Raw genomic sequence first — 57671 nt, 5'->3', positions numbered from 1 at the left:
CTCAAAAATAATTCTGAAACTGCTGATATTCCAATAATTTTTATTAGTGGTCTTGATAAAAGCAAAGATATTGTTAAAGGTTTTCAGGTAGGAGCAGTAGACTATATTGTCAAACCTTTTCAAAAAGAAGTAGTACTGGCAAGGGTAAATACACATTTAAAATTGAGCGAAACTCAGAAAAAAATAGAAAAAAATAATAAGGAATTAACTAAATTATTAAATGAAGTTAAATATCTTTCCTTTCACGATGAAATGACTGGATTATATAATAGACGGTATTTTGAAAATGAACTCGAAAGATTATCTAATTCTAGAGAATTACCAATTACAATTTTTGTGGCTGATATAGATAAGTTAAAAGACGTCAATGATAATTATGGCCACAAAAAGGGAGATAAATATATTAAAAAAGCAGCTGAAATTTTAAACAGATCAACTAGAGATGGAGATGTAGTCGCTAGGATTGGTGGCGATGAGTATGCTATTATTTTATCTAATAGTGGTTTGGAAACAGCTAAAAGCCTGTTTGAACGAATAAAAAACAATGTCAAAGAATATAATAAAAAAAATAAATTTGTTGAACAGCTAAATATTTCAACTGGTTTTGCAATAAAAACAAAAAAAGAAGAAAATATTGATAATATATTTAGAAAAGCTGATGAAATGATGTATAATAATAAAGGAAGAGAGTTTTTAATTAGTATGGAGTAGCGAGTATTAAGTAGAATTGGAGGAAAAAAATGGATTATATTAAAAAATCACTTAAATTGGAAAATGTTTGTTATGATATTAGGGGGCCTGTTCTTGACGAGGCAGCTAGGTTAGAAGAAGAGGGATACACTATTTACAAATTGAATATTGGTAACACTGCACCTTTTGGTTTGAATGCACCGGATGAAATTATTCATGATGTTATGTATAATTTAAAAAATTCTCAGGGATATTGTGATTCCAAAGGTATTTTTCCTGCCCGCAAGGCAGTTATGCAGTATTACCAGAAAAAAGGGATTATGGATGTTGAGATTGATGATATTTATATTGGTAATGGGGTTAGTGAATTAATTACTCTTGCAATGCAGGGGCTTTTAAATAATGGAGATGAAGTTTTGATTCCAATGCCAGATTACCCACTCTGGACAGCCTCAGTCAATTTAGCGGGCGGGAAAGCTGTTCATTATATTTGTGATGAGCAGTCTAAATGGTATCCCGATCTGGATGATATCAAAGCTAAGATTAACGAAAAAACTAAAGCAATTGTACTGATTAATCCTAACAATCCGACTGGTGCTAATTATCCAATTGAAATTTTAGAAGCCGTAATTAAGATTGCTAAAGAAAATGATCTGATTATTTATAGTGATGAAATTTATGAAAAGATAACTTATAATGGAGCTGAACATACATCGATAGCAACTTTAACAGATGATGTTTTAGTAGTGACATTTAGTGGTCTTTCAAAATCTCATCGAGTACCTGGTTTTAGAGCTGGTTGGATGATGCTCAGCGGACCTAAATATCATGCAGAAAGTTATATTGAAGGTTTGAATATACTTTCGTCAATGAGGCTCTGCAGCAATGTTCCATCTCAGTATGCAATCCAGACTTCTTTAGGTGGCTATCAGAGCATTGATGATTTAGTTTTACCCGGAGGTAGACTTAAAGAACAGCGAGATTTGGCATATAAACTTTTAACAGATATACCAGGAATTAGTTGTGTGAAGCCAGAAGCAGGCTTATATCTTTTTCCGAAGCTTGATACTGAAAAGTTTAATATTACAAATGATGAACGATTTATACTTGATTTTTTGGTACAGGAAAAGGTTCTTTTAGTTCAGGGGAGCGGTTTTAACTGGCCTAATCCTGATCATTTCCGCATGGTGTTTTTGCCATCAGAGGAGGACTTAAGAATTGCAATTGGGCGTTTAAAGAAATTTTTGAGTAATTATCAGCAATAATCTCTTGGATATCAGTTTGAAAATAATCAATTATTATAATAATTTAGGCTAAGGATTGATCGAATGTTTAAGAAATCATTAATCTTATTAACAATACTAGCAGTTTTAATTTTATCAATTACAGGCTGTAATCAGCAGCTGACAGATGAGGTATATATTGAAAGAGTTATTGATGGAGATACCGTTAAAACTGCAGCTGGTGATTCAATTCGTTTGCTTGGAGTTGATACCCCTGAGATTGATTGGAAAAATAATAACTCCGAATATTATGCTGAAGAAGCCAGGGATTATAGTATTAAAAATTTATTAGGAGAAAATGTTGTTTTAGAATATGATAATGAAAAAGAAGATCATTATGGGAGAACTTTAGCCTATATCTTTCAAGATGGAGAAAATTTTAATCAAAAATTATTAGAAAACGGTTATGCAAATTTGATGATAGTGGCTCCAAATGATCAATATGAAGCTGAATTTAAAAAAGCAGTAAAAAAAGCAAGAAAATCAAGACTGGGAATTTGGTCACAAATTTTGGAATTACAAAAAAGTTTACCAATAATTTCTTATCAAGAAGCAGCTTCTTTTATAGGGGAGAGGGTAATTATAGAAGGTGAAATTGTCAATACTGCGGCTACAACTTCTGTTAATTATCTTAATTTTTCTAATGATTATCAAAATACACTTTCTATAATTATTTTTAATCAAAATCTAAATAAATTTGATTATCCACCAGCTGAATATATTTTAGATAAAAAAATTAAAGTTTTAGGAGAAATAAAAATTTATCAGGGAAGTCCTCAGATTGTTGTAAATGATCCTCATAATATTTTAATTATTGATTAAGTTAATAAAATTATGATAAAATTAATTTAGAGGAGGAAGATCTTATGAAAAAACAGCTGCATTGGTGGGTATTACTTTTATTCTGAGTTGAATTTTGATTTTTAATTTGTTTTAATCTCACCGTATTTTGTTTATTAGTCGAGTAGAGAGGAGATTAAAATGAGAACTTTAAAGGATAAGATTGCAGAAATCATTGAGGCTGATTTTGAGGTTCATCAAATTTTTAAAGATGTGGTGAAAAAACAGTCGATTTTTACTGAAGATGAAGAAATTGAGGGACTTGTTTTTATCAAAAGAGAGCACGTGAATGAAAGAGTTGAATCTTCACCAGTTTTTTCTTCAGCCAAGCTTTTGGTTGCTACAAATCAGGGGCTTGTTTATGCAGAAGAAGGCTTTAAAGAAATTAGAGATGATTATTTTGGCTATAAGATGAAGCATATTTACTATGATAAAATAAGTGCTATGGAACTTGATATGTGTCTGCTTCAGGGTTATTTTAAGATCATGACTTCTTCTAAAGAGCCTGAGATCAGTGTTGAATTTAATACTGCTAAATATTATAGGGAATTTGAAAAATTTGTAAATAAAATCCGTAAAAAAAGAGTTTCATATAATAATCACTAAAATTGAAAATAATAATTATTAAAAAACCCCTCTAACTTTTTTCAAGTTGGAGGGGCTTTTTGTATTTTTAAGCTGCAGCATTATTTAATTTTTTGCCGCTTTTAAACTGCATAAATAAAACAACTACTAATAAAATAATACCAATAATATCTGACTGCCAGCCCGGAATTAATAAACCAAGAGAACTTGCTACCAGTATAATTCGTTCTATAAAACTGGTTTTATGATTTAAATAACCCAGTACTGCTGCTGCCAGTGCAAATACTCCTAAAATTGAACTACCAGTGATTAAAATTACTTGCGAAACCGTGGTATCAATCAATAATAGTGAAGGAGAATAAGCAAAGACAAAAGGAACCACAAAACCTGCAATTGCAAGTTTAACAGCCGTTAATCCAGTCTTAAGTGGATTAGAGCCAGCTATACCTGCTCCTGCATAGGCTGCCAGAGCAGCTGGTGGTGTTAAGTCTGCCACTACTCCAAAATATAGTACAAATAAATGTGCTGCTAAAATTGGTACTCCAAGTTGAGTTAAAGCTGGAGCTGCCATTGTTGCTAGGACAATATATGTAGCTGTGGTAGGTAATCCTGTTCCTAAAATAGTACAGGCTACCATGGTAAAGAATAGAGCAAAAAATAGATTACCATTAGCTAAGGCTACTGTTAAAGAGGTAAATTTAAGTCCGAGCCCGGTTAAAGTTGTAACACCAACTATAAAACCAACCGCGGCACAGGCTGCAGCAACTCCTAATGCAGAAATGGCACCTTCTCTTAAAGTATCGAGTAGATCCTGCAGATCCATTCGCGTATCTTCTTTAAGAAAACTTAAAGCATAAGAAACAATAATTCCTAAAAATGCTGCTCTAAGAGGGGTATAACCCTTAAATAAATAATAGAAAATAATTATTAAAGGTGCAATCATATGACCTCTATTTTTTAAAACTGTTAAAAACTTCGGAATTAGATCATCGCTCATTCCCTCTAAGCCCTGTTTTTTTGCTTCAAAGTGAACCATTAAACCAACAGTTATATAATAAAGAATTGCCGGTAGAATAGCAGCTTTAGCAATAGTAACATATGGGACACCAATAAATTCTGCCATAATAAAGGCTGCAGCACCCATAATTGGTGGCATTATCTGACCTCCAGTAGAAGCTGAGGCTTCAACTGCGGCTGCAAATTGAGAATTATAGCCTACTTTTTTCATTAATGGTATTGTAAAAGAACCTGTTGTTACCGTATTGGCAACAGAACTTCCGGAAATTGAACCCATTAAACCACTGGAAACAACAGCAGCCTTTGCAGGACCACCGGTAGTTCTACCAGTTAAAGATAATGCAAGATCAATAAATAAATCTCCCAACCCGGTCCTTTTCGCAAAAGCACCTAAAAGTAAGAATAAGAAAATATATGTTGCAGAGACTCCAAGTGGAATTCCAAAAATACCTTCAGTGGTAAAATACATGTGACTTGCAATACGAGACCAGCTATAACCTCTATGTGCTAACATTCCCGGCATTTGCTGACCATAATGTGCATAAAGTAAAAACAAAATCGAGATTACCGGTAATTCAGGACCTAAGGCCCGTCGGGTTCCTTCTAGTACAATTATAATAGCAAGGATAGCCATAAACTGATCAAATTGAGTGTACATACCAGCTCTGCGTACCAAAGATTCATAGTTGAATATAATATAAGAAGAAATAGCAATACTTCCTAAGGCTAAAATCATATCAAAAGTCAGTAATAATTTACTTTCTTTTTTATGTTTTAGTGTTGGGTATAAAAGAAAGATCAGTGTAAAAATAAATCCCAAATGAACCGCTCTCTGTTTTAAGGCAAGTAAGATACCAAATCCAGCGGTATAAAGATGAAATAAAGATAAAGTTACAGCAATTGTAGAAACTAATATTGCTGCTAGCCCCGTATAATGTCTGTAATCTGTAGTCGGGTCATATTTTTTAAGTAGTTCATCTTCTTGTAAGTGTTCTTTTTCAGCCATTTTAATACCTCCTTAAGATAAATCGTAAATAGCTAAATTTTTCAGTCTTGATCTGCAGTAAAGTTTCAGTTTTAACATTTTCGTATAATTTATAATTTTTTTCATTATAAATAAATTCGTGTTGAGCATAATCACTAACTCTGAGCATTATTTCAGGTAACTTTTGATCTATATTTTTAATTATAAACTTATCATCAGCTACTATATAATCCCCCTGCTCAGCTGAAGTGGGAAGCCCTGCTCCATAAGACTGATATTCTGTTCCTGTTAATAATATTTTTCCATCTTTGATTTCAAAGAATTCAATTACCGGTGTTTTAGCAACAGAATGTAAATATTTAATACTAAAATCATCTCCATCTTCAACAGTCTGTTCCCAGATAATTTTATCTGATTGGTAATTAATAATTTGTAGTACATTAACTTTAAAAACAAGGAGTGAAAATATTAGAATTATAAACAAGAATAAAAGCAAAAAAAATTTAAAGTTTTTATTTTTTGTCATAACAAATGAGAGCCGGGTATTTTGCAATACCCGGTCATCCTCCTTTGGTTAGATTTTAGAGGCTTGATATTAATTTTAAAAGTCTTTTAAATCAATTTTATAATGATTTATTTAAACTTTAAGCTAATCTAAAATCTAAATTTTTTAATCTTTACTTTACTTCATCATAATATTTTTGAGCACCGGGATGTAATTCAACTGTCATACCAGACATAGCACCATCTAAAGTGATGTCTCTAGCTCTGTCATGAGCAGCAATTAAAGTATCTCTGTTTTCAAAAATTGCTTTTGTAATATTATAAACTACATCTTCACTTAAGCTTGATTCAGCAACTAAAATAGCCTGTAAAGCTACTGTCTGAACATCATTATCTAAACCATTATAAGTTCCAGCTGGAACAGTAACTCCGGTTAAATAAGGATATGCTTCATTTAAAGATTCAATATCTTGATCACTGAAGTTTAATAATTTAATATCCTGAGTTGCTGCTACATCCATTACAGCAGCTGTAGGAATACCAGCTGTTAAGAAAGCTGCATCAATCTGTCTATCCTTTAAACGACTGGCTGCTTCTCCAAAAGATAAATAATCTTCTTCGATATCATCATAAGATAAACCAAAGAAGTCTAAAATCTGACTTGCATTTGCTTCAGCACCACTACCAGGGGCTCCAACAGCCACACTTTTACCTTTAAGATCTGCAATGTTATTGATACCTGCATCACTACGAACAATAATTTGAATTACTTCTGGATATAAAGAAGCAACACCACTCATATTGTTAACTTGGTTGCCTTCAAACTGTCTTTCACCATTAACCGCATAGTTAGCAATATCATTTTGTAGAATTGCGAGCTCTACCTCCTGATTATAAATTAAACGAGTATTAGTCACAGAAGCTCCTGTTGATTGAGCAGAAGCGTTCATATTATCTATATTCTCATTTAAGACTTTAGCCAGTGCACCTCCAATTGGATAGTAAGTACCTGATGTACCTCCGGTTGCAATTGATAAGAAAGTAGTTCCCTGTGCAGTAACCATTCCACTGAGTAAAAGACTAATAACAAGAACAGCACTTAGAATAAATAAAGTGTTTTTACTTTTTAACATAAATTATATCTTCTCCCTTCTTTAATTAAAAGAATTTAATGCTTTAACACTTTAACATATATATTTTTTGAATAAAGTGTTCCTATTCAATTTTACAACATTTGATGTCAAAAAGCAAGAATAGAATTTTAGGCTTGAACTCCATTATCAATCATTTAAAGAGTTTAAAGCTTTAATTAGATAGATAGCTTAATATTTCAAAAATTGAGAAAATAAATTTTTAAGTGAAAACTTGAACAAACTACTGGAATAAGTTATAATTAATTACAAGTTAATATCTGATCAGCCGGGTTAACTGTCTGAAAGGATAAAATATTTTAGTTCTTCCTGAATTTAAGGATATTTCTGCAAATCAAGGGAGGGGATATTTTTATGTCTAATTTTAAATTTTGTTTGTACCGATTTTATTTTGTACCGGGTTAAAAAGAAATGAATCACAAATATTGGAGGCAGGAAAATGAAAAAAAGAATTGGTTCAGTTGCTATTGTTGTCAAAAAAAGAGAAAAAGTGAGTAATCAAATCAATAAAATTTTAAGCAAAAATGCTGATTGTATTATTGGTCGAATGGGCATTCCATCGGCTGAACATGGATTATCAATGATATCTTTAATAGTAGAAGGAACTCCAGATGAGATTGGAGCAATTACAGGTCAACTTGGAAGTTTGCCGGGAGTAAATCTAAAATCAGCTTTAACCTCAGTCGAAGTCGAATAATCTAGAAATCTGGACAGGCTGGACTTATATTTTATTAAAACTTATTAATTTTACTACAATTAAAAAAATTGTTGTGTCAACGTTAGTTCTACTTAGAGGAGGAAATTATGAGTGAAATAAATTATTTTAAAGAGGAATTTGGGAACAATTACAGAACTGAGGTTTGTGATTATATAACTGACGAAAAAATTGAACATATTTTAGCTTCTGCTAAAGAGCCAAGTCAGCAGGAGGTTAAAAGAATTATAGATAAGGCGCTGAAGTTAGATGGAATTACTTCTATAGAAGCAGCAACTTTGCTTCAGGTAGAGGATGAAGATTTAATTGACCAATTTTTAGAAGCAGCAAGAAAAGTAAAGGAAGAAATTTATGGTAAAAGACTGGTTATCTTTGCCCCTTTATATTTTGCTAATCAGTGTGTGAATAATTGTCTTTACTGTGGATTTCGCAAGGATAATCATCAGATTGACCGTAAAAAACTTAGTCAAACCGAAATTCGCAGGGAAGTTGAAGCTTTAGAACGTGAAGGCCATAAAAGATTATTAGTCTTAACTGGTGAAGCACCAATTACTGATTTAGATTATGTGGTAGAAAGTATTAAGACTGCTTATGATGTTAAAACAGAAAATGGTGGAGAAATTAGGAGAATTAACGCAGAAATTGCACCATTAAGTACAGAGGACTTTAAAAAGCTTAAAGAATCTGAAATAGGAACCTATACTTGTTTTCAGGAAACATATAACAGAAAACAATATGCAAAACTGCACCCTTCTGGTCCTAAGAGTAATTTCGAATGGAGATTATCAGTAATGGATAGAGCTCAAGAAGCAGGGATTGATGATGTTGGTATTGGGGCTTTATTTGGCCTTTATGATTATAAATTTGATGTGATTGGGATGCTGCTTCATGCAGAATATTTAGATCAAAAATATGGAGTTGGTCCTCACACAGTTTCGGTACCAAGACTTAATCCAGCTACAGGAACTCCTCTGGATGAAGTACCTTATCCGGTTTCAGATGCTGACTTTCGTAAATTAGTTGCTGTTTTAAGATTAGCAGTTCCTTATACCGGAATGATTTTATCAACCAGGGAGAGTACAGAGATGAGAAATGAATTATTTGAGCATGGAGTTTCTCAGATATCTGCTGGTTCCAGAACAACTCCCGGTGGTTATGATAAAAAAGATAAGAATAAAAAAGAGCTGGCTCAGTTTTCACTGCATGATCTGCGTCCGATTGATGAAATAATTTCTGGAATTGCTAAAGATGGTTATATTCCAAGTTTCTGTACGGCCTGCTATCGTCTTGGCAGGACTGGCAAAGATTTTATGGATTTGGCTAAGCCGGGTAAGATTCAGGAATTTTGTCGCCCCAATGCAATGCTTACTTTTAAAGAGTATTTGAAAGATTATGGAACAGATAAAAGTCGTGAATACGGTAAAGAATGTCTGGCTAATCTAATGGAAGATCTAAAAGAAGATAATCCCAAGTTGGCAGAAAATATAGCAGATAAACTTGATGCGATAGCAGAAGGAGAACATGACTTATATCTTTAAATTAAGATTAGAGAAGGAAGTGGGAAAATGAATTCAACAGCAAAGGGAGATCGGCCTCATATTGCAGTTTTTGGCAGGCGTAATGTTGGTAAATCTTCATTAATAAATAAGCTGACAAATCAAAATCTAGCGCTAGTTTCCAGTCAACCAGGAACTACCACAGATCCTGTTTATAAGGCAATGGAACTTCTGCCTATTGGTCCAGTGATGATGATTGATACAGCTGGGATTGATGATCAAGGTGAACTGGGAGAAATGCGGATCAAAAAAACAAAAGAAATTCTCAGAAAAACTGATCTAGCGCTGCTTGTGATTTCTGCCAGCCAGGGAATAGGGCGATTTGAAGAGGAATTAATTAAAGATTTCAAAGCAAAAGATATAGCTTATATTATTGTTATTAATAAAATTGAAATGTTAAAAAATAAAAAAGAAATTAATTTATTAAAAGATAAAATTAATAAATTTACAGCAGAAAAAAATTTAATAATTATTGAAGCAAGTGCTGAAGAAAAAATTGGGATCAAAAAAATAAGAGATGCCCTTGCTAAAAAAATGCCAGAGGACTTAAGCTATGATACAATAATGGGTGATTTATTTGACCCAGGTGATGTAGTAGTCCTTGTAACTCCTATTGATTCTGCAGCTCCAAAAGGTAGGTTAATCTTACCGCAAGTTCAAACTATCAGAGATATTTTAGATAATGATGGAACAGCTTTAGTAACTAAAAAAGCAGAAGTTAGTTCTGAAATAGATAAACTTCAGAAAAAACCTAAAATTGTAGTTACAGATTCTCAGGCTTTTGAAAAAGTCTCGGAAGCTGTAGCTGAAGATATTTTAATGACCGGGTTTTCTGTACTTTTTGCCCGTTATAAAGGTGATCTTAATACTTTTGTGCAGGGAGCTAAAGCGATGGAGCAATTAAAAGCGGGTGATAAAGTTTTGGTGGCTGAAGCATGTACTCACCGCCGCCAGCAGGATGATATCGGGACAGTGAAAATCCCAAATTGGGTTCACAGTAAGATTAGTTCTGAAATAGAGTTTGATCATGTTTCAGGACGTGAGTTTCCAGAAAATCTTAAAGATTATGATGTAATATTACATTGCGGCAGTTGTATGTTGAATCGGAAAGAGGTATTATCCCGGCTGAAAGAAGCAGAAAATGCTGGTGTGCCGGTTATTAACTATGGAATTGGTATTGCCTGGCTGCATGGAATTTTAGATAGAGCCTTAAAACCATTTCCTGAGGCGTTAAAATTATGGCAGCAGGATCAAGAAAAAATTATAGGAGTGGTATAATTGAACCAGTTTAAAATCAAAAAATTAGTTGACCAAGCTTATAGAGAAGCTAAGCTAAGCAAAGAAGAGATTAAATCAATTTTGGCTGAAGATATAAACAAATTAGATTATTTATTGCAAAAAGCAGACCAGAAAAGAACTGAAATTTGTGGTGATGAGGTTCATTTGCGGGCAATTATAGAATTTTCTAGTTATTGCAAACAAAATTGTCATTATTGTGGCTTAAGAAAAGATAATCAGCAGTTAGAGCGCTACCGATTAAGGAAAGAAGAAATTATAAAAACAAGTCAAATGGCTTCTGAACTAGGTTATCAGACAGTAGTTCTGCAGTCAGGAGAGGATGATTATCCAGCTGCAGAAATAGCAGAAATCATCAAAGAGATTAAAAAAACTACCGGAATGGCAATTACTTTAAGTCTGGGAGAAAGAGATTTTGATGCATATAAACTTTGGCGTGAGGCGGGAGCAGATCGCTACCTTTTAAAACATGAGATAGCTTCTAAAAATTTATATGAAAAATATCATCCTGGAATGAGTTTTGAAAATAGAATTGAAAGCCTTAGATATTTAAAAATGTTGGGTTATCAAATTGGAAGTGGAGTTATTATCGATTTGCCGGGACAGACGCCAGATATTTTGGCAGAAGATTTATTGCTCTGTCAAAAACTAGAGCTTGATATGATTGGCTCTGGCCCTTTTATTCCTCACCAGCAAACTCCTTTAAAAGGAACTAAGACTGGTACAGTAGAAATGACACTAAAATTCACAGCTTTAAGCAGGCTACTACTTCCTTTAACTCATATTCCAGCTACTACAGCTTTAGGTACAATTGATGACGAGGGTAGACAAAAAGCCTTGAAGGCAGGTGCCAATGTAGTAATGCCTAATGTAACTGATGGTAAATACCGGGAGCAGTATCAAATTTATCCGGATAAGATATGTGTTAATGAAGAAGCCGGAGATTGCCGCCAGTGTATTGGTAGTATTATTTCTTCACTTGGTCGTCATGTAAGTCAAAATAAAGGACATAGTTTGAGAAAATAAAATACAGATATTTAATTAAAAACTCCCATTTGAAAAGCAGTTTAAATTTTTCTGCAGTTCAATGGGAGTTAAGTTACTCATCTTCTTTTTTTCCGATTTCATGTGCACTAAAATCAAGTGCTTTATTTGTAGCAGCAAAATATTCAGTTTCCGGAAGGTAGATATTGCCTTCGCCAACCTTTTTAGCGAGACCTATCTTTCGAAAAATCTTTAATAAACGCTCGTTGACCCCGGTTAGCATAATTTCTCCATCATTTTCGTGGACTCTATCTATAAATTCTTCTAAAACTCCAATAATTGTGATATCAATTCTTCTTACATTTCTAAGCCTTATAATGAAATCTGTATTCGGTTCAAAAAAATCATCAAGTTGGTCTTTTAAATCATCGGCAGCACTAAAGTGAACTGCCCCTTTAAGGTCAACAACTCTTGCCTGTTTAGTTGAAATTTCAGATTCATCCACATCCTCATGGCTTGCATGATGTAGGTGATAGGCCTGATCATCTTCTTTTTTATCATAATATAGCATTTCTATATCAGCTTTTTTAGAAATTTGTAAAACTATAACTAAAGAAACTAAAACTCCAAAATAAATTGCCTGATCAAGATTTGGCAAAACTATTGTAGCTGTAAATGTTGAGAAGAAAATTAATGCATCACCTTTGGTTGTTTTCATATTTTTGATTACTTCTTTTAAATTTGTAATCCCCAAAGCAGCTGCTATTACAAGGCCTGCTAAAACGGCTACTGGAATATATGAAATTAAAGGTCTAAAAAATAGGATAAAAATTATAATAGAAACCGCACAGAAAAATTGTGATATCCTGTTTTTGGCACCAGCACTTAAATTTGCAAAGGTATTTGAAAAAGAAGCAGAGATAGCAAAAGAACTAAAAAATGAGATTACCATGTTGCTAATACCCTGACTTCTGAATTCTCTGTTAAAATTTGGATCTTCATCTGTTTTTAAAGATAAAGCCTGGAGTACAGCCATAGTTTGGATTAAACCAAGCAGCGCAATTGAAAAAGCTTTAGTATACAGCTGACCAATTAAATGAAAATCAAAATGAATTAAATTAAAATCTATAATTTTTTTTGGTATTTCACCAACTAAAGGTATAGAATTATTGATTCCTGTTAAAGTAGTTAATAAAGTCATAATAATAACTGCTAAAAGATACTCTGGCAGTTCTTTTTTTAGCAGCGGAATAATATAAATTAAAATTAAAGTAATTAAACCTACCGTTAAATTTGTATAGTTAATTTGAGAAAAATTTGAAATAAACTGCCAGCCTTTAGTTATCACATTTGAACCACTAACACTGACCCCAGTAAAATTTTCAATCTGAGAAAAAAGAATTAAAACTGCAGCTCCATGTGAAAGTGCTACAATTACTGGATGAGATACATACTTAATTAATTCACTTAAATTGAAACTAACCAGTAAAAATTGAAATAAACCAATTAAAAAAGTAGTCAAGAAAATAACTTGCAAATAATTTTCTCCCTGATAGTTATTTAAACTACTGTAGAGAGCTACTGCCATCATATTGGTTGGTCCTACAATTATATAAGAAGATAAATTAAATATAGATGCTGTCAGCATGGAAAAAATAGAAGCATAGATACCATAAATTGGATTAATCCCCAGTATTAATGCATAAGCCATATTTTGGGGTAGAGCAATAGTAGCAGTAGTTAAACCACTTACCATATCAGCACTGTACTTTTTAAATAATTTCTTTATATCTTGCAAGGTCAACCACCCCATCTTTTTTTGTTAGTTTAACTTTGCTTCTAGTTTAACAGGCCAGCTTAAAAGTTTCAATTAAATATTAAAATTAAATTAATTCAGTTTATTTTAAGTGAATCAAATTAACTTCCAAAGACTAGAATTAACAATCAAAATTTGTTAAAATGTTATATAAGGTAGCATTAAAATTTATATTAGTTTAATATTATAAAAATTGAGGTTATAGAGTGAAAGTCTGCTCGCAAACCTCGTGGGCTTGCCCCGAGGAGGGTCAAATGATGTTTCTAATAAATAAGAAAAATATTGCAGTATTAATTTTAATTACTATTTTGATATTCTTTTCTTTGAACATTTCAGCCCAGGACTTAAATACTAATCAAAAAGTTGGAGAGCTAGAGGTCGAAAATCAGTTGAACAGCAGTATAATATTTATAATTTCTTTAATTGTAGTGATCCTTGTTTTATTTATCTGGGAGCCAATGCCAATCAGCTTAATGGCTATTTTAGTTCCAATTACGCTTGCTGTTTTCAATGAACTGTCAAAAATGTCAGTAGAAGATGCCTTATCAGGCTTTGGTAACTCAGCTACAATTACAGTTATGGCGATGTTTGTTTTCAGTGCTGGTATTCAACGCAGTGGAGCTGTCCAGCTTTTAGGTGATAAAATATCTAACATTACAGGTGAAAACCCACGCAAACAGATTGCTTTAATTTCAGTTTTAACCGGCTCTACTTCTGGAATAGTTAATAATACTCCTGTTGTAGCTGCTTTAATTCCGATGGTTAGGGAATTAGGTAGAAAGACTAATGTTTCTCCTTCTAAATTATTAATACCGCTTTCTTACACAGCAATGTTAGGAGGGACAGTGACTTTAATCGGTACCTCAACTAATTTATTGGCAAGTCAGGTTTCAGATAGAATGTTGGGACATCCATTTTCAATGTTTGAGTTTACTGGTTTAGGAATTATCGTTCTATTGTTTGGTATTTTTTATTTACTAACAGTTGGTCATAAATTAATTCCGGCCCGACTTGAAACAGAGGAAGATTTAACTGATGAATACGAAATGAAAAATTATTTAACTGAGGTTTTAATAGGAGAAGATTGTATTTTTGTTGGTAAAACTTTTAACGAAATTGCTGAAGATAAAGAATTAGATTATGACATTATTAGAATTATTCGTAATGGAAAACAATTTATGAAACCCTTAAATGCAAAGACTGTTAGGGTAGGAGACCACTTGATCATTCGGGCTAGAGAGGAAACTTTACTAAAGTTAGTTAAAAGTAAAGGAATGAAAACTTTGCCCGAAATGGTTGTTGATGATCATTCTATAGAACAGCCACTGGCTGGTGAAACTTTGATAGAAGTTGTAGTGCCAGCGCATTCTTTTTTAGTAAATAAAACTTTAGATGAAATAAATTTTTTGGAAAGGTATAATTGTAATGTTTTAGCCCTAAGGCGCGGTGAAGAAATTACTCATCAAAAAATGCGTGATTATCGTTTCCAACCTGGAGATTTAATTTTGCTTTTAGCAACTGAGAAAACTCTGGGTCGTCTGAGTAAAAATAATAACTTTATTATTGATCACGAATATGATCCAAATTTATTTGATCGTAAAAAAATGTATATTTCAGCTGGAATTTTATTCTTTTTTATTTTGACAGTTGCCTTAAATATTTTACCAGTGGCTATTGCCGCTTTGAGTGGGGCTTTTTTAATGACTTTAAGTGGTGTTATTAATAAAAGTGACTTTTTTAGTTCTATTGACTGGGAGGTATACTTTTTATTATCAGGATTAATACCAATGGGAATGGCAATTGAAAAATCAGGCACTGCTTCCTATATTGCAGCAAAAATTTTAAATCTGGCAGATGTTTTACCGGCGTTTGCAATTGCAATGATTATTTATCTGTCAACTTCAATAATGGCGAATGTAATTGGTAATAATGCTAGTGTGCTTTTGATGCTGCCAATTGGGATTGGTACTGCTCAGCAGCTGGCAGTTAATCCTTTTGCTTTTGTTTTGATAACTACTTTTGCTGCCAGTGCAGCTTTTGCCAGTCCTGTTGGCTATCAGACAAATCTAATGGTTTATAGTTCAGGTGGTTTTAAGTTTAAGGATTTTATTGTTGTTGGAGCACCACTGCAGATTTTACTGGCTTTGATTGTTCCAATGCTGGTCAGGTTATTCTGGGGTTTTTAGCTTTTATTGTCAGCTGAAAAATTATGGATGAATAATTTTATTTGATTAATTTAAATTTCTATTGTATAATACAGCTAGATAGAGATTTAGATATGATTAAATTTTAAAACTAAAGACTGGGGAGCCAAACTGGAGGCTGAGAGGATAAGTAATTATCGACCCATTGACCTGATCCTGGTAATGCAGGCGTAGGTAGTAATATAAAAATATTAAGCCCTCCGGTTTGTTCCTCACAAATCAGGAGGGTTTTTATTATGGAGAATAAATTTTCAACAAGAATGATGGCTGAGATTGGAGTTGCGGTTGCCTTAGCAGTTGTATTAAATTTTTTAAAACTCTGGCGGATGCCACAGGGAGGATCAGTAAGTCTAGAAATGCTTCCGATATTGGTAATTGCATTTCGCTGGGGTCTAGGAGCGGGAATGTTTAGCGGCCTGGCCTACGGTTTATTGCAGCTGATGTTTGGAGCTTATATTATTCATCCGATTCAGCTAATTATGGATTATCCGTTACCATATATGGTTTTAGGTGCTGCAGGAATTTTCAAAATTAGAAAAGATGATATAATTCAGCCTCTAAGAATGTTTTGGGCAGTTTTGGTGGCCTCTGCCTTAAGATTGATAGTCCATATTCTATCAGGGGTTATCTTTTTTGGCAGTTATGCTCCAGAAGGACAGAATGTTTGGGCCTACTCGACTATTTATAATGCAAGTTTTTTGATTCCGACTACTATTGTCACTTATATTTTGCTTCTAATTGTAATGAAAGCACTGGAAAATAAGTAAAAGAAAGCTCAGTATGACGGGCTCGATGCCCTAATGCTAACTCGACCATGCGTGATAAAAATTAAGAGTTAGTGAGACGGGCTCGATGCCCTAATGCTGAGCTGACCATTCGTTTATAAAAGAAAGCTCAGTACAATTTAATAAATTTAACAGGGGAGCCTTCGGGCTGAGATAAAGTAGCTGCTTTAACCCTTTGAACCTGATCTGGATAATACCAGCGAAGGGAGTTGTGTGGAGTGATTTGGAATATGATTACTATATTTTATTAAACACAGTTTCCTTAGTTGGGGGCTGTGTTTTTTTGTTATTATTTTTTAAAAAGTAGAAGCTTAATTAGAGGTGAAAAATTTAAATATATTTAAAAATAATTAAAATAAGAGGAGCTGACAAATATGACTCAAGTAACAAGAGCAAAAAAAGGTGAAATAAGTGCAGAAATGAAAACAGCAGCAGTTGAGGAAGGGGTGAGTGTAGAATTCATCCGGAAGGGAATTGCTGAAGGTACTATTGTCATCCCGGCAAATGTTAATCACTTAAATCTTAAAGTAAAAGCCTTTGGTAAAGGCTTAAAAACTAAGGTTAATGCCAATTTTGGAACTTCCGAAGACTATGACAGTATTGAAAATGAACTAAAAAAATTAAAAGCAGCGGTTGAAACTGGTGCTGATGCAGTGATGGATTTATCTACAGGCGAAAAGATTAAAGAGACCAGAGAGGCTATTTTAAATAATTCTGAGCTGCCAGTTGGAACTGTTCCAATTTATCAGGCAGCCGTGGAAACAGTAAATTCGGGGCGTGGAATTATAGAAATGGGAGTAGAAGAATTATTTGAAGTAATTAAGGCTCAAGCTGAAGCAGGGGTTGATTTTGTTACAGTTCACTGTGGATTGACTCTGGAAACACTTAAGCACTTAGCTGATGAAGGAAGAGTTACTGATATTGTTAGCCGGGGTGGTTCATTTATGGCGGCCTGGATGCTGCATAATAATCAGGAAAATCCACTTTATGAATATTATGATCGCCTCTTAGAAATCTGTTATAAAAATGATGTAACTTTAAGCCTTGGTGATGCTTTAAGACCAGGAAGTCTGGCAGATGCTACAGATAGGGCTCAGATCCACGAACTTTTAGTTTTAGCTGAGTTGGTAGATAGAGCTAGAGAAGCAGAAGTGCAGGTAATGGTAGAGGGACCAGGCCATGTACCCTATGATCAAATAGAGACAAATATTAAACTGCAGAAAGAACTCTGTAAAGATGCTCCTTTTTATGTGCTCGGACCCTTAGTTACAGATATTGCAGCAGGTTATGATCATATTACTGCGGCAATCGGTGGAGCTGCAGCAGCAGCGGCAGGAGCAGATTTTCTCTGTTATGTTACTCCTGCAGAACATATTGGTTTACCAGATATTGAAGATGTAAAAGAAGGTGTAATTGCCAGCAAAATTGCAGCCCACGCAGCAGATATTGCAAAAGGAGTTAAAGGAGCAAAAGAAAGAGATAATAAAATGGCAGCTGCTAGAAAAAAATTAGACTGGGAAAAGCAGATTGAGCTGGCTCTGGCGCCAGAAAAATTAAGAGAGTCAAGGGAAAACCATAATCAGACATTAAAAGCAGAAGATGCCTGTACAATGTGTGGTTCTTATTGTGCGATGAAAATAGTAGATCAGCAGCTTAATTAATAAAAACAGATAAATTTAAATTATTGATAACTTTAAAAAAATTAAAAAATCAGAAAGGAAGATTAGAATGGACAATAAAAAATTAACTTTTTCAGCACTTTTAATTGCTCTGGGAACAATGACCGGTCACTTAATTTATATTCCAATTGGAGTGGCTAAAGCTTTTCCGGTCCAGCATTTAATTAATATTTTATCTGCTGTTTTACTGGGGCCGGCTTATGCAGTCTGGAATGCATTTGCAATTTCTCTGTTTCGAAACATGCTGGGTACAGGTTCATTATTGGCTTTTCCAGGCAGTATGATAGGAGCTTTAATGGCTGGACTGCTTTATAAAAAATTTAAAAGTAAGAACTGGGCTTTAGCAGGGGAGTTAATTGGGACCGGTCTTTTGGGAGCAGTAGCTGCTTATCCGGTTGCTAAATTTTTAATGGGAAGTTCAGCGGCAGTATTTTTCTTTGTTATACCCTTTGCCTTAAGTTCTGCTGGTGGGGCAGTGATTTCCTATTTATTTTTAAAAGCAGTAGAAAAAGCAGATAACTTGAGTTTCATTGATGAGTTAAATTAAAATTAGCTGCTTAATCATCTTATTTTTGAGTAAAAACATCGATTAAATTAAAGATATAAAGTAGTTGAAAGGAGTAAATTATAATGAAAAAAGTTTTAACAATTGCCGGTTCTGATTCTGGAGGTGGGGCCGGTATTCAGGCTGATATAAAGACGATGACTGTCCATCAGGTTTATGGGGCTTCAGTAATTACAGCAGTAACAGCTCAAAACACTTTGGGAGTGCAGGATGTAAAAACTCTTTCGGCAAGAGCGGTTTCTTCTCAGCTGGAATCTGTTTTAAATGATATAGAGTTTTCGGCTCTAAAAACCGGGATGCTGGCTAATAGCGAGATCATTGAAGAAGTGGCTTTAAAAATTAAAAAATATTCTCTAAGTAATTTGGTTGTGGACCCGGTAATGGTCGCAACAAGCGGAGATCTGCTTTTAAAAAAAGCGGCAGTTAAAACCTATAAAGAAAAACTGTTCCCGCTGGCTGAAATTATTACCCCTAATCTCCATGAAGCTAAGGTTTTGGCTGGTTTAGAAGCTGAAAAAAGCATTGATTTAGAGCAGTTGGCAGCAGAATTGATGAAGTTTGGGAGTAACTATGTATTAATTAAAGGAGGTCACAGCAGTCAAAATAATCAGTCTAGAAAAGCTGTTGATCTACTTTATGACGGTAGTTATTTTAGAAAATTTGAAGCAGAATATATTGAGACTAATAATACCCATGGTACTGGCTGCACACTGTCAGCAGCTATTGCTTCAAATTTGGCGAAGGGGATGGAGATGGGAAAAGCCGTTGCAGAGGCTAAAGATTATTTAACAGAAGCAATTAGAAATCATTTTATTGTTGGCCAGGGTAATAGTCCAGTTAATCATGTCTGGAATCTAAAGTAGAAAATTTTGGCTGACTTAAATTATAACATGGAATATTTAACTGTAGGAAAGGAGAAGTTATGAAAACTATAAACTGGGATTTATATTTGATCACAGAAGAAAGCTTGTCAGCTGGTAAAAAAAGTATAGAAGTAGTAAAAGAGGCAGCAGCTGCAGGAGTAGATGCGGTTCAGCTGCGGGAAAAGGAGTTACCTTTAAGAGAAAAATTTAGTTTGGGCAAAGAAATTAAAAAAATATGCAGGCGTCATAATATTGATTTTATAGTTAATGATCGAGTGGATCTGGCCCTAGCTTTAGATGCAGATGGAGTTCATCTGGGGCAGAGTGACCTACCACTGAGATCTGCCCGCAGAATTTTAGGATCAGATAAGATTATTGGAATTACCGCCTGGAAGGATGGAGAGATTGCTGGAGCTGAGGCTGAAGGAGCAGATTACCTTGGAGTCGGTTCAATTTTTAAAACTAAATCTAAAAAGCTAAGTTCAGATAAAAATGGAATTGGACTGCAGAGGCTTAAGAAAATCAGGAAACAGACCGAACTCCCTTTAATTGCAGTTGGAGGTTTAAATCAAGATAACTCAGCTCAGGCGATAAAAAATGGAGCAGATACTGTTTCGGTAATTACTGCCATTACTAAAGCAAAAGAAATAGCAGCTAACACTGCTGAATTTAAAGAAATTATTCGAGCTGCTAAAAGTAAAAGGAGGGCGCTAAAATGTCAGCAGAAATTGATGAAAATAAAAAGCGATTTACTGCTAACTTCGAAAAAATAATCCAGATAATTAAAAATAAAAAGCCGCTGATTCATCAGATAACAAATCAGGTAAGCATTAATGACTGTGCTAATATCATCTTGAACTGGGGAGCTCTGCCGGTGATGGCACCTGCCATAGAAGAGTCAGCACAAATGGTGGAAAATGCAGCTGCTTTAGTTTTAAATTTGGGTACAATTTCTTCCAGGCAGCTTGACTCAATGCTTAAAGCTGGAAAGAGAGCAAATGAGCTGCAGATACCTATAGTTTTAGATCCGGTTGGAGTTGGGGCAAGCAAATATCGAGGTGAAGCTGCTCAAAAAATATTGTCTGAGCTAAAAATTGCAATTATTAAAGGGAATAAAGCTGAAATCAGTTTTCTGGCTGGAAAATCAGCTGAAGTTCTTGGAGTCGAATCTATTGGAGAATATACGGAAATAAATACAACTGCGACGGAACTGGCTCAAAAATTAGAGGCAGTTGTAGTTGTAAGTTCTGAAGTTGATTTAATTTGTGATAGCAGTCAGATTAAAGAAATCAAGAGAGGGAACCCTTTAATGGGGGAAGTTGTGGGAACCGGCTGTATGTTGGCTTCAAGTTTAGGTGTTTTTGCTGCTGCAGCTGAAGCTGAAGCTGAAGCTCTAAATTTATCTTTATTTGAAGCAGTTCAAACAGCAGTTTATTATTATTCTCTGGCTGGAGAAAAAGCAGCAAAAAAAGCAAAAACCCCTGCCAAATTTAAGCTTGAATTTATGGACCAAATTTATTTATATAAGTAAATTTAATAAATATAATTACAAAATATTATTTAATATTCTATTTATGTAGTCATTTTACTAAAAAAAGCATATATGTTAATTATTATTTCAAAAAACATTGACAAATTATTCTGAATAATATATAGTTTTAATTGTCGCTGAATTATTTTAATATTTTTAATCTTTTAAATAATTCTAAAGTATTATACTAAATGGGAGGGCTTATTTTGGAAAAAAAAGATTTAGAAAAACTTGGTTTTCAATCACTTTGTTGTCATGCCGGTCAGCATGCTGATCCACAAACTGGAGCTCATAATACTCCAATTTATCAAACTTCAACATTTGCTTTTGAAAATGTTAAGGATGGAGCAGCCAAATTTGCTGGAGAAAAAGAAGGTTATATTTATACTAGATTAGCAAATCCAACTCAAAATGCACTTGAGGAAAAAATGGCAGCCTTAGAAAAAGCCGAAGCAGCTATTGCAACAGCTTCTGGAATGGCAGCGATTTCTGCTGCAGTAATGGCGGTAGTATTTGCAGGTGATCATATTTTAGCACTTGATTGTTTGTATGGAGGAACTCATGTTTTGATGGAGGAAACTTTACCTAAGTATGGGATTGAAGTAACTTTTGCTGATTTATCAAATCTTGATAATGTAGATAAGTATCTGCAGGATAATACTAAATTAGTTTATTTAGAAAGTCCTGCTAATCCATCTTTGAGTCTAGTTGATATTGAAGCAATCAGTAAAAAAGCTCATGCTGCAGGTGCAAAAGTTATTGTTGATAATACTTTTATGACTCCTTATTTGCAAAAGCCACTTTTACTTGGAGCTGATATGGTTGTTCATAGTGCTACTAAGTATATTGGTGGTCATGGAGATACTGTTGCTGGAATTATCGTTGGAACTCAAGCAATGATGGATCAAATTAGAGGAACAACCTTAAAAGATTTTGGAGGTATTATTAGTCCATTTAATGCTTGGCTTCTTTTGCGAGGTCTTAAAACTCTCCCAATTAGAGTGGAAAAACATGCAAAAAATGCGATGGAGGTTGCTCAATTTTTGGAGGAGCATGAAAAAGTAGACAAAGTATATTATCCAGGCCTTAAAAGTCACTCTCAGTATGATCTTGCAGTAAAACAGGCAACAGGCTTTGGCAGCATGATTAGCTGTGAATTGAAAGGTGGGGTTGACGCAGGTGAAAAAATGATGAATAACGTTCAACTTGCAACTTTAGCTGTTAGTTTGGGGGATGTTGATACATTAATCCAGCATCCAGCATCGATGACAAACTCACAAGTTCCAAGAGAAGAAAGAATTGAATCAGGAATTACGGATGGTTTAATAAGAATTTCAATAGGTATTGAAGATGTAGAAGATATTATTGATGATCTTGGCTATGCTCTTTCAAAAATATAAAATGATTTATGGTTTTACATATTTATTTTTAAAAAATATTTAGTTTTAAATTAAAACCACATTATATTAGGGGGAACTACTTTGAAAAACACTGAAATCAAAAAGGGTAATGCTAAAGCTTTATTTCCGTTTATTATCTTTTTGGCCATTTATCTAGGTACAGGAATTGTATTAAATCTTCGCGGGGTAAATAATGCATTTTATCAATTTCCAATGCCGGTTGCTGTATCAATAGGTGTAGTTATTGCATTTATGATGTTTGAGGGAACAATGGAAGAAAAGATGAATACATTTTTAACTGGACTGGGAGAAAGAAACATAATGATTATGTGTATGATCTATCTGCTTGCAGGAGGTTTTTCTACAGTTTCAAGCGCAATGGGTGGAGTAGATTCAGTTGTTAATTTAGGATTATCATTAATACCTGTTCAATTTATAACCATTGGCTTATTTTTGATATCTGGTTTTATATCTGTTTCTACTGGTACTTCTATGGGAACATTAGCGGCTGTAGCACCAATTGCCCTCGGATTTGCTGATAAGACTGGACTTAGTCTTCCATTTATTATGGCAGTTGTAATTGGTGGCTCAATGTTTGGTGATAACTTATCAATTATTTCTGATACAACAATCGCAGCTACAACAACTCAGGGAGTTAAAATGAGAGATAAATTTAGAATAAATATCTATATTGCTATTCCTGCAGCAATAATAACTATGATTCTCTTGTTTTTCTTTTCAGGAACTCCAGAAGCTATTCAAACTGCAGAATATAGTTATAGCTTAGTTAAAATTATCCCCTATCTGTTTGTGTTAATGTTTGCTGTTATGGGTGGTAATGTATTTGTTGTCCTAACTTCTGGAATTGTTTTATCTGGAATAATTGGGATTTTTTATGGAGATCTTACTTTCTTAACATTCCCGCAAGAGATTTATAATGGATTTACTTCTATGATTAATGTTTTCCTTGTTTCACTAATAACTGGTGGTTTGGCAGAAATGATGAGAAAAGCTGGCGGACTTCAGTTTATTGTTAATTCAATTAGTAAAAAAATTAATAGTAAAAATACAGCTGAATTGGGAATAGCAGGACTTATTGCTATCACAGATGCAGCAATAGCAAATAACACAGTTTCAATAATTATTAATGGTCCAATAGCCAAAAACATATCAACTAAGTTTAAAGTAGATCCCAGACGAAGTGCTGTTTTACTTGATATCTTTGCCTGTGTTATGCAGGGAGCACTCCCCTATGGAGCTCAGATTCTTCTTGTTATGGGATTAACAGAAGGTGCAGTTGGTCCATTCCAAATAATACCTCTTTTATGGTATCAGGGAATATTAGCAGTAATTGGTATCGCCTCAATCTATATCCCATTTGCTGATTCCTTAATTAGAAAAGAACCATGGGATTGGGAAGAAGAAGATGAAGTTATGGAAGTGGTGAACAACTAATTTAATTAAGACTTGCAGTTTAATAGAGTCTTTATATTATTTTTTCAAGCCAGCCTTGGTCTAAGGCTGGCTTTTTTTCTTGAAAATCTCAGATAAATATTGCAAAGAGTTGCCAGTAAAGATAAAATATAAGTATCTAAATATTAAAACTACTTATCAATTTTAAATTTGCTGTCTTTAAAGTACACATCTAGCAGGAAGGAGTAGATAATGCAATTTTTAATCAACAATCCACAGTTCTGGCGTAGTGATGGTTTAAATGAAGAGCTTCCAAAAAATTTAGAGCTCAAACTGAAAAATGGAAAACTTGAGCTGCCAAAAGAAATCAGAAAAAAATTAGGAATTGATTCTGAAACAGAGATTAAAATTAAATTCAATAGTGATGGAATTTATATTGAAAGAGCTGATCCCCGGCTGACAAAAGTTTATGTAGAGCCTACAAGTGACTGTAACTTAAACTGTAAAACCTGTGTTAGGCATTCCTGGGATGAAGAAATGGGTTTTATGAAAATGGAAGATTATAAAAAATTAATAAATGGACTAAAAGATTTTGAAGGCCTGAAAAAAGTTTCATTCTGGGGGATTGGCGAGCCTCTTTTTCATCCTCAAATTGCAGAGATGATTGAGTTGGCTTCTGAACTAAAAGTTAAAACTCAGATGATTACAAATGGACTTTTGTTGAATAAAGATAAAGCTTCAGAATTACTGGAGGCTGGACTTAACAGTCTGGTAGTTTCTGTGGATGGAACTTCGCCGGAGACAATGGCTGATATTCGATCGGGAGCAGAATTAAAGACTGTAATTAAAAATGTAAACTATTTTCGTAATCTTCGGGATAAAAAACAAAGTGAATGTGAGATTGGCATCGAATATGTGATTATGAAATCAAATGTTGAGGAACTTAGGGATTTGCGTAAATTGGCTCGTAGAATAGGGGCTTCTTTTATTTTTTTAACAAATCTACTTCCATATACTGAAGATATGTCAGCTGAAATATTATATTCTTTTTCTATTAGCCGCTCTCAACCTAAAATCAGAACTGAACATAGACCCGAAATTTATCTACCTCCAACTGATTTGAGGGAAGATATTATTCGTGATCTGGCTGCAGTCGGCGGAAAATCAAGCTCAATTAGTACAACTCAGGTACCATTTAATCCTCATCGGGGCTATTGTAAGTTTGTAGAAGATGGCTCAATTGCAGTTAACTGGCAGGGAGAGATTAGTCCTTGTATTGCTCTAATGCACAGTTATGACCTTTATATTAGAGAGCGCGAAAAGCATATCAATAAATATTCATTAGGAAAAATATCAGAATCGGGGCTCTCAGAAATTTGGAACAGTGATGATTTTAAAAAATTTCGCAAAAAAGTTAAAGAATTTCCTTTTTCAGATTGTACTCAATGTTCAGGCTGTGAAATGTCTAAAGAAAACAAAGAAGACTGCCACGGGAATCAGTTTCCAGTTTGTGGAGACTGCTTATGGGCTCGAGGTGTAATTCAATGTCCATAATAAAATTGAAAATAAAAGCTGCTTTAAATGTGAATAAAATAATTTTAATATTTTGAAAATTAAAGCAGGAATTTGACTTGTTAAGTTTAATAAGTACTAATATACCTTCGAGTCTTTTTGCCTAAGGAGTTTTCTAAGGAAATTAGACCGCTGGGTTGAGGAAGAAATGACTCAGCCTCCCGTGCTTGGAAAGAAGAGTAAATCTAAAGGAGGTATAATTGATTATGGGAAAAATTTATGAATATCAAGTTTTAAGAGTAGATTTGACAAATGAGGAAATTACTAGAGAAACAATTTCAGGTGAAAATGTAAAAAAATATCTTGGTGGTAGAGGCTTAGCTTCAAAAATTCTGTATGATGAAATTGACCCTAAGGTTGATCCATTAAGCCCCGAAAATAAATTGATTTATGCTACTGGGCTTTTAACTGGAACAGCAGCATCTACTGGTGGCCGTTATATGGTTGTTACCAAAGGCCCTTTAACAGGTACTATTGCCAGCAGTAATTCAGGTGGGTTTTTTGGTGCTGAATTGAGATTTAGTGGCAATGATATTATTATTTTTGAAGGTAAGGCTGAAAGACCACTTTACCTATCAATCGAAGGAGAAAAAGTTGAGCTTAAAGATGCTTCTGAAATCTGGGGTAAGGGAGTTTATGAAACTACCGATTATCTGTTAGAGGCTATGGATGCTCTCGATGCTAGAGTTAGCTGTATTGGACCTGCTGGAGAAAATTTAGTGAAATTTGCTTCAATTATGAATGACAAGGATCGAGCTGCCGGTAGAACCGGGGTTGGTGCAGTTATGGGTTCTAAGAATTTAAAAGCTATTGTAGTAAGAGCTAAGGATAAACAGGTCGAATATTTTAAGGATGAAATGCTGAAAGTAGTTCAGAAACAGACTAAAATGCTCAAAGAAGATGGAGTTACTGGTGAGGGTTTACCTGCATTAGGAACTAAAGTTCTTGATAACATTTGTAATTCTACTGGAGTTTATCCGACTAGAAACTTTCAGGAATCTACTTATGAAGATGTTGCTGAAGTATCTGGAGAAGCACTGGTGGAAAAAGGATATCTGCAGGGTAATAAAGGTTGTTATGCTTGTCCAATCCGCTGTAGTAGGGATACTAAATTACCAAATGGTCGTTCCGGGGAAGGTCCGGAATATGAAACAGGTTGGGCTTTTGGAGCAGACTGTGGTGTGAAGGATTTAAATGCGATTGTAGAAGCAAACTATATTTGTAATGACCTTGGAATGGATACTATTTCTGCTGGTGCTACAATTGCCTGTGCCATGGAAATGTATGAAAAAGGCTATATAGATAGAGAAGAACTGGCAAATGGTCCAGAACTTAAATTTGGTTCTTCCGAGTCAATTGTTTATTATACTCAAAAGATGGGTTATAGAGAAGGTATAGGAGATGCCATGGCAGAAGGATCATACCGTTTTGCCGATTCCAAGGGCCATCCTGAGTTTTCAATGAGTGTTAAGAAACAGGAATTACCGGCTTATGATCCACGTGGACTACAGGGCCATGGATTAAGTTATGCTACTTCCAACCGTGGAGGTTGTCATGTAAGGGGCTATATGGTTTCTCCAGAGGTACTTGGTGTACCAGAAAAACTTGACCCCCAGGAGTTAAAAGGAAAACCAGAATGGGTTATTATCTTTCAGGATCTAACTGCTGTAATTGATTCAAGTGGGATGTGTCTCTTTACTTCTTTTGCTTTGGGACTAGATGATTACAGAGAAATAATCAATGCAGGCACAAAATTTGATTATACATCTGAATCTCTGCTTGAAGTTGGAGAAAGAATATGGAACTTAGAGCGCTTATTCAATTATGAGGCGGGTGTAACCCCAGATACTGATAAACTTCCAGAGCGTTTCTTAACTGAGCCAATTGTTGATGGACCTTTGAAAGGAAATGCTTCAAAATATAAAGAGATTTTGCCCGAATATTATAAACATCGCGGCTGGGAAGAAGATGGCTGGATTAGTGACCAGAAATTTAAGGATCTTAAAATTAAATAATAACTTAGTTAGAATTAAATTAGTGGCTGATTTTAATTGAGCAATTTAAATCCACTCAGTTCTCTGCCGGGAACTGGGTGGAATTTTAATATTGAAAGGTGATGCAAATGGCATTGATAGTTAAATTCTATTCTTTATTTAAAATTAATTTAAAAAGTCCAGGGGTTGAATATGAGTTGGAGGGAGAAACCACTATTTCTAAGCTAATTAAAAAGCTGGATCAAGATTTTGACGGCTATTTTAGTCAGAAATTACTGGAGTCAGATGGCAGTATCGCTCCCGGTTCAATTATTCTGGTCAACGGTCATAATGTTATCCATTTGGAAGGGCTTGAAACCAAAATTGATAATCAGGATACAGTAACTTTATTTCCACCATCGGCAGGAGGATGATTATGAAAGATTATCTAAAAAGACAGGAAAAATTATTTAATAAAAAACAACAGCAGCAGTTAGAAAAATTAAATATTATGATTGCCGGCACAGGAGGACTAGGGACCAATCAGGCCCTACAGCTGCAGCGGGTTGGAGTAAATAAAATCTATCTTTATGATTATGATTTGGTTGAAATAACTAATCTCAATCGTCAGCTTTGCTATGGTAAAAAAGATATTGGGAGGCCTAAAGTTGAAGCGGCAGTTGAGTTTTTAAAAGAGTTTGATTTAGAAACTGAAATAGTTGCTAGAAATGAAAAAATATCTATGGCAACTAAAATCCCAGAAGATATAGATATTATCTTTGACGGGATGGATAATTTTGAATCGCGCTTTATCTTAGATCAGCTGGCTCTGGAAAATGAACTTCCCTTTATCCATGCCGGAATAGAAGGGTTTTTTGCTCAGATTATGCTGGTGCTGCCTGAATCTAAGCTGCGTTTAAAAGATGTTTTTGCTGGTTCAGCCAAAAAGGAAACTCCAGCTGTTTTTTCACCAGCTGTAACAGTAACTGCTTCTGTCCAGGTACTGGAAGCTTTAAAATATTTACTTGAATTTGATAATTATTTAAAAAATCAGCTGCTGCATATTGACTTATTAAGCAGTCAAATAGAAAAAATTGAATTAAAATAGAGTTGCACAGATGTTCATATTTGTATTTAACTGATTTAGAAAGATATTCGTCTCAAAAATTGTAACTCTTACACTTGAGAAAATTAAATTTCTTTGTTAATCTTATCCGGAGGAGATGATTAAATATGCAGACAGAAATATATCATTTGTTTCACAGTGGAACAGCAGTTAGAGTTAAAGATAAATTATTTATCTTTGATTATTTTAAAGATGAGCCACAGCAGAAAAAAGCACTTGCAAGCTCTCTAGAGAAAGGAATTATTAGGGAAGATACTTTTAAAAATATAAATGAAGCTTATGTTTTTGTTTCTCACAGCCACCATGATCATTATAATAAAGTTATTTTTGAGTGGGAAAAATATTGTGATAATGTAAATTATATTTTAGCAGCTGAGGTAGAGCCAGAGGCAGAGTTAAAAAATAAAGCTAATCTCTATTTAATGGAAAAAGATGAAGAATTTAAGCTGGGAGATGTCGAGATTTCAAGTTATGGTAGTACAGATGAAGGAGTATCTTTTTTAGTTGAGCTTGAGGATTTAAGTATTTTCCATGCCGGAGATTTAAACTGGTGGAAGTGGAAAAAATTCAGTGCCAAAGTTCAGAAAAGAGAAGAGAGAGAATATAAAAGAGAAGTTGATAAACTTACAGGGAAAATTATTGATATTGCCTTTGTACCGGTTGATCCTCGTTTAGAAGAGCATTTTTATTTAGCAGGAGAATATTTTATTGAAGAAATTATGCCTTCTCTTTTCATTCCCATTCATTTTGCTGATAACTATGATATCACTAGATTCTTTAAAGAGAGATTTAATTCCGATCGGACTCGAGTTGCTGAAATTGCTGAACCGGGAGAAAAGATTTTATATACAAGGAAATAGATAGCATTATTAATAATTTATATATGGAAAATATAGACCAAAGTATTATTATAATCAATATTGATTTGGCTTTATTTATGTTATAATAAAATAAATGTTTTTTTAATTTAATAAGGAGGATTTTTCAATGCAGGGAGTAATAACTTTAGGTGAGGCTTTAATTGATTTTACACCATTAGATGATCAAAATATGGACTTTCGTAAAAATCCAGGTGGGGCACCAGCCAATGTCGCTGTTGCTCTAAGCAGACTGGGAGTAGATGTAAGTTTTGTCGGTAAGGTTGGTAATGATGTTTTAGGGAATTTTTTAGCTAAAAAACTGCAGTCAGAAAACGTTAATATTGAAAACCTGGTCTTAACAGATGAGGCTAAAACAGCTATTACCTTTGTTACTTTAGATGAAGATGGAGACCGCAGTTTTGATTTTTACATAGATCCGAGTGCTGATCGATTCTTAAGAGAAGATGAAATTGATGCAAAACTTTTTGAGCAGAATAAAATCTATCACTTCGGCTCAATTTCTTTAATTGATGAACCAGCGAGGTCAGCAACTAAAAAGGGGATAGAATTAGCCCATCAAAATGAGATGCTTATTTCCTATGATCCTAATTTGCGTGAAATGCTCTGGGACTCACTGGATGAGGCTAAAGAGATTATCTTATCTGTGATGGATCAGGTAGATATAGTTAAAGTTTCAGAAGAAGAACTGGAGTTTTTAACTGGAGAAACCGATATTGAAAAAGGGGCAGAGATTTTAGAAGCCGAATATGATATTCCAGTATTATTTATTACCTGTGGCAGTAAAGGCTCATATTATTACTTAAATGATCTCGGCTTTGTCGAGGCCTTTAAAGTTGATGCAGTTGATACAACTGGAGCTGGTGATGCTTTCATGTCAGGAGTTTTATATAATTTCAATCAGGCAGATTTAAAAATGACTGAGATTGATAATAAATTTTTAGAAAAAACACTTAAGTTTGCAAATTATTCTGGTTCACTTGCGGCTTCCGCTAGTGGTGCAATGGCAGCACTTCCAACCTTAGAAGAAGTTCGGCAATTAGAATTATAACAGTAAGTGATGATTTTACGTAACATATAAATACTTAAAATTAAAATCTGTTGGAATATAGTCCGAAAATACTTGCAATAATAAAGTAAATAATATATAATACAGAAAAATAATCAATATAAAACCTGTGAACAGAAGAGTAAGAATTTTAGTGGGGTCAGCGAATCGAGGATGGTGAGAGCTCGAGCAAAACTAATTTCTGAAGCGCATCTGGAAGGTTTTTTTCTGAAATCAAGTAGGAAAAAACGTAGAATTGCGTTAAATTAACTGAAAGTGGATAATTTTTTATCAATCAGAGTGGTACCACGGATCTTAACCTGTCTCTATATTATAGAGGTGGGTTTTTGTTATTTTCAGCATTTTTTGCTGAAATACATATTTAATTAAGCATTGTTGAGCTTTATTGAGGTTTAAAAGATAGCAGAAAATATAAGGAGGAATTTTAAAAATGGCAGAAAAAGAAATTAAGAAAATTTTATTGGCGTATTCAGGTGGACTCGATACTTCAGTGGCGATTAAGTGGCTGCAGGATAAATATGATGCAGAAATTATTACTTATACCGCTCATTTAGGACAGCCTCAGGACTGGGATGCTGTAGAGGAAAAGGCTATGGCTACAGGTGCTTCTAAAGCCTATATTGATGATATTAGAGAAGAATTTATTACAGATTATGTTTATCCAGCCTTAAAAGTTAATGCAATGTATCAAGAAAAGTATCCTTTAGCTACAGCACTGGCACGTCCTCTGATTTCTAAAAGAATGGTTGAGATTGCTCAAAAAGAAGGTGTGGATGCTTTAGCTCATGGCTGTACAGGTAAGGGGAATGACCAGGTAAGATTTGAGGTTTCTTTTAAAGCTCTGGCTCCAGAAATGAAAATCATTGCACCTTTAAGAGACTGGGAATTCGTTTCTAGAGATGCAGAAATCGAATATGCAGAGGCAAATGGGATTCCTGTTAAGGCAACTAAAGACAGTCCTTACAGTATCGACCAGAACTTATGGGGTATTAGTATAGAATGCGGAATTTTAGAAGATCCCTGGGCTGAACCACCTGCAGATGCTTATCAGTGGACTAAGGATGTAGATGATACTCCAGATAAGCCTAAATATATTACTATAGATTTTGAAAAAGGTATTCCAGTAGCAATTGATGGAGAAAAAATGGCGCCGATTGATCTTGTTGAAAAATTAAATGAAATGGGTTCTGAATATGGTGTTGGTAGAATTGATATGTTAGAAGATAGACTGGTTGGTATTAAATCTAGAGAGATTTATGAAGCCCCAGCCGGTGAAATTTTAATAAAAGCTCATAAAGCTCTAGAAGATTTGACTCTAGATCGAGATACTAAAAACTATAAAGCAGAAATGTCAGCAAAATATGCAGAATTAACCTATAATGGTCTTTGGTTCTCCCCCTTAAGAGATGCTTTGGATGCTTTTGTTGATAAGTCTCAGCAGACAGTTACCGGTACAGTTAAAGTCAAATTATATAAAGCAAGCTGTACTCTAGCTGGTAGAAAATCAGAGTATTCATTATATGATCACGGACTTGCTACTTATGATGAAAGTGATAATTTTGATCATAAAGCCGCGCCTGGATTTATTAATCTTTGGGCTTTACCTGTACAGGTTGCTAACAAGAAAAAGAGAGAAGAATAAAAGATGGCAAAAAGCAAATTATGGGGAGGAAGATTTGAAGCAAATACTTCTGAGTTAATGGAACAGTTTAATGCTTCTCTTCCTTTTGATATTAATTTAATGGAATATGATATAAAAGGCAGTTTAGCTCATGTTAAAATGTTAGGCAAACAGAATATTTTAAGTGAGGCTGAGGTTGAAAAAATTACTGAAGGTTTAAACAGAGTAAAAAATAATTTAGAAGCTGAATTAAAAGCTGGGAACTTTGATTTCAATGAAGCAGAGGATATTCATAGTTTGGTTGAGGCTCGATTGACTGCTGAAATTGGAGAAATTGGTGGTAAACTGCATACAGGTCGCAGTCGTAATGATCAGGTGGCTGTTGATTTGAGATTATATCTACGAGATCAGACTGAGCAAATTATGGATTTGACTATAAACTTTATGCAGATTATTTTAGATTTAGCTGAGGAACATATTAAAACTGTAATGCCTGGCTATACTCATCTGCAGCGAGCTCAGGCTTTAACCTTTGGCCACCATCTGTTAGCTTATTATTTTAAGTTAAAGCGTGATTATGAGCGTTTTCAGGATGCTTTAAAAAGAATCAATGTCTCTCCTCTGGGAGCAGGGGCACTGGCTGGTAGTTCTTTTAACTTAGATCGAGATTTTACAGCTAAAGAACTGGGCTTTGATAGAGCCTGCGAAAACTCAATGGATGGAGTTAGTGATCGCGATTTCGTTTTAGAGTTTCTGGCTGTGGCTTCTAATTTAATGCTTCATTTAAGCCGTTTAAGTGAAGAAATAATTTTATGGAATTCAAAAGAATTTTCTTTTATTGAACTTGCTGATCAGTACACAACTGGCAGTTCAATTATGCCGCAAAAGAAAAATCCAGATTTAGCAGAATTAGTGCGGGGAAAAACTGGTCGAGTTATTGGCAGCTTAAATCAGTTGATGTACACAATTAAAGGTCTGCCTTTAGCCTATAATAAGGATTTGCAGGAGGATAAAGAAGGTCTTTTTGATAGTGTTAAGACAGTTAAAATTATTTTAGAACTATATCCTGAAATGTTAAAAACCATGACTGTTAAAGAAAAAGCTATGAAAAAAGCTGCAGCAACTGGATTTCTCAATGCAACGGAGTTGGCTGATTATCTGGCAGCAAATGAAATCCCATTTCGTCAGGCACATCAAATTGTAGGAGAAGCAGTCTTATTTGCTTCCAAAAAAGAAAAAGAACTTGATCAGCTGCAGCAGCAGGATTGGGACGAAATTTTAGGTGAATATCTGGATATTGATGCAGAAGAGTTAAAAGAAAAACTTTCAGTGGAAGCTGCTGTTAATTCTCATTCCACTAAGGGTGGCCCAGCTTTTGAAGAAAGTAAAAGAGTAATAAATAAAGAAAAAGAATTTTTAACAGATAAATAAAACAAATTTTATCTTAACCCCTTTTTTAGTTTTTTAAGTAATTCTAAATTAGGGGTTTTATTTTTGCAAAAAAAGTATTACAATAAATATATATTAAAAAAGCTAAAGATTGGAGGAATAGGGTTGAAAAAATTAAATTTAACTTCAAAAAAACTATTCACACTAATTATAACTTTATTCTTATTAGTATTTTTAAGTCTTTCAACAGCAGCCTTTTCTAATTATGAGAAAGATGTTGCTTCGAAATTATATAAAAATTTAGAAGAGGAATATGAAATAACTGAATTTGATCAACAAAGTCTGGAATATAAGACTCTAAAAAAACTAGAAGCGAATATTATAAATAGAAAGTTTAAAAATGAAGAATTCAAACTTCATCATATTGATGATAAGCTTATTAATGCTTATTATATAGGTGATGGGAATATAATGTTGTTTGAAGGACTTTTACAAAAATTAAAGACTGAAGATCAGTTGGCTGGATTAGTTGCACATGAGATGGGGCATGCTGTCGAGGAACATTTAACAGAAGACTTAGAAAGAAATATGAGTTTATCAATTTTAAATATATTATTTAATCATTTTACAGAAAATGATTATCAATTAATGACTAATATTGCTCAAAACTTAATAGCAAATGGCTACTCGAGAGAACAGGAGCAGGAATCAGATATTTATGCTGTTGATTTGATGTTGAGAAGTGGTTATGATCCAGATGGATTAATAGAATTAATGAAAATTTTTAAAGAAAACAGTCATAATGTAAAATTATTAGAATTTACTCAAACACATCCTATACCAGACAGTAGAATTGATTATCTGCGTGAATATATAGCTGAGAAAAAATCAAAATCAACTGTTAAGAATAAAGAAGAAAGCAGAGAAATAAATGAAGCAAATCAAAAGACTACTAATCAAGAAAACAGTCAGGAAGATTTGACTGTTAATTTAGATAATGTTTTTAAAGAGCATAATATTTTATTTTCTTATCCTAAAGAATGGACATTAAAAAAAGAAAAAGTCTTGCAAAAAGAAGTTGTATTTAAATACAATATAGAAGCAGATAACCTTAGTGGAGGCATCCAATTAGAAGATTTAAGTCAAAAAACTTTTATGCAAACAGCAAAAAAACAATTTATTTATACAGCTATAACTGCAGAAGAAAATGGAGCTAAAGTTAAGAAAAATAATATTGAAAACAAAAAATTAGATATTTATCAAATAGAAATTATTCAAGACAATCAATTGTTTTTTGAATATTTTATTAGCGAAAAAAATGAACAGCAGCTCTTAAAATTAAGATTTGAAATTAATAGAGCCAAACAGAATCAGCAAACGAAATTAATTGACAGACTTATTCAGACAATAAGATTTCAATAATTAGATAAATGATTGGAGTGGGTACTTTGAAGAATGAGACAAGAAAACTAGTATGGGCAAGTTTTTTATTAATTTTAGGAATTATTTTACCAAGGCTAATTAATCTAGCTGGTAGTCCTACATTAGGAAATTTAATTTCGCCGATGCATATTCCTGTATTTTTAACAGGATTAATTTTAGGACCGTTATATGGGGTGCTAGTTGGGTTTATAACACCGCTTCTCAGCACCTTGCTTTTTGCGATGCCTCCTTTAATGCCACCAATTACAGTATTAATGGCTTTTGAGTTAGCTGCTTTTGGATTAATCACAGGTTATATATATTCTAAGCGGCAAAAGAATATCTATATCAGCTTGATTTTAGCTATGATTTTTGGCCGTTTTGTTTATGGCCTGGCTTTAATAGCAGTTGGTCCTATTTTTAATTTTAATCCACCGTTTATTCCTTTTATGCAGGGCGCATTTGTAACTGGAATTCCTGGAATGGTAATTCAATTATTAATTATTCCACCAATTATTAAAAAAATAAAGCCAATTAAGGCATTTTCGGATTTGAATAGAAAATTAAACTAGATAAAACTATCATATTTAATGGTAATATATCTCAATATTACTAACAGATATTATACGGGGAGGGAAAGTAATGAATTACGATATATTTGCTGTAGGAGATAATGTTGCTGACTATTATCCTGAAGAAAAAAATATTTACGCAGGTGGTGGTGCCTATAATGTTGCTGTAATTTCAAAAAGATTAGGTGCTAAATCAGCATATTATGGTGTTTTTGGTACAGATGAAAATGCAAAATTTTTATATGATACTCTAAAAAAAGAAAAAGTAGCATACCCAGTCAATGACATTCGAAAAGGAAGAAATGCTGTTTCTATTATCAAAAAAGAAGATGCAGAATCACAGATTGAAGCAGTTGATAAAGGTGTTTATAAAAATTTAAGTATAAATAAAAATGTTTTAGAAATAATTAAAAATTCGAAGATAGTTCACAGTAATATATATGCCTATTTTGAAGATTATCTTCCAAAACTTCATTATAAAACTAAACTTTCTTTTGATTTTTCTTACCTTAGAAATAAAAAATATATTCAAGATATTATTCCAAAAGTAGATATAGCTTTTTTCTCTAAAAGTAAAAGAGAAGAGGATCCTCAAGAATTTTTAAATTGGGTCTCAAAATTAGGAGTTGAAATTGCTATTTTAACTCAAGGGAAAGATGAAATTTTAATGAAAATTGGAGATGAAATAATCAAAGAAAAAGCGCTTAAAACAGAGAACATTGATACCTTAGGTGCTGGCGACGCATTTATTGCTGCTTTTTTAACTTCTTTAACTCAAGACGAAAACAATTATAAAAAGGCTCTAAATGAAGGCTTGAAAACCGCTTCTAAATATTGTAAAATCAAGGGGAGTCTTGGTGTTTTTCAACCAAGAAAAAAAGATGTAAAGATATATAATAATGTTCATGAATAAAATATTTTAGTTAATCTTTAGGGGAAGGATTATGATATATGCGTTTGATTTTAACAGAAAATATTAAAGAAGATATGAAATTAGCTAAAGCAATTTATGAAAATGGGAATATATTATTAAATAAAGGAGTTACAAATTTATATAAATATAAAGATAAACTTTTAGAAATAGGGATTAAGCATCTTTATGTAGAGGACAAATATTCATATGATATCAAGATTAATCAAACAATCAAAGATGGAACCAGACGTAAAGGGAAAAAAATAGTTGAAAATACATTTGATAAAATAAAAAAAGGCTTTTTAGATCTTAATACAAAAGAATTAAAAAATGTGGTTGAAGATATAACAGATGAGTTAGTTTTAAACGAAGATGTATTATTGAACCTGGTAAGTTTGAAAAGCACAAGTAATTATACTTATGAACATTCAGTAAATGTAAGTGTTATTTGTATTGCTTTAGGTAAAATGCTGGGCTATAATAAAAATGATCTGTTTAAATTAGGAATGGGAGGAATGCTTCATGATGTAGGTAAAACCTTGATTCCTGAAGAAATAATAAATAAATCTGATAGTTTAACAGAACATGAATATCAAATAATTAAAAACCATCCAGAATTAGGATTCAATTATTTACAGCAAATCCACTCTATTAGTCCTTTATCAAGAATTGTAGTATATTCACATCACGAAAGAATAGACGGCTCTGGCTATCCGCGAGGAATTAAAGGTGATGAAATCCATGAATTTGCTAGGATAGCTGCAATTGCAGATGTTTTTGATGCATTAACTAGTGATCGAGTATACAGAGATAAATGGCCAACTTATAAGGCAGCAGAGTATATTATAAATAATACAGAGAAGTTATTTGATTATCATTTAGTTAAAAGATTTCTGCCACAGATTTCATTTTATCCTAATGGAGCAGAGATTATTTTGAGCAGTGGGCATAGAGGGATTGTAAAAGATCAAAATGTTGGTTTTCCAACTAGACCAGTAATTAAACTTATTGAAGATGATGAAGGAAACGAGATTGATAAGAAATTAGATCTTTTAAAGCATATGAATATTACTATAATCAAGGTTGTTGTTTGATTTTTCAGGCTCTGATAAGATTAAATATTACTATGCTTTTCTTTTATTAAAAGCTATCTTTCTGTTTATTTAGAAAGATAGCTTTTAAATTTTCAATGTATATTGGATTAAGATTTTTAAAGGGATATTGTTTTTAACATAGAATATAATTAGCAGGTAGCAAAATTAATTTTAATGATTTTAGTTAACTTATATTTATAGGAGGCAGCTATTATGACTGACGAGATCACATTTGCTCTGGATATTGGCACCAGAACAATTATTGGTATATTAATTAAAAAAAACGAAAATAATTATGATGTTATCCATTCTGCTGTGCGTGAACATCAAACCAGAGCAATGCTTGATGGTCAAATACATAATGTAGCTCGAGTGGCAGATTCTGTAGCAGAAGTAAAAAAAGAGTTGGAAGAAAAATCTGGTTTATCTTTAAAAAATGTTGCAATTGCTGCTGCAGGTAGAGCACTAAAAACAGTAATGCAAACTCATAAAATTAAATTAGAGAGAAGCAGATATATTGAAGAAGCGGATTTAAAAACATTAGAATTGGAAGCTATTCAGCAATCCCAAAAGAAATTAAAAAATTCAAATTCGATATCAGAATTTAAAAATAATTTAAAGCAGAAAAAACAAAATAAAAATGAAACAGATTATCATTTTGTAGGTTATACTGTCCGCAAATATAGACTGGATGGGATGGAAATTGGTCATCTTTTAGGCCAAAGGGGTAAAATCATAGAAGTTGAACTTGTAGCAACTTTTTTACCTCGAATAGTTATAGACTCTTTGTTGTCTGTCATAAATCGAGTTGGTTTAGAAGTAGAACATTTAACCTTAGAACCAATTGCTGCTTCACATGTTGTTATACCTGAAGCAATGATTAATTTTAATTTGGCTTTGGTAGATATTGGTGCTGGAACTTCTGATATTGCAATTACTAAAAATGGATCTATTTCCGGTTATGCAATGGTACCAATAGCGGGTGATGAAATTACTGAAACTATATCAGAAAATTTTTTGGTAGATTACAATAATGCTGAGAAATTAAAGTGTAATCTAAATGGAAATGACAGATTGGAAGTAAAAACAATTTTAGGTGAAACTTTAGATTTGAGTAAAGAAGAAATTCTGAAAACAATAGAAAAAGAATTGGATCAGTTAAGTAAATCTATTGCAGATAAGATTTTAGAAATTAATTCTAGTCCGCCACAAGCAGTTATATTTATAGGCGGAGGTAGTTTAACTCCTGGTTTGACAGAAAGATTTTCTAAAAAAATGGATATTATTAAAAATAGAATTGGAATAAGAAAAAGAGAAGATTTAGATAACATTAAGGGAGAGATAAATGGAGTAAATACTATACAAACTTTAACACCAATTGGAATAGCTATAACAACTATCGAAACTAAAAGTAAGGCTGTATTTTTAGAAGTTGAGGTCAATGGAGAGCGCATTAATTTATTAACTCTTTCTCAACCCAAAGTGTCAGATGCTTTGTTAGCCGCAGATATTGAATTAGATCAGTTTCGTCCACACCCCGGGATGGGAATTACAGCTACTGTAAATGGCAAACTTGAAATTATAAAAGGGGAAATGGGAACTTCAGGTGAGATTTTACTTAATAGTAAAAAAGTTGGTTTAAAGCAAAGAGTAAATAATGGTGATAAAATCAGCTTTAAACCTGGAAGACCTGGAGTTGATGCTGAAGCTAAAATTAGAGATGTGATTCCAGATTCTGATTTATTTAATTATATTATTTATCTTAATGGAACTAAAAATAAGGTAGGGACAAGAATAACACAAAATGGAAAGTTGGTTAATAGTGATCAAGATTTAATTGATGGTGCTGAAATTGAATACAAAGTACCTAGGACAATAAAAGATGGATTATCTCAAATTATGGATTTACAACCGGAAAAACTAAAGAATGAAAGCATTGAATATACTTATAACGGTCAAAAAGAAGAAATTAGCAAATCTAATTATTTAATTACCTCTGAACAAAAAAAGATAAATTTAGAAGAACCATTACAAGACGGTATTAAATTGGAAATTGAAGAACAGCAAAATGGATTTTTAACTATAAGAAGTTTATTGCAAAAAAAAGGTAATAAAGAAATTAGTTTTTATTTTAACGGTAGTGAGTTAAATGTGCCAGATCAGATTTGGGAAGTAAAAATCAATGGAGAAAAAGAAGATTTAAATTATAAAATACAAGCTGGAGATCAGATTAAGGCTTTTTCAAGAACATTAACAATAAAAGGAGTATTCAATTATATAAATTATGAAATATCAGAAACTATGCGAGAAAAAATGAAACTAATATTAAATGGAGAGAGTGTTGATTTAGCAACAAAAATAAAAGAGGACGATAAATTGAAGGTTAAACTAAATGCATGAATTTTCATTTTCCAGTTTAATAGAGCTAGAAGCTTAAAAATTAGAATAACACAATAGGAGGAATTTTTATGTTTTATCCATTAAAATTTGATCATAAATATATAGAAAAAGTCTGGGGTGGACGCAAATTTGAAAATTATAGAGAAGATATGCCCGAAGGTAAAATAGGTGAAAGTTGGGATATATCTGCTCATGAATCTGAGATGAGTGTTGCGGTAAATGGCAAGCTTGCTGGCAAAACTTTAAAAGAATTAGCGGAAATGTATCCACAACAAATTTTAGGGAAAGATATTGAAATTGAAGAATTTCCGTTATTACTTAAATTTATAGATGCACAGGCACAACTTTCGATACAAGTTCATCCTGACGACAAATATGCTGAAAAATACCAGGGAGAGTCTGGGAAAAATGAAGCCTGGTATGTCATAGATGCAGATGAGGATGCATACTTAATTATTGGTACCGAAGATTGTACAGAAAGTGAATTTAAGAAAGCTGTTCAAAATGATCAAATTAATCAATATGTACATAAAGTAAAGGTGGAAAAAGGAGATGTGTTTTTTATTAAGGCGGGTCTGCTTCATGCTATAGGAGCAGGTATTATGCTGGCTGAAGTTCAACAAAGCAGTGATACAACATATAGAGTTTATGATTATGGTAGGGATAGAGGACTTCAGTTATCTAAAGCTTTAGAAGTGATTGATTTTCAACTTCAGTCTGGTAAAAGAAAAGGTCTTAAGGTCTGTGGAGAAGATTATGATTATAGCTATTATTGTTTAAATAATAAATTTGCACTTGATATTATTAATATTAAAACTGAATATGAAGCCAGCGGGGAAGAAGATCGGTTTTATATTTTAACAGCTGTAGAAGGTCAGGGTAAAATTATTTGGGATGAACAAGAATTAGAATTAAGTGAAACAGAGAGTGTGTTGATTCCAGCTTACTGTGAAGAATATAAAATTAAGGGTAATTTAAAATTAATGAAGAGTTATGTTCCTGACTTAGAAAAAAGTAAAAGTCAAATTTTATCCGTAGTAGAATAATTGATTATGGATCAAGAAAAGCTACAACTTTATATAACTCGGTTTTTTCTATTTTTACTGTTGGCTGCAGTAGTCGGTAACTTTATTGCTGAAAACTGGCTTAACTTATTTACAGCAGTATTGGCAATTATTTTAATTTATTTACCAGCCTATTTAACAGATAAAAATTATCTGCACATTCCAAATGGACTGCAGTTTATAATTGTTGTCTTTATTTTTGCTTCAATGTATCTTGGTGAACAGCAAGATTTTTACTATCGTTTCTGGTGGTGGGACAGCATGCTGCATATGATTTACGGAATGGGAATGGGTTTTATTGGTTTTGTTATGGTTTATGTTTTAAATAAAAATGAGAATATAGATGTGGTCTTAAGTCCAATTTTTGTAGCAGTATTTGCCTTTTCTTTTGCCGTAACCATTGGAGTTTTCTGGGAAATATTTGAATTTTGGATGGATATTATTTTTGGACTTAATATGCAAAAATCTGGGCTAGTAGACACAATGTTTGATTTAATGGAGGACTGTATAGGTGCCTTTATTACATCAACTATCGGTTATTTTTACATAAAAAACAAAAGAGCTTCACGTTTTCAGAGATATTTAACTGAAGTCTTAGAAAAAAATAGTAAGTTTTTTAAAAAATAAAATTGATAGATAGAGAAAGGGATTTATAATGGCTCCTAAAAAACCAAATCAGTTGATAAAATCTTTAGATAGAGCACTAGATATTTTGGAATTAATTGTTGGAAATGAAAAAGGTATGGGTGTTACAGAAATTAGTCGAGAGTTAGATATACATAAAAGTACTGTTTATCGTCTGCTTGATACTCTAAAATTTAGAGGTTATTTAGAAAAAAATGCGGATAGTCATAAATATATTGCAGGCATTAAATTATTTGAGCTAAGTTCCAGTGTTTTAAATGATATTGACAGCAGAATCAGAGTTCGCCCATATTTAGAAGAATTAATGCAAAAAACTGAAGAAACAGTTCACCTAGGTATACTTGATGCTGGAGAAATAATTTATTTGGATAAAGTCGAAAGTACAGCAACTATTCGTATGTATTCTCAGGTTGGTAAGAGGGCGCCAGTATATTCTACTAGTCTGGGCAAAACTATCATGGCTCAAATGCCAGAAAATAAAGTTAGAGAGATTTTAGAAGAAAAGGGTATGGAAGCCAAAACTAAAAACACTATCACTGATATTGATGAATTTTTATCCCATTTAAAGAAAGTCAAAAAGCAAGGATATGCAGTTGATGATGAGGAACAAGAGAAAGATATTCGTTGTATAGCTGGCCCAATTTTCAATCATCGAGGTGATGTAGTAGCTTCTTTCAGTATTTCAGCTCCAATTAGTAGAATGCCAAAAGAAAGATTGGAGGAATTGGCTGAACTAGTAGTTCAATACTCTAAAAAAATGTCTAGATCATTAGGTTATATAAGTTAAATTAATTTTAAGAAAAGAGGTGTCAGATGGATTACCGAATTGAAAAAGATAGTCTTGGAGAAGTTAAAGTTCCAGTTGATAAATTATATGGTGCTCAAACTGCCAGAGCAGTAGAAAACTTTCCAATTGGTGAAGAAAAAATGCCAATTGAAATAATTAGGGCCTATGGTATTTTAAAAAAAGCAGCTGTTTTGGCGAATCATGAGTTAGAATTAATAGATATAGAAAAATGCGAATATATTTTTGAAGCAGCTGATCAACTTATCAAAGGAGAGCTTGATCAACATTTCCCAATTTCTCTCTGGCAGACAGGTTCTGGAACTCAAACAAATATGAATGTCAATGAAGTTTTAGCAAATAAAGTTTCACAACTGGCAGGAGAAAAATTAGGAAGTAAAAAGCCAGTACATCCTAATGATGATGTCAATATGTCTCAATCTTCAAATGACACTTTTCCAACTGCTATGGCTCTGGCTGCAGTAATTAAGTTGGAAGATTTTTTACTTCCAATATTGGCTGATCTAAAAAATGAGTTAGAGAAAAAATCGAAACAATATAAAGAATTAGTTAAGGTAGGACGCACACATCTTATGGATGCAACTCCGATTACTTTAGGTCAAGAATTTGAAACTTTTGCTGCTCAATTAACCAATATAATTGAGATGATTAATGATAGTCTAAAATACTTAAAAAAGCTACCAATTGGTGGAACGGCAGTTGGTACTGGTTTAAATACTAAATCTAATTTTGACAAAGTTATTGTACAATATATTAATCTAGAAACAGATAAAGATTTTGTGGCTGCTAAAAATAAATCTGCTGGAATCGCAGCTCATGACAGTTTTGTCAATTTAAGCGGGGTTTTAAAAACAGCGGCTTCTTTTTTAATGAAACTTGCTAATGATACCCGCTGGCTTTCCTCCGGACCTCGTTGTGGAATTGGTGAAATTAAAATTCCTAAAAATGAGCCCGGAAGTTCTATTATGCCTGGAAAGGTTAATCCAACTCAGGCAGAAGCTTTATTTCAAGCTTCAGCACAAGTAATGGCTAATGATACGGCAGTTAACATAGGTGGAGGCAGTGGTAATTTTCAGCTTAATGTTGCTAAACCTTTGATTATTTATAATATACTACAGTCAATCAAGCTGCTAGGAGACTCTATAGCTTCTTATAATAAGCGCTGTTTAAGCGGTATCGAAGCAGACAGGGGACAAATAGCTAAATATTTAGAAAGCTCTCTAATGCTTGTTACAGCTCTAAATCCTGTAATTGGTTATGATAAGTCAGCTGAAATTGCTCAAAAAGCTTTTACAGAAAAGATGAGTCTAAAAGAAGCTGCGGTTGAACTTGGCTATTTAACTGCAAAAGAATTTGAGAGTTATGTTGATCCTAAAAAAATGACTGAGCCAAACATAGATTAATTAAATTTTGAAAAGCTAAATTATAAAGTCTAATAAATTTAAGTAAAAAGTTCTAATATTTCTTAGAACTTTTTTTGGTTAATGTGGTAAAATATTCTAAAAATTACTGGTAAACCTTATTAATAAAGGAATTATAAGTGTTTTTTTGCCTAAAAAAAAGGATATTTGAAGACTATATTGAATTATTTAAAAGAGTAATCTGACAGCAGCGAGAGATTAGCTTAAAAAAATGAGCCTAGCTTACCTTCGTAAATGAGCTTAGAAAGACAAATAACGAAGGGAGCTGAATTTTAATGAAAAAGTTTTATATAGCTATTACAACAGCTTTAATAACTTTTGGTACAGCTATATCTGCATTAGCAGATTCTAGTCATTGGTAAAATAGGGCTTTGAAAATCTGCTGTCAGATTATTTTTAATAGAGGAGTGATAAATTTTGGATAAAAAACTTAAAATTTACTTGAGTTTTGTTTATTTAATATCATTTTCCATTTTTATTATATTAAACTACAAATATATTTCTGAATTTAATTTAATAAATGTCATTTTTCTATTAATAGTAATTATTTTAGTAAATAATTTTAGTATGTTTTTTAATTCAATGACTGAAATTACAACTTCAATGAACTTACCTGTTTTAATACCTGCCTTTGTAGTTTTAAACCCTTTTTGGGTAGGTATAATTGCAGCAATAGGTACTATAGAATATACTGCTAAAAACATGAAATTTGTTTGGTATAAATTTCTGTTTAATCGGTCTGTATTTTTTCTGGCAGCTTCCACTGCCGCTTTAATATTTAGAGTAGTGAGACCAATTTTAGATGGGGATAGTTTTCCCATGTTATCTATATTATCTGCTATATTAATCTATTTTTTAATAAATAATACTTTAGTTTATATAGTTATTAATATATCTAGAGAAGATGTCAATAAGTTTTCTTTATTAAATTATTTTAGAGAGCTTTCTAAAAATCTTATTACCTCTTATTTTATTGGACTTATATTATTAGCTTCGTATATTAATTTTGGTAAAGTTTTTTTTCTTTTAATTATTGTTCTGCTCTTCATTATTAAAGATTTCTTTTATTCAAGGCTGCAGCAGATGAATTCTTATACACAAATTATTGAGAGTTTTCTGAAAGTAATTGATTCGAAAGATCATTATACTGAGGGACATTGTGAACGAGTTGCAGAATATACTTATCATCTTTGTGGTGAGATGAACTTATCGCGAGCTAAATCTGAAAGAATTATTAGTATAGCTAAAATTCATGATATTGGTAAGATATATGTAGATGATGATATATTAAGAAGCTCCAATAAATTAACTAAACAAGAGTATTCGGACATCAAAGAACACACCCAATATGGATATGAACTTTTAAAAGATATTGATATTTTAAATAATGATTTAGATATAATACTCTATCATCACGAAAGGTGGGATGGCGGAGGATATCCAGAAGGTATTAAAGGAGATAAAATACCAGTTGGTGCCAGAATATTGGCGGTTTGTGATTCGCTCGATGTTATGATTACGGGTAGAAGTTATAAGCCTCCAATGACTAAAGAAGATATAATAGAAGAGTTTGAAAAATGTGCTGGCAAACAATTTGATCCGGAAATAGCAAAAGAAATGATTAAACTCATTAAAAAAGGTTTTTTTGATGATAGTTTTAAAAGTAAAGAAAAAATTAGAGAAATGGAATTATCATATAGTTAAAAAGCTTAATTAATTTATGAAGGGGAGAGATAAATAGATGAATGAAAAGATAAGAGATATTATTCAAGAACTTGAAGGTGTTTTTTCCTGTAATTTAATTGGTTCAGAAAAGATAGAAGAAATACATATTATTGCTGATAAAAAGAGAGATCCCAAAAGAATAGTCAGAGATGTAGAAACAATTTGTTTGGTGCATACTGATCATAAAATTGATCATAAAAAAATCAGTATTGCTCAGGTAGCAGATTCTTTTAAAGAAAATGTAAGTGATGTTTCAACAGATAGAATAGAATTAATCTCTGTTCACACAGAAAATAATCGCTCATGTTGTAAAGTAGAGATGAAGATAAGAGAAAAAAGAACAGAAGACAGTTTTGAAGCTCAAATTGGAGAAAGTATTGAAAAATTAATTGGGAGATCAATTTTAAGTGTTTTAAATAAATATTTAAATTTTGATGCAAAACTAGTAGTGGATGATATTTTTACAATTAAAGGTAAAGAAGAACTTGTAATTGCTCAGTTATCGATGTATAATTTAGATAATAATTTAATGCAGGAAAAATTAGTTGGATCTGTATATGTAAATAATGATATAGCTCTGGCAATAGCTAAAGCTTGTCTAAAAGCAGTTAACAGACGAATCTGCTATTTTATTTAAAATAAACAAGGGGTGATTATCTTGCTCAAAAAAATATTTATTATACTTATTTTTGTTGTTATATCATTTTCTATATATACAGTTTTTGCAAATGTGTATTCGGATTATCAATATGAGCAAGATATTAGCGTTTTGCAGAGAGAATATTCTCTTAGTGATAGTTTTTCTATTAAAAACCCCAGTAGTATTTCTATTCCAGCTCCTATGAGAAGGTATATCCAATACAGCATTCCTAATAGCAGAAATTTATCTACTCACGTTAGAATTAATTATTCGGGTAAATATCGTCAGCAGAAATATGGTGAGATGCATGATTTTAAAATGAAGTCAGCTTATAATTTAAGAACTGGCGAGTTTGTAAGTGAATGGGTTATTGAAGAAAACAAAATTATATTTAATAAATTGAGAGAAGTATTACTTGGTGATAAAAGAGTTTATGAATTTAAAAAAATGGGTGCCAAAGATCAGAAATCTGTTTATGGTGATCAGGCTGAATTATTTTTGAAAAGTAGGATGATAATTGATGCAGTTTATTTTCCATATTATTATTTAGGGAGTAGTAATATCAACTTAGCAGTAATGAGTGGTAATCGGACATTAGTCAAATTAAACAGAGTTTCTAATAGTATTGATTTTATATTTGAATTTAATGAAGATAAAACTTTAAATTCTATCAGCAGTTCTCAGTTTTTGTTTGGAGAAGACAAAGTATCACTGAAAGCTATTTATGAAAATTATATTGATATTAATAATTTTAAAGTACCAGCTTCAATTATTGTAGAAATTGAAAGTAATTTTGATAAATATATTTTATATGAAGCAAAAATTGATAATATAAATTATAAATAGTTATAAATAAGCCACTAATGACCTTTGATGAATTCATCAAAGGTCTTTTTTGTGTGATACATGTCACGGAAAGAAAAGATAATCTGAGTTATTATAAACTTGACAAAAGAAATCAAGATTAATATAATTAATAAAGATAGGGAGAATGTAAATTTAAGAAGTGTTAATTTAAAACAAAATTTTAAAATATTATAAATTCCAAAAGGAGGAATTTGAAATGTTTAGAAAAATTACAGAAGATGTGTATAGTGTTGGAGTTATTGACTGGCACAGAAAATTATTTGATGAGTTGATTCCTCTACCTGATGGTACAAGTTACAACTCTTATTTTATTAAAGGTGGAAAAAAGAATGCAATAATTGATACTGTTGAGCCAGACTTTGAACAAGATTTTCTAGATAACTTGGATCAAGTCGGTGTAGAAAAAATAGATTATATAATTTCCAATCATGCTGAACAGGATCATTCAGGTACAATTCCATTGCTTTTAGAAAAGTTTCCTGAGGCTGAAGTTCTATGTTCTGCAAAGGCTAAACCAATGCTTTTAGATTTACTAGATGTTGAAGAAGATCAAATTAGAATAGTTGAGGATGGGGAAACATTAGATTTAGGTGAAAAAACTCTTGAATTTATTTATACACCATGGGTTCACTGGCCAGAAACTATGTCTACTTATCTGCAGGAAGAAAACACCTTATTCCCCTGTGACTTTTTTGGATCCCATTTAGCAACAAGTGATTTATATGTAGAAGATGAACAGGAAGTTTTAAAAGCCGCTAAAAGATATTACGCAGAAATTATGATGCCTTTTAGAAAGATTATCAAAAAGAATTTAGCTAAATTAGAAGATTATGAGATCGAGATGATAGCTCCAAGTCATGGACCTATTTATGATAATCCTGATATGATTTTAGATTCATATAATGATTGGGTAAGTGATGAGGTAAAACCTGAAGTTGTAGTTCCTTATGTTTCAATGCACGGGAGCACTAAAGATCTAATTAAATATTTTATCAGTTCTTTAATTGATGAAGGAATCAAGGTTAAGCCTTTTGATTTAACTGATGTTGATTTAGGTGATCTTGCAATTTCTTTAGTTGATGCTTCAACTGTAATCTTTGGCTCGCCAACTGTTCTAACCGGCCCCCATCCTTCTGCAGTGTATGCAGCTTATTTGACAAATGTTTTAAAACCAAAAACAAGATATGCTTCAATTATTGGGTCTTACGGCTGGGCTGGCAGAATGACTGATAAGCTGCTTGATTTAATGCCCAATCTAAAAGTAGATTTATATGATCCGGTTGTAGCTAAAGGTCATGGTGCTGATGAAGATTATCAAGAAATTGATAGACTTGTAGAGGAAATCAAAAATGATTTGGAAAAACTCTAAATTAAGATATAATTAATAACGATCTTGTAATCAAAAAAATTAAAATTGAATAATCTCCAATTGCTAACTCCTGTTTTTAAACAGGGGTTAGTCTCTTTTTATAGAATCAAAATTTAACATTCAGAAATAAATAAAGGGTTTTAGAATTAAAAAAAGAATTAATGTTATAGAGATTAATTTTAAAAATGGAGGTTATTTTTTTATGATATATTTTAATAATGCTGCTACAACCTGGCCTAAACCTGATTCAGTTTATAAGGCTGCGAATGATTTCTTTCGTAATTCAGGTATGAATCCTGGTCGTTCAGGCTCGATGGAGAAAGTTGATGCAGTTCAATTAATTTATGAAATAAGAGAAAAGTTAGCTGATTTCTTTTCAATAAAAAATTCAGCCCATTTAGTTTTTAATTCTGGAGCTACAGAATCTTTAAATACCGTAATTAAGGGAGTCCTAAAAAAAGGTGATCATGTTATAGCTTCTAAAGTAGAGCATAACTCTGTCATTAGACCTTTAGAACGTTTAATAAACGAAAGAGAAATAGAAGTAGATTACATAGATTTTGATCAAAAAAGTGCAGAAATTGATTATAAAGAATTAAAAAATAAAATAAAAGATAATACTAAATTAATAATTAGCTCTCATGCATCTAATGTGCTGGGAACAGTTAATAATCTTGAGAAAATAGGAAAAATTGCAGTTGCAGAAAAAATTTTATTTTTAGTGGATGCTGCTCAAAGTGCGGGAGTTATTCCGATTGATGTGGATAAAATGAAAATTGATTTTTTGGCAGTTCCAGGACATAAATCTCTTTTTGGACCTCCAGGTATAGGCGCACTCTATGTTAGAGATATGGAAACATTATTGCCCTTAAAAGAGGGAGGGACAGGCATAAATTCTTTAAAAACTATTCAACCAGAAATAATGCCTGATTATTTGGAAGCCGGTACTCTTAATACAGTTGGGATTGTTGGTTTAGGAGCTGGATTAGATTTTATTTTAAATCAAGGTCTGAAAAATATTCATCAAAAAGAAATGAAGTTATTAAAAGAAATAATTGATGGTTTAACTTCTCTTCCAAAAATAAAAGTTTATGGAAAAAAAGATATTGAAAATAGAACAGCTGTTACAGCATTTAATCTAGATGGTTATAGTTCTAATCAGCTTGCCTTTAAAATGCAGAATGAATATGATATTCAGCTTCGAGGCGGCCTGCACTGTGCTCCTTTATTACATAAGTTTTTAGGAACAGATAATCAGGGGATGTTAAGAATTAGTCCTGGATATTTTAATACTGAAGCAGAAGTTAATGAATTTTTAAATATAATAGAAACACTTATTTAAAATGCAAATGTAGAAGTTTCTGATTTAACTTTAATATTAAAGAATTAAAAAGATGAAAAAGGAGTTAAAATAGGATGAAAGCAAATAAAGAAAAATTAATTTTATTTCAGTCAACTCATCATTCAATTAAAGCAAAAAATATACTATCAAATAATGAATTAAAATTTAGAACAACAGCTGTGCCACCAGTGATTTCTTCTGACTGTGGCTCAGCAATAAGCACAGAAGTTGAACTAGAAGTATTGAAAAGATTATTTGATAAAAATAATATCTTGGTTGAAGCAATTTATTCTTTTAAGAAAAATAATGGAAATAAAGAATATAAAAAGATATATAATAGAGATTAAATTTATTTAAAAATTGCTGTTTTTATGAAATTTTTAAAATTAATTGCATAATTTATAACTCCTGTTTAAAAGCAGGAGTTATTTTTTTAGATAAAATATAATGTGTGATATCTATCACGGTTAAATGTCAGAATTTTTAATATAATTAACTTACTCAGGATTAAAGGAGGTTAATTTTATGTATGATGTCAGTATTATAGGGGCTGGAGTAGTTGGTTCAGCAATTGCTAGAGAGCTTTCAAAGTATGATCTTAAGGTGGCTTTAGTTGAAAAGGAATCAGATGTTTCCACAGGTGCATCAAAGGCAAACACAGGTATTGTCCATGGTGGTTATGTTGGCAAGGTAGGGACCTTAAAAGGAGAACTATGCATAAAAGGAAATGAGCTTTATCAGGATTTGAATGACAAATTACATTTTGGTTATAAAAAAACTGGTGGAGTTGTACTCGCCTTTGATGATGAAGATGAAAAAACCTTAGAAAAATTATATGAAAATGCTTTAAAAGTTGGTCAGTCAGAAGCTGACATTGAAATAATCTATGGTGATCAAATTAAAGAAATTGAACCACATGTTAGTGACGAAGCACAGGCAGCTTTTTATTGTAAAAGTATTGGTGTAACTTCACCATTTGAGATGACAATAGCTTTAGCGGAAAATGCAGTTGATAATGGAGTAGAGTTAAAGTTAGAATCTGAAGTATTAAATATCGAAAAAAAGAAAGAATATTTCAAAATCGAAACAGAAAAAGAAAAATTTGAGACTAGATATATTGTTAATGCTGCTGGTATTTATGCAGATAAAATCGCTGCCATGGTTGATGCAGCAGATTTTGAGATTTATCCAATGCGGGGCGAATATGTTGTCTTTAGTAAAGAACAGGGTCATTTAGTTAATACAGTAATTTTTCAGGCACCAAATCCGAAAACAAAAGGGGTTGTCGCTACTACAACAACTCATGGGAATTTTATGATTGGTCCAAATGCAGAAGAAATAGATAAAAAAGAGGATGTAGGAACAACTTTAAAAGAATTTCATTATATTATAGAGCAGTCCAGAAAATCAATTCCCGATTTTGACACAGATAAGATGCTCAGAACCTTTGCTGGCTTAAGACCTAAGAGCACCAGAGGAGATTTTATAATTGAAGAAAGCAGTGTTAAAGGATTTATTCAGGCTGCAGGTATCGACTCTCCAGGACTAACATCATCACCAGCAATTGCGAAAAAAATCATAAATATTTTAGAAAAAAGCGGATTAGAATTAAAAGCTAAATCAGATTTCAATCCCAACCGATCAGCAATTGCCAGAGAAAAAGGAGAGGATTTTAGTGGTGAAATAGATCATGAAAATCCAGATAAAAACATTATCTGTCGCTGTGAAAATGTAACTGAAGCTGAAATTTTAGATGCATTAAGCCGTTCAATTCCAATTAAGACAACAGATGCAGTTAAAAGACGCACCAGGGCTAAAACAGGTGAATGCCAGGCTAATTTCTGTGAAAGCAGAATTAAAGAAATCTTAAGTCGAGAACTAAATATTCCTACTGATCAGGTAAAAAATCGCGATGAAGATAATGTCCCGAAAAGATTGGATGTCAATGAAATTAGACAGATGCCTATGTTCTGTTTTCAGTGTCAGGAAGCAGGAGGTGGAACAGGCTGTGTTGCAAAAGGAGTCTGTGGAAAAGAAGAAAGCACTGCTAATCTTCAGGATCTATTAATTTATTTACTTAAAGGTATAGCAATTTATTTAAAACAGGCCAAAGAAAGAGGAGTCGATACAGAAAAAGCAGATTATTTTATAGTTGATTCTTTATTCTCAACTATCAGCAATGCAAACTTTGATAATCAATCATTTATGAATAAAATTGGAAAAGCATTAGCAATTAGAAAAGATATTCGTAAAAAAGCAGAAAGAGCTGGGGCTGTATTCAGCAGTGATATTGATGATGCTGCAATTTGGAAACCAGCTGATGATGAAGAGTTAAAACAAAAAGCTAAAAAGGTTGGGGTATTGGCAACAAAAAATAAAGATATCCGTTCTTTACGAGAAATGATTACTTATGGATTAAAAGGAATGGCAGCCTATACTGAACATGCTTATAATCTTGGTTATCAAGATCCCGATATTTTTAAATTTATTGCAGATACACTGGTGAAATTAACTGATGATTCACTTAGTGTAGATGAACTATTTGAACTTACAATGACAACCGGTGACTATGGATTAAAAGCTATGTCTTTACTTGATCAGGCAAATACAGAAAGTTATGGAAATCCTGAGATAACTGAGGTAGAAATTGGAGTTTCTGATAAACCAGGAATTTTAATCAGTGGTCATGATTTAAAAGATATGGAAATGCTCTTAGAGCAGACAAAAGATAGTGGTGTAGATATCTATACTCATAGTGAGATGCTGCCAGCAAATTATTATCCAGCTTTCAAAAAATATGATCACTTTATCGGAAATTATGGTAATTCCTGGTGGAGACAGCGAGAAGAATTTGAGACATTCCATGGACCCATCTTATTTACAACCAACTGTATAGTACCACCCTGGCCTGCTGCCAGCTATCAGAATAAAATATTTACAACTAATTCTACTGGTTATCCCGGATCAATGCATATTGAAGCTGATGAAAATGGATATAAAGATTTTAGTCCTGTTATCGAAGCAGCTAAGAATTCTCAGGTACCTGAAGAAATAGAAACAGGTAAGATTATTGGTGGTTTTGCTCATAATCAGGTAGTTGAGTTAGCCGACAAGATTGTAGAGGCTGTGGAAAAAGGAAAAATCAAAAAATTCTTTGTGATGGCAGGCTGTGATGGACGTTTTAAAGAAAGAAGATATTATACTGAATTTGCAGAAAAACTGCCGGAAGATACTGTGATTTTGACAGCTGGCTGTGCAAAATATCGCTACAATAAACTTGATTTAGGAGATATCGATGGTATTCCACGTGTCTTAGATGCCGGTCAGTGTAATGACTCCTATTCATTGATTATGATAGCTCAAAAACTGGCAGAGATATTTGAAGTAGAAGATGTGAATGACTTACCAATAGCTTATAATATTGCCTGGTATGAGCAGAAAGCAGTGATTATATTTCTCGCACTGCTCAGTCTGGGAATCAAAAAAATTAAATTAGGGCCAACATTACCTGCCTTTTTGTCAGAAAATGTAGCAGAAACAATTATAAATAAATTTGACTTAACTACTATTGGTGAAGTTGAAGCAGATATGGCAGAATTTTTAAGCTGATAAATAGCCCTCCTCCAGTTTTGGCTGGGGGAGGTTAAATTAAACTTGACAATAATACTTTATATTGCTATAATATGAATGAGTATTCATTCAAGGAGTTGATTTATAGTGGCCCAAAATAATCGGAATAAAATAAAAAAGGCAGCAGTTGAAGTTATATCGAAAAAAGGTTTTTTTAATACTAGAATGCAGGATATAGCTGATGAAGCAAATCTTGCAGTTGGCACAATCTATAATTATTTTTCCAGCAAAGATGAAGTATTATCATATATATTTAAAAATGAAATGCAGAGAAGAATGGAATATATGTCAGAACTAAAAAAAGAAAATTTAAAAATTAAAGAGTTTTTAAATAAATTTTTAACAAGACATTTTTCTCTTTTAGCAAAAAACCCACATTTAGGTCGAGTTCTTGTCCGCGAAAAAGATTTTTCTAGAGGAGAAGAAAGTGGAAAAATAAAAGAACACATGAATTCTATGATCGATATGTTGGAGATGATTTTTGATATTGGCGTTAAAAGAGAAGAAATTAAAGCTATAAATACTCATTTAATGGCTGTCTATTTTTTTGGTTCGATGCAGGGAATTATTGAATATGCTTTAACTGAGCCGGAAATTGAGCTTTTAGAGTCTGCACCAGATTTTATTTTAGCCAGAATTAATGATATTTTTATTTAATTTAAATTTGTGTGAGCTGTATCACGGCATTAAAAAAAGTAAAGTACTATACTATAACTAGTGAATGAGTAATCATTCATATTAGATATTTATAATATAGTAAATAAAATATTTATCAAAATGAAAGGAATGATTTTTGTGGAAATTATCAAATTAAGTGAGTTAGAAGGAAATAAAAACAAAAGAGGTGTTATTGCTAAGGCAGTACTAAAACATGATAATGCTCAGGTTATGAACCTTATTTTATCTGAAGGTGATGTCGTTCCAGCTCATCAGGTGCCTGTAGATGTATTTTTCTACATTAAAGAAGGTAAGGGAACTTTAAGAATTGGTGACGAAGCAAGTGTAGTCGAAGCAGGAACAATTGTGACCTGTGCTCCAAATACTGAAATGGAATTAAAAGCTGATCAAGGCGAAAAATTTGAAGTATTAAATGTTAAAACACCATCTTTATAATAAGAATTTTTAATTAGAATCAATAAAGTAGATAAAGCCGGCTGTGAGAGCAGCTGGTATCTTATTCACATTATCTGAATGAATATTCATTCATTGCAGGAGGAGATTAAAATGCTCAAAAAGATTTTATCCATATTTTTTATAATATCAGCAGTTCTATTAATTACGGTAACTGTTTCAGCTGCTGAATCAGCTTTGAATTTGCAGGGATATTTGGCACAGTCTCTAACTAAAAATGAAGAAGTTAAAAAAGCTGAGATGAATTTAGAAGCTAAAGAAATTGCTTTAGTAAAAGAAAAAGCAGAACAGGAAGTACGTCCTTCACCACTTCTTTTAGAAAAAGCTAAAACAGAGCTTGAAATAGCAGCAAGAAACTTAGAAATTACTAAAGACCAGGTAACTACAAATTTAATTAACGATTTTTTTAACTATTATAAAGCAAAAAACTCTATAGTTATTCATCAGAAGTATCAAAAGATTTTAGAAAAGGAACTAGAAAATATCGAAGAAAAATATGAACAGGGTATTTTAATTAAAAGTGATTTAATGCAGGCAGAAGTTGAATTAAAAACTGCAGCCAGCAACCTAAAAGCAGCTGTTAATAATAAAAAGAGGGCTGAATTTAAAGTAAAACAGAACTTAAAGATGGAACTTGAAGATCAGCTGCAGCTAAATTTCAAAGAAGATAAATTAAAAAATTGGCAGTTAGAAGAAAACTTAAAAGAACTTTTTAAAACTGCTTTAAAGAAGAGAATTGAAATTAAAGAGGCAGAGGCAAATAAAGAACTTCAGAAAATAAACTATCGTCTTGCTGCCAAGGATTACAGCTCCGATTTAGATGAAAAAGAAGCGAAAAATGAACTTGAAAATGCTGAAAATCAGCTGGAGTTAATTAAAGATAAAATAAAACTTGATGTTAATGATAAATATCTTGATTATCAGGATAGTATTGCAGAAATTGAGCGTTATCAGAAATTAATAGCAAGTTTTGAAGAAGCTCTAAGAGTTAAAAAGTTATACTTTGAAGAAGACTACATCACTGGAACAGAGCTTTTGGAAACTCAGGTTGATCTTTATCAGAGTGAAATAAATTATGCACATGCTCAGATAGATTATTATCTCAGCCTGGCTGAATTATACTTGAGCACAGGTGATTTTAAGGAGGCGCTAAATTATGAAAACTAATAAAATTATGATTAGTTTATTATTAGTATTGAGCCTCTTTTTATCTTTGACTGTTTCGGCAGCAGAAATTGATTTAAATACAGTTTTGGAATCTGCTCTAAAAAATAATAATACTCTCCAAGCGGCTAGAGAAAAATTAAAAGCAGCTGAAATGCAGAAAGAATCTGCTGAGACAATAATGAATTCAACATTGAAGGGAGAGCTTGCTTGGCAGGATGAGGAGTTAACAGATGACGGAGATATTTTCACAACAATTGAGTACAGTAAATTTCTAGCTGAATCTTCGGGTACAGAAGCTCAATTAGATAAGGCAGAGCTTAAATATTATATTGCAGAATTAGAATTTAATAAAAAAAGAGAAGAAGTTTTAGAGAATGTGATTAAACAGTATTATAATCTTTTGAAAATAGAATCGCTAGTAAGTAACCAGAAGCAGGCGGTAAAAGAAGCAGAGGCTGTCTATCAGGATGCTGAAAAAAGATTTGCTGATAATTTAATAACCAAGGCAAAACTGTTAAGAATGGAAATAAATTTAGCTAAAAACAAAGAAAAATTGCAGAGTATAGAAAATGATAGAATAAAAGCTAGAGATCAATTTGCCTTAGTAACAGGTATAGATATAGCTCAGCAGAGTTTAAAAGATAATAATTTAATTAAGGCTCAGGCTGATCTTCAGTTTAAAAAAGATGATCTTTTAAAACTGGCCTATCAAAATAGAACTGACTATCAGATTCAGCAGTTGAATTCAGATCTAATAAAGAAAGATATTCAGTATCTTAAAGCTGAAGATGATCCTGTTTTTTCACTGAGGGGAGAATATGTTTTTGAGGACGGCAAAATCACGACTTCTCTTAACAGTAAATACCAATTTAATTTAAGCGGCAGTGCAGATACAAGAGACCAGAACGAGAAATATATTTCTTTAAAAGAGCTGCAGCTGCTGGATGAAAGTGAATGGAAAGTTACAGCAGCTTTAAGCTATGAATTTTCCGATGGTGGCCAAACTAAAGCAGAAATTAAGACTGCAGAAGCAGGAATCAAGGAAAGTGAAATTAACTTAGAAAATCTTGAGTCAGAAATAAGAATTGAACTTTTAAGCTTATTAAGAGAACTAGAATTAACTAAAAATAGTCTTGAAACAGCTGCTAAAAATTTTAAAAGAGCTGAGTTAGAATATGAGAGCACAAAAAGTAGATATCAAAAAGGTGCGGTAATTGAAAGTGAGCTGATTTCAGCTCAGAGACTATTAAGTGATGCTGAAAGAGATTTAACTATAGCAAAATATGAGGTTCAGCTGCAGAAAACAGAAATTCTGGCTGCAGTAGAAAATATATATAAAAGCTTTAAAGCCGGGATACTGGGAGGAGAGAGTAATGAATAAAAAAATTAAAATGGGATTAACTATTCTGCTGATTATAGTAATTGGTGCAGGAGCTTTAATTTTTATCAGACAGCTCAAAAATAGAGAGCCTCAGGTAGCTGAAGAGAAGGATCTAGGAGCAGCAGTGGAAACAGCCAAAGTTGAGAAAGATGATTTCGAAATAATATATAACTACAGTGGTACTGCAGAATATGCAGGTAAAAGAAAAATTTCTGCCCAAATCGGGGGAGAGATAACAAATATTTATGTTAAAGAAGGTCAAAAAGTAGAAAAAGGAGATCTTCTGGCTAAAATTGATGATCAGGAGCTAAAAAATAATTTCGCTTCGGCAGAAACTGCTGTTAGAGAAGCAGAAATTGCTTTAAAAAAAGCTAAATTAGCTAAAGAAATATCAAGAAACAATTTAGCCGAGAGTAAAGCAGCTTTAAAAGAAGCAGAGAGCAATTATTCTCAGTGGCAGAGTGATTATGAGCGGGATAAAAAACTTTTTCAAAAAAATGCCATTGCAGAAGCTAAATTTGAGCAGACTAAAACTCAGTTTCAAAAAGCTGCAGCTCAGCTTGAAAGGGTAAAGGCTGCTCTAGGCAGCACGG

The 57671-nt window shown here is 32.6% G+C and carries 50 protein-coding genes, 1 pseudogene, 3 riboswitches and 1 other annotated feature (2 of these 55 only partly in view); of the genes and pseudogenes, 47 read left to right on the top strand and 4 right to left on the bottom strand.

All coding sequences use genetic code 11. The features are described 5' to 3' along the window. From HSACCH_RS11460 to HSACCH_RS11445, 4 genes are all read left to right on the top strand, one after another. Positions 1–711, top strand: partial view of a GGDEF domain-containing response regulator gene (locus HSACCH_RS11460; RefSeq protein WP_005489978.1) — the 3' portion only. It extends 204 nt beyond the left edge of the window; the window shows 711 of its 915 coding nt (coding positions 205–915); the start codon falls outside the window, past its left edge; the stop codon is at positions 709–711. A gap of 29 nt (positions 712–740) precedes the next feature. Then, the gene (locus HSACCH_RS11455) at positions 741–1955 is read left to right on the top strand and encodes a pyridoxal phosphate-dependent aminotransferase (protein ID WP_005489977.1); all 1215 of its coding nucleotides are present in this window, start codon (positions 741–743) and stop codon (positions 1953–1955) included. Between the two features lie 63 nt (positions 1956–2018). Further along, positions 2019–2795: a thermonuclease family protein gene (locus tag HSACCH_RS11450; protein WP_005489976.1), complete on the top strand. Its 777-nt coding sequence runs from the start codon at positions 2019–2021 to the stop codon at positions 2793–2795. Between the two features lie 159 nt (positions 2796–2954). Further along, a complete protein-coding gene (locus tag HSACCH_RS11445; RefSeq protein WP_005489975.1) occupies positions 2955–3419 on the top strand; it encodes a hypothetical protein in 465 nt (154 codons plus the stop codon). 67 nt (positions 3420–3486) lie between these two features. Here HSACCH_RS11445 and HSACCH_RS11440 read toward each other — a convergent pair whose 3' ends face one another. The 3 genes from HSACCH_RS11440 to HSACCH_RS11430 form a co-directional block, all read right to left on the bottom strand. Beyond that, positions 3487–5421: a TRAP transporter permease gene (locus HSACCH_RS11440; RefSeq protein ID WP_005489974.1), complete on the bottom strand. Its 1935-nt coding sequence runs from the start codon at positions 5419–5421 to the stop codon at positions 3487–3489. Position 5422: 1 nt separating this feature from the next. Then, complete coding sequence (locus tag HSACCH_RS11435; protein WP_235044020.1) at positions 5423–5926, bottom strand: DUF1850 domain-containing protein; 504 nt, start codon at positions 5924–5926, stop codon at positions 5423–5425. Positions 5927–6077: 151 nt separating this feature from the next. Then, the gene (locus HSACCH_RS11430) at positions 6078–7037 is read right to left on the bottom strand and encodes a TAXI family TRAP transporter solute-binding subunit (protein ID WP_005489972.1); all 960 of its coding nucleotides are present in this window, start codon (positions 7035–7037) and stop codon (positions 6078–6080) included. Between the two features lie 457 nt (positions 7038–7494). Between HSACCH_RS11430 and HSACCH_RS11425 the strand changes: the two genes are divergently transcribed. The 4 genes from HSACCH_RS11425 (at position 7495) to hydE (ending at position 11648) form a co-directional block, all read left to right on the top strand. After that, positions 7495–7752 carry a TM1266 family iron-only hydrogenase system putative regulator gene (locus HSACCH_RS11425; RefSeq protein WP_005489971.1) on the top strand — a complete coding sequence of 86 codons (258 nt, stop codon included), beginning with the start codon at positions 7495–7497 and terminating at the stop codon, positions 7750–7752. Positions 7753–7859: 107 nt separating this feature from the next. Next, positions 7860–9308, top strand: a complete 1449-nt coding sequence (gene hydG, locus HSACCH_RS11420; RefSeq protein WP_005489970.1) for a [FeFe] hydrogenase H-cluster radical SAM maturase HydG — start codon at positions 7860–7862, stop codon at positions 9306–9308. 27 nt (positions 9309–9335) lie between these two features. Continuing rightward, a complete protein-coding gene (hydF, locus tag HSACCH_RS11415; protein ID WP_005489969.1) occupies positions 9336–10604 on the top strand; it encodes a [FeFe] hydrogenase H-cluster maturation GTPase HydF in 1269 nt (422 codons plus the stop codon). Further along, complete coding sequence (gene hydE, locus HSACCH_RS11410; RefSeq protein ID WP_005489968.1) at positions 10605–11648, top strand: [FeFe] hydrogenase H-cluster radical SAM maturase HydE; 1044 nt, start codon at positions 10605–10607, stop codon at positions 11646–11648. It begins immediately after the preceding gene. A gap of 73 nt (positions 11649–11721) precedes the next feature. Here hydE and HSACCH_RS11405 read toward each other — a convergent pair whose 3' ends face one another. Then, entirely contained in the window at positions 11722–13404 is a 1683-nt protein-coding gene (locus HSACCH_RS11405) for a SulP family inorganic anion transporter (protein ID WP_005489966.1), read from the bottom strand. Positions 13405–13679: 275 nt separating this feature from the next. Between HSACCH_RS11405 and HSACCH_RS11400 the strand changes: the two genes are divergently transcribed. The 39 genes and pseudogenes from HSACCH_RS11400 to HSACCH_RS11210 form a co-directional block, all read left to right on the top strand. Beyond that, complete coding sequence (locus tag HSACCH_RS11400; protein WP_005489964.1) at positions 13680–15608, top strand: SLC13 family permease; 1929 nt, start codon at positions 13680–13682, stop codon at positions 15606–15608. 107 nt (positions 15609–15715) lie between these two features. After that, a riboswitch (TPP riboswitch) is annotated at positions 15716–15820 on the top strand. Positions 15821–15862: 42 nt separating this feature from the next. Continuing rightward, positions 15863–16393 (top strand): energy-coupled thiamine transporter ThiT, encoded by a 531-nt coding sequence (gene thiT / locus HSACCH_RS11395; RefSeq protein WP_005489962.1) that lies wholly within the window; start codon positions 15863–15865, stop codon positions 16391–16393. 141 nt (positions 16394–16534) lie between these two features. Continuing rightward, positions 16535–16636: riboswitch (TPP riboswitch) on the top strand. 149 nt (positions 16637–16785) lie between these two features. Next, positions 16786–18072, top strand: coding sequence for a phosphomethylpyrimidine synthase ThiC (thiC, locus tag HSACCH_RS11390; protein ID WP_005489961.1), 1287 nt, complete (start codon positions 16786–16788; stop codon positions 18070–18072). Positions 18073–18139: 67 nt separating this feature from the next. Beyond that, the gene (thiW, locus tag HSACCH_RS11385) at positions 18140–18637 is read left to right on the top strand and encodes an energy coupling factor transporter S component ThiW (RefSeq protein ID WP_005489960.1); all 498 of its coding nucleotides are present in this window, start codon (positions 18140–18142) and stop codon (positions 18635–18637) included. Between the two features lie 83 nt (positions 18638–18720). After that, entirely contained in the window at positions 18721–19518 is a 798-nt protein-coding gene (gene thiD, locus HSACCH_RS11380; RefSeq protein WP_005489959.1) for a bifunctional hydroxymethylpyrimidine kinase/phosphomethylpyrimidine kinase, read from the top strand. A 59-nt stretch (positions 19519–19577) separates the two neighbouring features. Beyond that, positions 19578–20291 carry a thiamine phosphate synthase gene (gene thiE, locus HSACCH_RS11375; protein WP_005489958.1) on the top strand — a complete coding sequence of 238 codons (714 nt, stop codon included), beginning with the start codon at positions 19578–19580 and terminating at the stop codon, positions 20289–20291. Next, the gene (gene thiM / locus HSACCH_RS11370; RefSeq protein ID WP_051056349.1) at positions 20234–21049 is read left to right on the top strand and encodes a hydroxyethylthiazole kinase; all 816 of its coding nucleotides are present in this window, start codon (positions 20234–20236) and stop codon (positions 21047–21049) included. The genes thiE and thiM overlap by 58 nt, the downstream gene beginning before the upstream one ends. A gap of 206 nt (positions 21050–21255) precedes the next feature. Continuing rightward, the gene (locus HSACCH_RS11365) at positions 21256–22449 is read left to right on the top strand and encodes a trans-sulfuration enzyme family protein (protein ID WP_005489956.1); all 1194 of its coding nucleotides are present in this window, start codon (positions 21256–21258) and stop codon (positions 22447–22449) included. Between the two features lie 81 nt (positions 22450–22530). Next, positions 22531–23904 carry a Na+/H+ antiporter NhaC family protein gene (locus HSACCH_RS11360; protein WP_005489955.1) on the top strand — a complete coding sequence of 458 codons (1374 nt, stop codon included), beginning with the start codon at positions 22531–22533 and terminating at the stop codon, positions 23902–23904. A 210-nt stretch (positions 23905–24114) separates the two neighbouring features. Then, positions 24115–25416, top strand: a complete 1302-nt coding sequence (locus HSACCH_RS11355; RefSeq protein ID WP_005489954.1) for a radical SAM protein — start codon at positions 24115–24117, stop codon at positions 25414–25416. A gap of 93 nt (positions 25417–25509) precedes the next feature. Next, a riboswitch (molybdenum cofactor riboswitch) is annotated at positions 25510–25628 on the top strand. Positions 25629–25640: 12 nt separating this feature from the next. Then, positions 25641–27449, top strand: coding sequence for an aldehyde ferredoxin oxidoreductase family protein (locus HSACCH_RS11350; RefSeq protein ID WP_005489953.1), 1809 nt, complete (start codon positions 25641–25643; stop codon positions 27447–27449). 107 nt (positions 27450–27556) lie between these two features. After that, positions 27557–27841 (top strand): MoaD family protein, encoded by a 285-nt coding sequence (locus HSACCH_RS11345; RefSeq protein ID WP_005489952.1) that lies wholly within the window; start codon positions 27557–27559, stop codon positions 27839–27841. Positions 27842–27843: 2 nt separating this feature from the next. Further along, positions 27844–28515: a HesA/MoeB/ThiF family protein gene (locus HSACCH_RS11340; RefSeq protein WP_005489951.1), complete on the top strand. Its 672-nt coding sequence runs from the start codon at positions 27844–27846 to the stop codon at positions 28513–28515. 125 nt (positions 28516–28640) lie between these two features. After that, a complete protein-coding gene (locus HSACCH_RS11335) occupies positions 28641–29393 on the top strand; it encodes an MBL fold metallo-hydrolase (protein WP_005489950.1) in 753 nt (250 codons plus the stop codon). Between the two features lie 127 nt (positions 29394–29520). Next, the gene (locus HSACCH_RS11330) at positions 29521–30462 is read left to right on the top strand and encodes a carbohydrate kinase family protein (RefSeq protein ID WP_005489949.1); all 942 of its coding nucleotides are present in this window, start codon (positions 29521–29523) and stop codon (positions 30460–30462) included. Between the two features lie 118 nt (positions 30463–30580). Then, positions 30581–30790, top strand: a binding site (T-box leader). Between the two features lie 120 nt (positions 30791–30910). Beyond that, complete coding sequence (locus HSACCH_RS11325; RefSeq protein WP_005489947.1) at positions 30911–32122, top strand: argininosuccinate synthase; 1212 nt, start codon at positions 30911–30913, stop codon at positions 32120–32122. Between the two features lie 3 nt (positions 32123–32125). Then, on the top strand, positions 32126–33532 hold the full coding sequence (argH, locus tag HSACCH_RS11320; protein ID WP_005489946.1) for an argininosuccinate lyase: 1407 nt from the start codon (positions 32126–32128) through the stop codon (positions 33530–33532). Between the two features lie 123 nt (positions 33533–33655). Next, a complete protein-coding gene (locus HSACCH_RS11315; protein WP_160162755.1) occupies positions 33656–34912 on the top strand; it encodes a M48 family metallopeptidase in 1257 nt (418 codons plus the stop codon). A 26-nt stretch (positions 34913–34938) separates the two neighbouring features. Then, entirely contained in the window at positions 34939–35484 is a 546-nt protein-coding gene (locus HSACCH_RS11310; RefSeq protein ID WP_005489942.1) for an ECF transporter S component, read from the top strand. A 70-nt stretch (positions 35485–35554) separates the two neighbouring features. Further along, a complete protein-coding gene (locus HSACCH_RS11305) occupies positions 35555–36397 on the top strand; it encodes a PfkB family carbohydrate kinase (protein WP_005489941.1) in 843 nt (280 codons plus the stop codon). Between the two features lie 38 nt (positions 36398–36435). Continuing rightward, positions 36436–37491: an HD-GYP domain-containing protein gene (locus HSACCH_RS11300; protein WP_005489940.1), complete on the top strand. Its 1056-nt coding sequence runs from the start codon at positions 36436–36438 to the stop codon at positions 37489–37491. Positions 37492–37704: 213 nt separating this feature from the next. Continuing rightward, positions 37705–39891: a cell division FtsA domain-containing protein gene (locus tag HSACCH_RS11295; RefSeq protein ID WP_005489939.1), complete on the top strand. Its 2187-nt coding sequence runs from the start codon at positions 37705–37707 to the stop codon at positions 39889–39891. 68 nt (positions 39892–39959) lie between these two features. After that, the gene (locus tag HSACCH_RS11290; protein WP_005489938.1) at positions 39960–40937 is read left to right on the top strand and encodes a type I phosphomannose isomerase catalytic subunit; all 978 of its coding nucleotides are present in this window, start codon (positions 39960–39962) and stop codon (positions 40935–40937) included. 6 nt (positions 40938–40943) lie between these two features. After that, on the top strand, positions 40944–41582 hold the full coding sequence (locus tag HSACCH_RS11285) for a hypothetical protein (RefSeq protein WP_040477557.1): 639 nt from the start codon (positions 40944–40946) through the stop codon (positions 41580–41582). A 28-nt stretch (positions 41583–41610) separates the two neighbouring features. Continuing rightward, entirely contained in the window at positions 41611–42387 is a 777-nt protein-coding gene (locus tag HSACCH_RS11280) for an IclR family transcriptional regulator (protein ID WP_005489936.1), read from the top strand. Positions 42388–42413: 26 nt separating this feature from the next. After that, positions 42414–43808, top strand: a complete 1395-nt coding sequence (gene fumC, locus HSACCH_RS11275) for a class II fumarate hydratase (RefSeq protein ID WP_005489935.1) — start codon at positions 42414–42416, stop codon at positions 43806–43808. Between the two features lie 435 nt (positions 43809–44243). Next, positions 44244–45530: an HD-GYP domain-containing protein gene (locus tag HSACCH_RS11270; protein WP_005489934.1), complete on the top strand. Its 1287-nt coding sequence runs from the start codon at positions 44244–44246 to the stop codon at positions 45528–45530. 37 nt (positions 45531–45567) lie between these two features. Beyond that, the gene (locus tag HSACCH_RS11265; RefSeq protein ID WP_005489933.1) at positions 45568–46188 is read left to right on the top strand and encodes a hypothetical protein; all 621 of its coding nucleotides are present in this window, start codon (positions 45568–45570) and stop codon (positions 46186–46188) included. Positions 46189–46209: 21 nt separating this feature from the next. Continuing rightward, positions 46210–47037, top strand: coding sequence for a DUF6544 family protein (locus tag HSACCH_RS11260; RefSeq protein ID WP_040477484.1), 828 nt, complete (start codon positions 46210–46212; stop codon positions 47035–47037). A 217-nt stretch (positions 47038–47254) separates the two neighbouring features. After that, on the top strand, positions 47255–48427 hold the full coding sequence (locus HSACCH_RS11255) for an FprA family A-type flavoprotein (protein WP_005489930.1): 1173 nt from the start codon (positions 47255–47257) through the stop codon (positions 48425–48427). A gap of 202 nt (positions 48428–48629) precedes the next feature. After that, the gene (locus tag HSACCH_RS11250) at positions 48630–49769 is read left to right on the top strand and encodes an aminotransferase class V-fold PLP-dependent enzyme (protein ID WP_005489929.1); all 1140 of its coding nucleotides are present in this window, start codon (positions 48630–48632) and stop codon (positions 49767–49769) included. A 74-nt stretch (positions 49770–49843) separates the two neighbouring features. Beyond that, the gene (locus HSACCH_RS11245) at positions 49844–50116 is read left to right on the top strand and encodes a DUF3343 domain-containing protein (RefSeq protein ID WP_005489927.1); all 273 of its coding nucleotides are present in this window, start codon (positions 49844–49846) and stop codon (positions 50114–50116) included. Positions 50117–50294: 178 nt separating this feature from the next. Continuing rightward, positions 50295–51629, top strand: a pseudogene (locus HSACCH_RS14320) (FAD-dependent oxidoreductase); the annotation flags it as partial. A 99-nt stretch (positions 51630–51728) separates the two neighbouring features. Further along, positions 51729–53378 carry a hydroxylamine reductase gene (hcp, locus tag HSACCH_RS14315; protein WP_040477553.1) on the top strand — a complete coding sequence of 550 codons (1650 nt, stop codon included), beginning with the start codon at positions 51729–51731 and terminating at the stop codon, positions 53376–53378. A 108-nt stretch (positions 53379–53486) separates the two neighbouring features. Next, positions 53487–54056, top strand: coding sequence for a TetR/AcrR family transcriptional regulator (locus HSACCH_RS11230; protein WP_005489925.1), 570 nt, complete (start codon positions 53487–53489; stop codon positions 54054–54056). A 138-nt stretch (positions 54057–54194) separates the two neighbouring features. Further along, on the top strand, positions 54195–54512 hold the full coding sequence (locus HSACCH_RS11225) for a cupin domain-containing protein (protein ID WP_040477482.1): 318 nt from the start codon (positions 54195–54197) through the stop codon (positions 54510–54512). A 111-nt stretch (positions 54513–54623) separates the two neighbouring features. Further along, the gene (locus HSACCH_RS11220) at positions 54624–55697 is read left to right on the top strand and encodes a TolC family protein (RefSeq protein WP_005489921.1); all 1074 of its coding nucleotides are present in this window, start codon (positions 54624–54626) and stop codon (positions 55695–55697) included. Next, positions 55687–57078 (top strand): TolC family protein, encoded by a 1392-nt coding sequence (locus HSACCH_RS11215; RefSeq protein ID WP_005489920.1) that lies wholly within the window; start codon positions 55687–55689, stop codon positions 57076–57078. The genes HSACCH_RS11220 and HSACCH_RS11215 overlap by 11 nt, the downstream gene beginning before the upstream one ends. Then, on the top strand, positions 57071–57671 hold the 5' end (the start) of the coding sequence (locus HSACCH_RS11210) for an efflux RND transporter periplasmic adaptor subunit (protein ID WP_005489919.1). 683 nt of this gene lie beyond the right edge of the window; 601 of the gene's 1284 nt are visible here — the first part of the coding sequence; it begins with the start codon at positions 57071–57073; its stop codon lies beyond the right edge, outside the window. Before HSACCH_RS11215 ends, HSACCH_RS11210 begins: the two co-directional genes overlap by 8 nt.

It is taken from the genome of Halanaerobium saccharolyticum subsp. saccharolyticum DSM 6643 (genome assembly GCF_000350165.1).
In the GTDB taxonomy this organism is placed as follows: domain Bacteria; phylum Bacillota; class Halanaerobiia; order Halanaerobiales; family Halanaerobiaceae; genus Halanaerobium; species Halanaerobium saccharolyticum.
This window is presented reverse-complemented; position numbering and strand designations above follow the sequence as displayed.

Bases quoted from the DNA above. Each gene is read 5' to 3' on its own strand.
- HSACCH_RS11455 (WP_005489977.1), top strand. From the start codon at position 741: ATGGATTATATTAAAAAATCACTTAAATTGGAAAATGTTTGTTATGAT.
- HSACCH_RS11450 (WP_005489976.1), top strand. From the start codon at position 2,019: ATGTTTAAGAAATCATTAATCTTATTAACAATACTAGCAGTTTTAATT.
- HSACCH_RS11445 (WP_005489975.1), top strand. From the start codon at position 2,955: ATGAGAACTTTAAAGGATAAGATTGCAGAAATCATTGAGGCTGATTTT.
- HSACCH_RS11440 (WP_005489974.1), bottom strand. From the start codon at position 5,421: ATGGCTGAAAAAGAACACTTACAAGAAGATGAACTACTTAAAAAATAT.
- HSACCH_RS11435 (WP_235044020.1), bottom strand. From the start codon at position 5,926: ATGACAAAAAATAAAAACTTTAAATTTTTTTTGCTTTTATTCTTGTTT.
- HSACCH_RS11430 (WP_005489972.1), bottom strand. From the start codon at position 7,037: ATGTTAAAAAGTAAAAACACTTTATTTATTCTAAGTGCTGTTCTTGTT.
- HSACCH_RS11425 (WP_005489971.1), top strand. From the start codon at position 7,495: ATGAAAAAAAGAATTGGTTCAGTTGCTATTGTTGTCAAAAAAAGAGAA.
- hydG (WP_005489970.1), top strand. From the start codon at position 7,860: ATGAGTGAAATAAATTATTTTAAAGAGGAATTTGGGAACAATTACAGA.
- hydF (WP_005489969.1), top strand. From the start codon at position 9,336: ATGAATTCAACAGCAAAGGGAGATCGGCCTCATATTGCAGTTTTTGGC.
- HSACCH_RS11400 (WP_005489964.1), top strand. From the start codon at position 13,680: ATGTTTCTAATAAATAAGAAAAATATTGCAGTATTAATTTTAATTACT.
- thiT (WP_005489962.1), top strand. From the start codon at position 15,863: ATGGAGAATAAATTTTCAACAAGAATGATGGCTGAGATTGGAGTTGCG.
- thiC (WP_005489961.1), top strand. From the start codon at position 16,786: ATGACTCAAGTAACAAGAGCAAAAAAAGGTGAAATAAGTGCAGAAATG.
- thiW (WP_005489960.1), top strand. From the start codon at position 18,140: ATGGACAATAAAAAATTAACTTTTTCAGCACTTTTAATTGCTCTGGGA.
- thiD (WP_005489959.1), top strand. From the start codon at position 18,721: ATGAAAAAAGTTTTAACAATTGCCGGTTCTGATTCTGGAGGTGGGGCC.
- thiE (WP_005489958.1), top strand. From the start codon at position 19,578: ATGAAAACTATAAACTGGGATTTATATTTGATCACAGAAGAAAGCTTG.
- thiM (WP_051056349.1), top strand. From the start codon at position 20,234: ATGTCAGCAGAAATTGATGAAAATAAAAAGCGATTTACTGCTAACTTC.
- HSACCH_RS11355 (WP_005489954.1), top strand. From the start codon at position 24,115: ATGCAATTTTTAATCAACAATCCACAGTTCTGGCGTAGTGATGGTTTA.
- HSACCH_RS11350 (WP_005489953.1), top strand. From the start codon at position 25,641: ATGGGAAAAATTTATGAATATCAAGTTTTAAGAGTAGATTTGACAAAT.
- HSACCH_RS11345 (WP_005489952.1), top strand. From the start codon at position 27,557: ATGGCATTGATAGTTAAATTCTATTCTTTATTTAAAATTAATTTAAAA.
- HSACCH_RS11340 (WP_005489951.1), top strand. From the start codon at position 27,844: ATGAAAGATTATCTAAAAAGACAGGAAAAATTATTTAATAAAAAACAA.
- HSACCH_RS11335 (WP_005489950.1), top strand. From the start codon at position 28,641: ATGCAGACAGAAATATATCATTTGTTTCACAGTGGAACAGCAGTTAGA.
- HSACCH_RS11330 (WP_005489949.1), top strand. From the start codon at position 29,521: ATGCAGGGAGTAATAACTTTAGGTGAGGCTTTAATTGATTTTACACCA.
- HSACCH_RS11325 (WP_005489947.1), top strand. From the start codon at position 30,911: ATGGCAGAAAAAGAAATTAAGAAAATTTTATTGGCGTATTCAGGTGGA.
- argH (WP_005489946.1), top strand. From the start codon at position 32,126: ATGGCAAAAAGCAAATTATGGGGAGGAAGATTTGAAGCAAATACTTCT.
- HSACCH_RS11305 (WP_005489941.1), top strand. From the start codon at position 35,555: ATGAATTACGATATATTTGCTGTAGGAGATAATGTTGCTGACTATTAT.
- HSACCH_RS11300 (WP_005489940.1), top strand. From the start codon at position 36,436: ATGCGTTTGATTTTAACAGAAAATATTAAAGAAGATATGAAATTAGCT.
- HSACCH_RS11295 (WP_005489939.1), top strand. From the start codon at position 37,705: ATGACTGACGAGATCACATTTGCTCTGGATATTGGCACCAGAACAATT.
- HSACCH_RS11290 (WP_005489938.1), top strand. From the start codon at position 39,960: ATGTTTTATCCATTAAAATTTGATCATAAATATATAGAAAAAGTCTGG.
- HSACCH_RS11285 (WP_040477557.1), top strand. From the start codon at position 40,944: ATGGATCAAGAAAAGCTACAACTTTATATAACTCGGTTTTTTCTATTT.
- HSACCH_RS11280 (WP_005489936.1), top strand. From the start codon at position 41,611: ATGGCTCCTAAAAAACCAAATCAGTTGATAAAATCTTTAGATAGAGCA.
- fumC (WP_005489935.1), top strand. From the start codon at position 42,414: ATGGATTACCGAATTGAAAAAGATAGTCTTGGAGAAGTTAAAGTTCCA.
- HSACCH_RS11265 (WP_005489933.1), top strand. From the start codon at position 45,568: ATGAATGAAAAGATAAGAGATATTATTCAAGAACTTGAAGGTGTTTTT.
- HSACCH_RS11255 (WP_005489930.1), top strand. From the start codon at position 47,255: ATGTTTAGAAAAATTACAGAAGATGTGTATAGTGTTGGAGTTATTGAC.
- HSACCH_RS11250 (WP_005489929.1), top strand. From the start codon at position 48,630: ATGATATATTTTAATAATGCTGCTACAACCTGGCCTAAACCTGATTCA.
- HSACCH_RS11245 (WP_005489927.1), top strand. From the start codon at position 49,844: ATGAAAGCAAATAAAGAAAAATTAATTTTATTTCAGTCAACTCATCAT.
- hcp (WP_040477553.1), top strand. From the start codon at position 51,729: ATGCCTATGTTCTGTTTTCAGTGTCAGGAAGCAGGAGGTGGAACAGGC.
- HSACCH_RS11220 (WP_005489921.1), top strand. From the start codon at position 54,624: ATGCTCAAAAAGATTTTATCCATATTTTTTATAATATCAGCAGTTCTA.
- HSACCH_RS11215 (WP_005489920.1), top strand. From the start codon at position 55,687: ATGAAAACTAATAAAATTATGATTAGTTTATTATTAGTATTGAGCCTC.